Source organism: Actinomadura miaoliensis (assembly GCF_039536785.1).
Classification (GTDB): Bacteria; Actinomycetota; Actinomycetes; order Streptosporangiales; family Streptosporangiaceae; genus Spirillospora; species Spirillospora miaoliensis.
The window spans coordinates 229,144-285,074 of record NZ_BAAAZG010000001.1 but is presented as its reverse complement, the minus strand read 5'-3'; the positions used below and the strand labels follow the sequence as shown (position 1 = coordinate 285,074).

Sequence of the window (55,931 nt, the reverse complement as noted above, 5' to 3'; positions counted from 1 at the left end):
TCGGGGCCTTCCCGGCCAGCGCGTTCGCGCAGAACGTCGGCCTGGTCGCGATCACCGGTATCAAGAGCCGGTTCGCCGTCGCGGCCGGCGGCGGCGTGCTGGTGGTGCTCGGCCTGGTGCCGCTGTTCGGCAGGGTGGTCGCAGCGATCCCGGCGCCCGTCCTCGGCGGCGCGGGCCTGGTCCTGTTCGGCAGCGTCGCGGCCTCCGGGATCCGCACGCTGTCGCGCGTCGAGTACGGCGACAACCTCAACATCGTCATCGTGGCCGTCTCACTCGGCATGGGCATGGTGCCGATCGCGCGGCCCGAGTTCTGGGACGGGTTCCCCGACGGCGTGGCCGTGATCCTGGACTCGGGGATCAGCGCCGCGGCCATCACCGCGGTCCTGCTGAACCTGTTCTTCAACCAGTGGTCGGCCTACAAGAAGGACAAACCATCGGTCTTCGCCGCCGCGCCGGAGCGGGCGACCCCCGCCTCCGGCACCCCCGATCGGCCGGCGGTGGAACCACCGCCCTCGCCCGGGATCGCCGGCGCCTCCTGACCCCAGCGGCCTATGCCCCCGCACGGCTGCCGCTCCCGGACCCCGCACCTCGGGAGCGGCGGCCCGCCGGGCCGGGCCCGCCGCGTGCGACCGACTCGACGCGAGGCCGTCACCCCGACTTCATTTCGCGATACGGAATTAGCACTACACTATACGGAAAAGTTCGTCCTGGAAGCGAGTCCCGATGAGCCACTCCCTCCGCTACGAGGTCAACTGCTCGATCCTGTTCACCGAGCTGCCGCTGCTGGAGCGGCCGGCCGCCGCGAAGGCCGCGGGCTTCGACGCGGTCGAGTTCTGGTGGCCGTTCGCCGAGGCGGTGCCCGCCGACAAGGACGTGGACGCCTTCGTCCGGGCGATCGGGGACGCCGGTGTCCGGCTGGTCGGCCTGAACTTCTTCGCCGGCGACATGCCCGCCGGTGACCGGGGGCTGGTGTCGTGGCCGGCCCGCTCCCGGGAGTTCCGCGACAACATCGACGTCACGGTCGAGATCGGTGAGCGGCTCGGCTGCACGGCGTTCAACGCGCTGTACGGCAACCGCGTCGAGGACGCCACGCCGCAGGAGCAGGACGCGCTGGCCGCCGAGAACCTGCTGCTCGCGGCCCGGGCAGCGCGGCGAATCGGCGGCACCGTCCTGGTCGAGCCGGTCAGCGGCGCCCCCGCCTACCCGTTGAAGACCGCCGCCGACGCCCTGGCCGTCATCGACCGCCTCCACACGGCCGGCGCGCCCAACGTCGGTCTGCTCGCCGACCTGTACCACCTGGCCGTCAACGGCGACGACGTCGACGCGGTGATCGCCGACCACGCCGGCCGCGTCGCCCACGTGCAGATCGCCGACCACCCCGGCCGCAACGAGCCCGGCACCGGCACGCTGCCCCTCGACCGGCAGCTCGCCGACCTGGAGAAGGCCGGCTACGCCGGCTGGGTGGGCCTGGAGTACAAGCCCTCGGGAGCGTCCGCCGACGGCTTCGCCTGGCTGGACCGGGCACGCCGCGCCGCCCACGCCTGATCATTACAACCGACACCCGCAACCGGAACATCGAGGGACGTCATGACGAACATCGCCTTCATCGGCCTGGGCATCATGGGCGGCCCGATGGCCGTCCACCTGGTCAAGGCCGGGCACGACGTCGTCGGATACAACCGCACCCCCGCCAAGACCCGGCCGCTGGTCGAGGCGGGCGGCCGCGCGGCCGGATCCGTCGCCGAGGCCGTCGCGGACGCCGACGTGGTCGCGGTGATGGTGCCCGACTCGCCGGACGTCCGGGACGTGCTCGCCGGCGAGGACGGCGTCTTCGCCCACGCCCGCCCCGGCACGCTGGTCATCGACTTCTCCAGCATCCGCCCCGACGTGACCGTCGAACTGGCCGACCAGGCCCGCGAGCTGGGGCTGCGGCCGCTGGACGCGCCGGTGTCCGGCGGTGAGGCCGGCGCACGCGACGCCACGCTGTCGATCATGGTCGGCGGGGAGGCGGCCGACTTCGCGGCCGCCCGGCCGATCTTCGACGTGGTCGGCCGGACGGTCGTGCACGTCGGCCCGAGCGGCGCCGGCCAGACCGTCAAGGCCGCCAACCAGCTCGTCGTCGCCGCGAACATTCAGGCGCTGGCCGAGGCGGTGGTCTTCCTGGAGGCCCACGGTGTGGACACCGCGGCCGCGCTGCAGGTGCTCGGCGGCGGGCTCGCCGGGTCCAAGGTGCTGGACCAGAAGAGGGACGCCATGCTGTCGCGCTCCTTCGACCCCGGATTCCGCATCGAACTGCACCACAAGGACCTCGGCATCGTCACGGCCGCGGCCCGGGAGGCCGGGGTGGTGGTGCCCCTCGGCGCGCTCGTCGCGCAGCTGATGGCCGCAGCGCTGGCCAACGGCGACGGCGGCCTCGACCACTCCGCGCTGCTGCGCGGCGTGGAACGGCTCAGCGGCCGCTGACCCCCACCAGCCGAGGCGGTCCGGGGACGGTCCGTGCCGCGACCTCCCCGGCCGCCGTACAGAAAAGGAAAAGTGAACATGGCACGCATGCGCGCGGTCGACGCCGCGGTTCTGATCCTGGAGAAGGAGGGCGCCACGCAGGCCTTCGGGCTGCCCGGCGCCGCGATCAACCCGTTCTACAGCGCCATGAAGAACCACGGCGGCATCAGGCACGTGCTGGCACGGCACGTGGAGGCCGCCTCCCACATGGCCGAGGGCTACACCCGCGCCAAGCCCGGCAACATCGGCGTGTGCGTCGGCACCTCCGGCCCGGCCGGCACCGACATGATCACCGGGCTGTACTCGGCGAGCGCCGACTCGATCCCGATCCTGTGCGTGACCGGCCAGGCGCCGGTCGCCAAGCTGCACAAGGAGGACTTCCAGGCCGTCGACATCGCCGCGGTCGCCGCGCCGGTCACCAAGTGGGCGGTGACCGTCATGGAGGCCGCGCAGGTGCCCGGCACCTTCCAGAAGGCGTTCCAGGTGATGCGCGAGGGCCGGCCGGGCCCGGTGCTGATCGACCTGCCGCTCGACGTGCAGCTGGCCGAGATCGAGTTCGACCCCGACACCTACGAGCCGCTGCCGGTGCTCCGCCCGGCCGCCACCCGGGCCCAGGTGGAGAAGGCGCTGGCGATGATGGCCGCCGCCGAACGCCCGCTGCTGGTGGCCGGCGGCGGCGTCATCAACGCCGACGCGTCCGCCGCGCTGGTGGAACTGGCCGAGATCACCGGTGTGCCGGTCGTCCCGACCCTGATGGGGTGGGGCGCGATTCCCGACGACCACCCGCTGGCCGCCGGGATGGTGGGCCTGCAGACCTCGCACCGCTACGGCAACGCCACCATGCTGGCTGCCGACTTCGTGCTCGGCATCGGCAACCGCTGGGCCAACCGGCACACCGGCGGCCTCGACACCTACACCAGGGGACGCACCTTCGTGCACGTCGACATCGAGCCCACCCAGATCGGCCGGGTGTTCCCGCCCGACTACGGGATCGTGTCCGACGCCAAGGCGGCGCTGGAGATGTTCGTGTCCGTCGCGCGCGAGTGGCGTGCCGCCGGACGGCTGCCCGACCGGCGGGAGTGGGCGCGGTCCTGCCGGGAGCGCAGGAAGACCATGCTCCGGAAGACCGACTTCGCCGACGTCCCGATCAAACCGCAGCGTGTCTACCAGGAGATGAACAGGGCGTTCGGCCCGGACGTGCGCTACGTCTCGACGATCGGGCTGTCGCAGATCCAGGCCGCCCAGATGCTGCACGTCTACCGGCCGCGGCACTGGATCAACGCGGGCCAGGCCGGGCCGCTGGGCTGGACCGTCCCCGCCGCCCTCGGCGTGGCCACCGCCGACCCCGAGGCCACGGTCGTCGCCCTGTCCGGCGACTACGACTTCCAGTTCCTCATCGAGGAGTTGGCGGTCGGGGCGCAATTCGCCATCCCCTACATCCATGTGGTCGTGAACAACTCCTACCTCGGCCTGATCCGCCAGGCCCAGCGGAACTTCGACATGGACTACTGCGTGCAGCTGTCCTTCGACAACGTCAACAGCCCGGAGGTCGGCGGCTACGGCGTGGACCACGTCAAGGTCGCCGAGGGGCTGGGCTGCAAGGCGCTGCGCGTCTTCGAGCCCGACGGCATCCTGCCCGCGCTGGAGCAGGCCAAGAAGCTGGTGGACGAGTTCCGCGTGCCGGTGGTGGTCGAGGTGATCCTGGAGCGCGTCACCAACGTCGCCATGGGCACGGAGATCGACGGCGTCGTCGAGTTCGAGGACCTCGCCGGACGCGACGCCGACGCCCCCACCGCGCCGGCACTGCTGGACTGAGGCGCCCGACGTGCAGCAAGTGACGACGACGAACGACACCGGACGTCTCCGCGTCATCCGAGCTCGCCGGATGGTGACGGCCGAGGGGGAGACGTCCGCGAGCGTGGTGGTCCGGGGAGAGAAGATCGTCGGTGTGGAGCCGTTCGGCGTGGCCGTGCCGGACGCAGATGTGGTGCGGCTGGCCGACGACGAGGTGCTGCTGCCCGGGCTAGTGGACACCCACGTCCATGTCAACGACCCCGGTCGCACCGACTGGGAGGGGTTCGCCAGCGCCACCCGGGCGGCTGCGGCCGGGGGTGTCACGACGCTGGTCGACATGCCGCTCAACAGCATCCCGCCCACGGTGGACGTCGCGGCGCTGGACATCAAGCGCAGGACCGCCGCGGAGCAACTGTTCATCGACGTTGGTTTCTGGGGCGGCGCGGTCCCGGGCAACGTCCCGGACCTGCGTCCCCTTCATGAGGCAGGGGTCTTCGGCTTCAAGTGCTTCCTGCTGCACTCGGGCGTGGACGAGTTCCCCCCTCTCGACACACGCCGGCTCGAGGCCGCCATGCGGGAGATCGCCTCGTTCGACGGGCTGCTGATCGTCCACGCCGAGGACCCCGCCGAGATCGCGCAGGCGCCGACCGCGCACGGCACGCGGTACGGCGACTTCCTCGCCTCCCGGCCGCGCGAGGCGGAGAACCGCGCGGTGCGCCGGACCGTCGACCTCGCCCGGCGCACCGGCTGCCGGGTGCACATCCTGCACGTGTCGAGCGCGGAGGCGGTGCCCATCATCGCCGAGGCGCGCGACCAGGGCGTCGGCGTCACCGCCGAGACATGCCCGCACTACCTCACCTTCGCCGCCGAGGACATCCCCGGCGGCGCCACCCAGTACAAGTGCTGCCCGCCGATCCGCGAGCGGGACAACCGCGACCGGCTCTGGCAGGCCCTTCGCGACGGCGTCATCGACCTGGTGGTCAGCGACCACTCGCCGTCGACCGCGAACCTCAAGTGCCTGGACACCGGCGACTTCGGCGCGGCCTGGGGCGGCATCTCCTCCCTCCAGCTCGGCCTGCCGGCGACCTGGACCGAGGCGCGCGCCCGCGGCTTCGGGCTCCCCGACGTGGTCCGGTGGATGGCGCAGGCACCGGCGCTGCAGACCGGAATGCGCCGCAAGGGCCGGATCGCGGCCGGCCACGACGCCGACTTCTGCGTCCTGGCGCCGGACGAGGAGTTCCTCGTCGACGCCCGCGAACTGCACCACAAGAACGCGATCACGCCGTACGACGGCCGCCGCCTCACCGGCGTGGTGCGCGGCACCTGGCTTCGGGGCCGGCGGATCGACCTGGACTCCGCCCCGCGAGGCCGGATGCTCACCCGGCAGGACACGTGACCGACGACGAAAGGCAGGAGAGCATGAGCGGCCGGTACTACGCCCCCACGGGGGGACTCCCCGCCCAGACCCAGCTCACCACCGACCGTGCCGTCTTCACCGAGGCCTACGCCGTGCTGCCGCGCGGCACGATGACCGACATCGTGACCAGCCGCCTGCCCCACTGGGAGGACACCCGGCTGTGGATCATCGCCCGGCCGCTGTCGGGCTTCGCCGAGACCTTCTCCCAGTACATCGTGGAGGTGTCGCCCGGTGGCGGCTCCGACCGTCCCGAGCCGGACCCCGACGCCGAGGGCGTGCTGTTCGTCGTCGGCGGCGAGCTGGAGGTCACGATCGAGGGGGACGGGCACGCGATGGGGGAGGGCGGCTACGCGTTCGTCCCACCCGGCGCGACCTGGACGGTGCGCAACGGCGGCCAGGAACCCGCCCGGTTCCACTGGATCCGCAAGAGCTACGAACGCGTCGAGGGCATCGAGGCGCCCGAACCGTTCGTCACCAACGAGCGCGACGTCGAGCCCGTCCCGATGCCGGACACGAACGGCGTCTGGACCACCACGCGCTTCGTCGACGTCGACGACATCCGCCACGACATGCACGTCAACATCGTGAACTTCGAACCCGGCGGCGCCATCCCGTTCCCGGAGACCCACGTCATGGAGCACGGGCTGTACGTTCTCGAGGGCAAGGCCGTCTACCTGCTAAACAAGGACTGGGTCGAGGTGCAGGAGGGCGACTTCATGTGGCTGCGCGCGTTCTGCCCGCAGGCGTGCTACGCCGGTGGGCCCGGCAGGTTCCGCTACCTGCTCTACAAGGACGTCAACCGCCACGCGAAGCTAGGCCGCGCCGGTCTGTGACCCGTGAGTGACGGGCGCCCTGTGCGCAGTGAACCGCGACCCGCCGGATCCGATCCATCGCGACCAGCACGACTGCGCGGGGATGCGATCAGGTGAGCGGTGGATGCCCGGGCGGCCGGCGAGGGCCGTGCCGCCCGGGCATGCCGGTGCGGCCGGACCGGCGGCGGTGTGCGAGCGGCCGCGGCCGACCTGGACCCGATCGCGTTCGCCCTGGTCATGGCCACCGGCATCCTCTCCATCGGCCTTGGCGAGCACGGCCTGGTCACGCTGTCGCGCCTGCCGTTGTGGATCGCGGCCGCCGCCTACGGCGTCCTCGTCGCGCTGACCGGCTGGCGTCTCGCCGCGTTCCGCCCTCGCTCCGATCCGACCTGGCCGATCCGGTGCGCGCCTTCCTCTACGCCTCCACGGGCGTCCTGGTCACCGCCAGGCTGCTGCGGCACCCGCCGCGTCCGGGGGACCTGATCCCGCCGTATTGGGTCGCCATGGGCGCCACCGCGATCTCCGTGCTGAGCGGCACCAAGATCGGGCAGATGGCCGGCGTGCCCGCGGCCGACGCTGTCCGTCCCCTGTCCGCCGCCGTCTCGGTGGCGTTCTGGGCGTTCGGCACCTGGCTGATCCCGGCGCTGGTCGCGACCGGATGGTGGCGCCACATCACCCGGCGCCCCTGACGGCCGCGTCCACCGCCCGCGAGGGACGAGGATCGGCGGGGCGGCGTCCGTCGTACCGGCTTTACGGTCGGGAACGGGCGCGCTCGTAACGAGGTTGCGGCCCGGCTGACCGGGGGGTCAGTCCCGCGTGGCGGTGCCGGCGCGCAGCTTGGCCACTCGTGCCTCGCCGAGCGCGGCCATGGCCTCGGCGAGCAGCCTCATCTGGTCGGCGAGGTCGCGATGGGGCTCGGCCTGCATGGCGACGAAGGCGCCGTCGAACCCGGCGATGCCGAAGTAGTCCAGGTCGTCCGCGACGGCCTGAGCGATCTCCTCGCCCTCCGGTGCGAAGGACTCCGCGATCATCCTGTTCATGTGCACGCGGCCGTCGTGCCGCACCTGCTCGATGATGGAGTCGACTTCGGCTTCGGCGGCCTCGGCGCTCATGACCAGGAGCAGATGCAGGCGCAGGAAGTCCGGGCGTGCCATGAAGGCCTCACCGGTGCGCAGAAGGAACCACGTCAGCCGCTCACGCGGGGTGTCGCCTTCCGGACCGTCCGCCTGCGCCTGCCGCATCGCCGCGAAGAACTCCCGGGCACCGCGGGCCATGACCGCCGACAGCAGCCCCGCCTTGGAGTGGAAGTGGTGATACACCGCGCTCTTCGGCAGGCCCGTCTCCCGGCTCAGCACCGACAGCGACGTGGCGGCGTAACCGCGCTCCGCCATGATCCGTGAGGCGACGTCCAGGATCTCCTCCCGGGACCTGCGGCCACGGCTGTTGCCGATCTTCTCGCCCTCCACGCGTTGAAGCATAGAGGCCCCCGCGAGCGGCATCCCACATGCCCGTTTCTGCACCGTGGAATTTCGTGGACACCCCCCGAGGGCCATGCCAGGGTGGCGGTATCGTACCGAACGATCGGTACAAAACTGCCGATCGGAAGCCGTCCGGAGCCCGTATGACCCAGCACTTCGATGCCGACGTCGCGATCGTCGGCTACGGTCCCACCGGCGTGACCGCCGCGCTGACCCTCGCCAAGCACGGCATCTCGGTCGTGGCGTTCGAACGCGACGCGGACATCTACCCCCGCGCCCGTGCCGTCACCGTCAACGACTGGACGATGCGGATCTTCCAGAGCCTCGGCATCGACGAGCGGATCACCAAGGTGATCGAGCCGCAGCGGGCGCTGCGCTGGGTGACCTATGACGGCACCGAGATCATGCGTGTCGAGCACCCGCCGTCGACGCTGGGCGTCAAGCCTCGCTTCTACAACATCTACCAGCCGGTCATGGAGGCCGAGCTGCGCGCGTGCGCGGAGGGGTACGGCCCCTTGGTCGACGTCCGCTACGGCGTCGAGGTGACCGGGCTGGACCAGGACCTCGACGGGGTCACGGTGACCACGACGGACACCGCGACGGGGGAGAAGCGCACCGCGCGCGCCCGCTACGTGATCGGTGCCGACGGCGGCGGCAGCGCCACCCGCGGCATGATCGGCAGCCGGCTGCTCGGTGACACGCTCGACGTGCAGTGGATCGTCATCGACTGCCGTGTCAAGCGCTGGTGGCCCGACCGCGACCTCCTCACCTTCTGGTCCGACAGGCAGCGCCCGGTCGTCGACATCGCGCTCTCCGCCGGCAACCACCGCTGGGAGATCCCGCTCAAGCCGCATGAGACCGAGGCCGACTTCACGTCGGAGGAGGACGTCTGGCCGCTGCTCAAAGCGATGGGTGTCACCGACGAGGACGTCTCGATCCACCAGTGGGCCTTCTACCGCCACCACACCCGGATGGCCGAGACCTGGCGCGCGAACCGCGTCTTCCTCGCCGGAGACGCCGCCCACCTCATGCCGCCCTGGGCCGGAGCCGGGATGCAGACCGGTATGCGGGACGCGCACGACCTGGGCTGGAAGCTGGCCCGGGTCCTCAAGGGCGAACTCGACGAGAGCTGGCTGGACACCTACGAGATCGAGCGGCGCCCCAATGCCGCGTTCTTCACCGACCTGGCCGTCCGGCTCGGCCGGGTCATCAAGCAGGAGGCGACGCCCGCGGAGATCGAGGAGATGAACCGGGTGCCGGAGAACACGGTCACCCCGTTCGAGCCGCCGCTGATCGCCCCGCCGGTGCTGGAGACGGGCTGGCTCCGGGGGCCCGTCGGGGACGCCAGCATCGTCGGCCGTATGGTTCCGCAGCCCATCACAGGGGACGCGACCGGCCGGATGGCGCGTCTGGACGACCTGCTCGGCGACGGCTTCGTGCTGCTGGGAGCGGACGTCGACCCGGCCACGCTGCTCCCGGCCGAGGAGCGCGCGCGGTGGGACGCGCTCGGCGCCCGCTACGTCGCGATCCGCCCCAAGACGGCCTACACGCGGGGCCCCGAGGAACTGGTCGACCTGGACGAGGTCCTTCTCCCGTGGCTGGCCCGCTACGGCGTCCGCGCCGTCGCAGTGCGCCCCGACCGATTCGTGGCGGCCGCCGACGTCTCCGGCCTCGCCGTCCCCGACTTGCCTGCCGCCCGTACCGCGGCATCGAGCATGAGGAGCTGAGTCTCAGTGACTGGAGTCAAGGAACTGGCGTACGTCGTTTACGAGGCGAGCAGCCTCAGCGACTGGGAGCGCTTCGGTGTCGATCTGCTGGGAATGCAGCTCGCCGACAAGAACGCCGACGCCCTGGCCCTCCGTACCGATGAGAAGGCCTACCGGTGGCTGGTGCGGCGGGGACCGGCCGATGATCTGGTGGCCAGCGGCTACGAGGTGGCGGACGACGCGGCCCTCGACGAGATCGTCGGCAGGCTGACGTCCGCCGGCGTCGAGGTCACCGAGGGCGGCACCGCGCTCGCCGCGTCCCGCAAGGTCGACCGCATCGTGGTGACCACGGATCCGATGGGCAATCGCGTCGAACTGGTCACCGGCTTCGCCGACGCCGGCAGCCCCTTCCACTCCGACGTGCTGCTCGGCGAGTTCGTCACCGGCACCGGAGGAGCGGGCCACCAGGTGCTGCTGTCCAAGGGGGTCCCGCGCGAGACGTACCTGGAGTTCTACGAGGGACTGCTCGGCTTCAGGATCTCCGACGTCATCGTCGAGGAGCTCGCGCCCGGCGTCGTCGCCGACCTGATCTTCCTGCGCTGCAACCCGCGCCATCACTCCGTGGCGTTCGGGGACATGCCGCACCCGAAGAAGACCCACCACTTCATGATCGAGGTGACCGACATCCGCGATGTCGGCAGGGCCTACGACCGCTGCATGGACGCCGGGCAGCCGTTCGAGATGACCCTGGGCATGCACCCCAACGACCACATGTTCAGCTTCTACGTGCGAACGCCCTCCGGCTTCAGCGTGGAGTACGGATGGGGCGGCCTGCTCGTCGACGACGACACCTGGCAGGTCAAGACGCTCGACCGGCTGCACAGCTGGGGCCACCGGTCACCGGAGGTCGTCGCCGACCTGCTCTCCCAGGCATCCGGAAAGGACGTTCACTGATGTCGCTGACCCAGGCCGAAGCCGCGCGCACCGTCCAGACCAGGGATTGGAGGCTCCGCTACTACGAGGCGGGCGACGGGCACCCGGTCGTCCTGCTGCACGGGAGCGGTCCGGGCGCGACCGGCTGGAGCAACTTCTCCGCCAACATCGAGGCACTGGCCAGGCACTTCCATGTGTACGCGGTGGACATGCCCGGCTGGGGCGACTCCGACGCGGCGACGGTCGAACGCCTCGACCATGTGGACGCGGCGATCCAGTTCCTCGATGCCCTCGGCATTCAGAAGGCCGCGTTCGTCGGGAACTCGATGGGCGGGCAGACCTCGCTCCGGCTTGCCACCGAGCACCCGGACCGGATCACGCACCTGGTCACCATGGGCCCGCCGGTGGGGCGCATGCCCAGCCTCTTCGCCGCCGGTGACGGCCCGTCCGAGGGCCTGAAGGTCCTCATCGAGGCCTACCGCGACCCGAGCCCCGAGAACATGCGCCGACTCGTCGAGATCATGTGCTTCGACAAGGCCAGGTTCGCCACGCCCGAGCTGTGCAAGGCCCGCTCCGACGCGGCCCTGGCCCGCCCCGAGCACCTGCGCAACTACGTCGAGGGGCTGCCGAAGGGCGCGCCGCTCCCGATCTGGGTCAAGCCCGAACTGCTCCCGGCCATCCAGGTCCCCACGCTCCTCATCCACGGGCGCGACGACCGGGTGGTGCCCTTCGAGAACTCGCTCTACCTGCTCGCCAGCATCCCCGACAGCCGGCTGGTGCTGCTCAACCGGTGCGGACACTGGGCGATGATCGAGCACGCGAACGAGTTCAACCGGATCGTCACGTACTTCATCTGCAACACCCCGGAAACGGGGAATGCGCGCTGATCGAGCGTTGACGCTAACGAACCCACACGCCCGCCTTCCGTGAGGAGGCATATCCAAACTCCAGTAGGAAAGCCCGCTGAACGGGATCATGTCCTACATGTAGAGGTAGTAGGGCATGATCCCTCGTCGCGCAGGGCGAACGACAGGTCGGCAGGGCGCGTGCCGCCCTGCCGTCCAGGGGCCATGCCGCAGGGGCCGGTCGCTGAACGCGACGGCACTCACGACGACTGCGCGTAGCGTCGGGTCCAGCGTCCTGTCGGTGGTTCGTGTAAAGCGGGGCGAGTCCTCCAGCAGATGTCAGGCCTTCCGCGCACCGGAATACCAGCGCGCACCTCAAAGCCGCCGCCTGGCCTGCACATCGCCGCCGTCCACGCGACACGCTCCCGCATGCCCACCAGCCCGACGACCGTCATTGATCATTGCGGCGCCGTGCCCGTCATCACTGACCGGTTCTCGATCCTCCTGCGCGTTGCGGACGCGTCGCCGCTGCCCGGCGCCGACCACGCCCGGTCAGGATTATCTGCGCAGACAAACATTTCACTATGAGCTCTGCCTGTGCAGTCAAGCTTCGTTGCCTGTACACGACGGGTGGGGCAGTAGTGTTCGGCATATGGCGACCGTGCGGTTGAGCGAGCTCGAGGACGAGGCCTGGCGAGGGTTTCTCTACGCACACGATCGGATCTGGCGTGAGATCGAGGCCGGTCTCGCACCGCTGGGCGTGAGCATGGCCGAGTACAGCGTCCTGGCCTTGCTCGGCGAGGCCGGTCGCGACGGCATGCGCATGTCCGAACTCGCCAAGCGCCGCCTGATGTCCACGGGCGGATTCACCCGGCTCGCCGACCGGCTGGAGCGCCGTGGGCTGATCGAGCGGCGGCGGTCGGCCGAGGACGGCCGCGGCTTCGAGGCGGTACTGACCCGAGAGGGGCGGGCACTCCTGCGCAAGGCCTGGAAGCAGCACCACGGCGACCTCCGGAGGCTCTTCTTCGACCGGCTCGACGAGGACGATCTGCGCCAGCTGACCACCATCTGGACACGGCTCGCCCCTGAGGACGAAGACGCCACGTCTTAAACACCCTGACTTATCGTCGACGCGGGCAGGCGGAATGAGTGACCGGCAGGGCGGTCACTACTACCACCGTGCCGGGTTCGGCTGCACGAACGCGGTCTTTGACAACCACCCGTCCTGGCCGCCGCCGGGCCGGGGGCCGGTTACTTGGCGGCTAGGGCGCGGCCGGTGCGGCGGACGGCGTCGCGGGCCTCGGCGTGTCGCTGGACGGCGAGGTCGGTCCGGGGCTGGTCGACGCCGACGAGCGTCAGTTCGCGTCCGACGACGGTCAGGTCCGCCTCCCAAAGGTCGGCGAGGACGCGTTGCAGGTAGGGAGTGGAATGGTCCCAGCCCTTGCGAGGGGGCCCGTAGCCGCCGCCGCGGACGGTGACCAGCACGGTGGGCATTTCTTCCAGGAAGCTCTGGGGGCAGGTCCGGCCGCCATTGACGTGCTGCGAGACGCCGTAGTTGTAGAGCAGGACGGCGTCGCCCAGTTCCGCTGGCCAGGGCCAGGGCCAGGGGTCCGGGGGAGCGGTCTCGGACCTGTGCGGCTTCGGAAGCCCAGCACCCCCTCTACCGGCGACCTTGCGGCCCATCCGCACGATGAGCCCGCCCGGATGAGCTGTTTCGCGACGTCCGGCACGACTTGCGCGAGCGGGTGTTTCTGGCGGCTGCTGTACGAGACCGCCGCGCGTGCCGATGAGATGTTCTCGCTGAACATGGAGAACCCGGATCTGGAGTTCCGGCGCGACCAGCGGAGCGATCGAGTACGCACCCTGGCAGACCGGCACCGCCCGGCTGCAATCTCACCTCACCGCCGGAGGCACCAGCGGGCTGCCGTTCCTCACCGACCGCCGCGCTGCACCAGCGGCCCCCGCGCCCCCGCGCCGCCCCAACATTGGCCCGCACACCGGCCGCGCTCCGAGCGCCTGTTCACGACCGCCTCTTCCGCCATCGACCCGCACCGTGCCAACTGGACGCTGCACAAGCCGCGCCACGGCGCATTCACCCACCTGACCGCCGCCGTACGCACCGCTCCTCACCTGCAGGCCAAGGCTGGCCCCCAGCTGGGCAGCCTCGCCTCCTACGTCAGCCTCGGCGAGGAAACCTCGATGCCGGATCGGTCAATCCGACGCCGAGGCAATCTTGGTGCGGGAGCGGTGACTTTCATGGACGGGCAGGTGGCCGCAGAGCCGGCGGCGATCGACGCGTCGGGCGCCCCGCCTGACCATCCTCGGCCGCGCCCGGGATCACAGGACGGTTCGCATCGTCACCGACACCCGGCGGCCACGTGGCATGCGTCCGTCCGGCCCCGGGTCGCTCTTGCGTGCGGGGATCGCGTGCCGCCAGGTGAACCGTGCCGGGCCGGTCATCACGCACAGGCTGCCGGGCACGAGCCGCACCGGTACGCGCGTCCCCTCCTCGGGGTGGGTGAACTCCATGACGCACGCCGATAGCAGGCTGACCGAGGCGACGGCCGGACCGAAGCACGGCACGCAGTCGACGTGGGCGCTGATGCCCTGCCCGGGGAGGTACTCGTTCACGATCACCTGGTCGGGCGGGCGGTCGAAGTGGCCCTCCTCATGCAGCCGGTTGGCCAGCGACACCGCCCAGGCGGGGAGCGGCGGGGCGGAGGCGCCGCCCACGCCGCGACGTCCGTAGTCATAGCGGTGCCCGTAGTGCTGTACGCGCCGCCGCAGCTGCGACGACCAGGGAGCCGTGTCGATGTCCTGGGACAGTCGCCGTTGGGCGGCGTCGTCCAGCCAGCCGGGCAAACAGAGAAGACCTGGAACCACATTCGAAAATCTATTCGACCATGGTCTGGGCCGTCCACGCCGGTGACGGCGATGACCGGGTCTTCGCCGCGGCTCGCACAGGCGCCAACCGGCATGTACCGCAGCGCACTGATCTCACGGCACACATCGGACCGGGGAATGGGGGCCCAGGGGACCGGACACTGCCCGAGCCGGAGCCGTTCGCGTTGATCAGCATCGCGACACGTGTCTTCGCGTCGCAATGCGGTGGGTCATGATTGGCGGATGCGGCGCGGCGTGGACGACTCGTGGGACGTCATCGTGGACTGGCTGCTCCGGCATTGCCCGCACGAACTGGACGCGATCGGGCCGCCGGCGGCGGAGGACGACATCCGCGAGGCGGAACGCACTGTGGGGACGGCCCTGCCAGACGATCTGGTCGCCTGGTGGCGGCGGGCCGATGGCCAGGCCGGCCTCAGCAGTCTGCTGCCGCCGTTCTACACGCCATGCTCGATCCAGATGGCCTTGGACAGCCGGAAGATACGGATGACGGTCTGGAACGGGGTGGTAGAACAGACCACTGATCCTGCGCAGTTCGCGGCGTTCGTGGAGCGGGAGAACCGGGCGTCGGCGGGCACCCCGTGCACGGGTGCCTGGCTGCCGCGTTGGTTGCCGATCGCCGGCGACGGAGGCGGCAGCGTCCTGTTCGTCGATCTTCGGCCGGGTCCAGCCCATGGCTGTGTTCGGCGGTTCTTCCGTGATGGGGGAGCTGGTGATGCGGTGTGGTGGGGCGGTGTGGCGGAGATGCTCGCCGACGTCGCCGCTGGGCTGACGCAGGAGGTCCCCGTTCACGGATATCGCGTCTGGGTCGAAGACGACGGCAGGATGTCCTGGGACAGCGCCGCACGCCGCTGGTCGACCGGTGGAAATGTGCCGGTCAACGTCGCGAGGCTACGCGAGCGGTACGCCGCCTTCGTGGCCGAGGCGCGGGCAGGCGGATTCAACGAGCCGGCGGCGGGCTCGTGGCCCGCCGACTGGATCGCCGCGCATGTGGTCCGCAGCACCGAACTGCTCCTCGCCACCACTCAGGCAGTGCTCGCCGACGACCCGGCCGGCCGCGAACAGCAGCGGGCCGCAGCGTGGGCCGCGCAAGACTGGACGCGGCATCGGGAGTTGATGGCGTCCGCCGAGCGCGCCGCCGCCGGCATCCGCTATGACAACTACGACGCGATGGCCCCGGCCACCCTCGCTCGCTATGCCGGGAGCGGGCTCGGCGTCCTCGCCGACCAGGCCGAGCAACTCGGTGCCCGTCTGTGTGATCTGGTCGAGCCGCTCAACCAAGGTCGACCGATCGCCCACGTCCGGATCGTCGACCAGGGCACCACCATCATCGATGGACCTCAGGGCTGGCTTGGAGTGCTCAACGCGTTGGAGATACGCCAATTGCCGCTGCGCACTCGTCAACTGCGTGCACTGCGCTGACCTCCACGGCATTCCAGCGACCGCCGCCGCTCGCTGAAAGCTGGATCCATGCCGACGCGCCGTCGACGATGACTCGGTGCGAGCAACTGACAAACGAACGTGGCGCCCAGTAATGGAGATCGAGACCTATGCCTCCCGACACCCCGGGGACAAACACGAGCCTCACGTACGGCCCTGAACCCACCCCGGTGAACTACCACCAGTTCCTGCTCGCCGAGTGGAGCGACGCCCCGCCGACTCCTCCTGCCGACCGCCCCGCCAACGGACTGATCACCCCTGACCCACCCTGGGGAGCGGTCATTTACACCGGCATCGCCACCGGCGCCGTCGCCGTCAGCGTCGAGCTGCGCCGGCAGGCTCCCCCACCCGGCGCTCCGTCCTGGGACGAGTGGGAGGAGGTCGCCGAGGTCACGGTGGAGGCACCCGTCGGGCAGCTGAGGGTGTACGCCCTGATGGAGGACCCGCCCGACCTCCCGCCACTCACGATTGCGGGTCCCGGAACCTACCGGGTGCGCGTGCACGCCCGCGGCCGCGACATCGCCTACGACTTGTCGCTGGTGGATGAGATCGTTGAGGACTACCTCATCCAAGTCTGGCCTGGACCGCCGGGGCCCGAAGTGATCCACAAGCAGGCCGACGTCTGAGGCGCCGGCCTGCGCCTGTCCGCCGCTCGCAAGGCTGCCCGGCTGGCCGATGAGAACCCCGGCGCCACACCGGCTGACCACTGACATCAGCTCGGCGCACGCTCTGGCGAACCACTCCCACCGGTACCCGAACCCTGGTTGCGCCGGGCGGGCGCGGCTACGGAATTGGTTACTGGGACCGGTGTTGTTTGCGCCTGCGGCGCAAATTTCGTTGTGCTTGGGTGCGGGCGCATTCGCGTGAGCGGTACTTCACTTCGGTGGTCCTGCCCGTTTTCGGGGCGGACGAAGGCGCGGCGGCACGCCTCGTTGGCGCACCTCCGGATCAGGTGCCTGTTCGGCCGGGTGGTTGTACATCTGCAGGAACGACACCGAGCAAATCTGGGGAAGCGGTCAGTCCGGTCGCCGATGCCGGGATCGCCGCGCGCACGACGTCCCCGCCGAGCCCGACCAGGAACTCTCCCGCGGCCCGTTGTTCTGGTGGTCAACCAGCCGAGACGCTCAGTAGCGCACCGGGGCCCAAGACGACATCGATGGCGCATCGAGCCACACCTGATGTCGCCCGTCAGGCAGGACCGCCATACCGAAGCGGGTGACACCCGGTCGGCCGTGGCCCAGCCAAGTCCGGTACGCAGCGGCGACCTCGATTCGCTGAACGGGCTCATACTCAGGCGGGTCCAGGCGACGGTCACCACCAGCCAACCACCAGTCAGGATGTCGTCGGCAGCTGCGGCTGACTGGTGCGGCATCGCTGGCACCGATCCGCACGGCAACGGCGACGTTCAGCTCCGCGACCTTGACCGGGGGCCGTTCCGGTGCTCCAGATGGCCAGACCTCGCAGCAGAGACCGCAACGCGGGGAAGCGCGACGTGAGGACAGGCTGAGCAACTTGCACCTGGTGCGGCCTGATTCGCGTCTGGACTGAATTCAGCCACAACGGGGGTGCGGCGCATGGACGTCAGGACGGAGCTCGACAACTTCCTCAGGCAACACCGCGTGGTTGCCAGTTGTCGGCTTCGGCGAGTTCGAACAGGCGTTGTTGCCCGGAGGGAGGTCGGCTGTACGCGCGGCGATCAGTGCATCACCCCGGCGGCTGTTCGCTCTCCCTGCGCGCGATCGACTCTGGCCAGTAGGCGAACGAACCGAACCACGGCCAGGGCTGCCCTTCGGGGTCTTCCTGCTGCACCCAGGCCAGCCACTCGGCCGTGCTGTCGAGCCAGTAGTGCGCCCAGCCGCGCCGCCAGGCGTCGGCGACGCGGGTCCGACACGGGGTGGTGTGGCCGGATGCGGTCGTCTCGGTAAAGGGGGAGGGGCGCCTTCTTGGCTGGGGGCTGACCTGCGTGCTGTCCCCATCCGCGGACACGTGTTTGTGGTGTGGCTAGGCGGGGGCGCTGGGAAGCAAGTCACTTCCGCCTGTGACGGCCAGCGATAGTTGGCGAATCCCTGATGGCGCCACGCGGTGCGGGTGGGCGCTTGTCACCACCACTTTGTCCTGGTGGAAAAGTCGCTATGATCTTCCGGATATCGACGCATCCCGGGGAGCGGTCACAGTGCAACCCCCTCAGCCGCCGCATGGTGGCCATCCACCCGGCTACGGATCCCCGGCCGGCCCGCCCGGACCCCCGATGCCGCCCGGACAGCCGGGATGGGGGCCGCCCGGCCCTCGGCCGCCGAACAACAACCCGGCCGTCGTCATCATCGTGGTCGTCGGGGCTTTCCTGCTGCTGATCGGAGGTGGCGCCGTCCTGTGGTTGTTGGTCCGGTCCGACGGCTCGCCAGGGACACCGGCGGCCGCGAGATCCACGCTGCGCGGCTTCCCGACTCCGCCGACCTACAGCCCCCCGACGTTCAGTCCGCCGACTTATAGTCCGCCGACCTACAGTCCGCCCAGTTCGGAACCGTCCACCCCGGACCGCACATACGCACCGGCACCGCAGAACTACGGAGCCATCGCCGTGGCGCCTAACGGCGCCGTCGGCAAAGCGTGGGACTACGATTCGGCGGCCGCCGCGAGACGGCGGGCGCTGAACGAGTGCCCCAGTTCCGGCTGCAAGGTCCTCACGACCTTCGTCAACGGTTGCGGCGCGGTCGCATACAACTCGAGAACCAACAAGTACTGGGGCGGCAGCGGCGCCACACGGGCCGCGGCCCAGAGGGACGCGATATCCAACGCGGGCGGCGGCCGCTGGATCACCTGGGTCTGCACCACACGGTAGCGAAGAGCCAGCAAGCGCGCCCGTCGTCCAGGAATACCCGCCCGTGATGTCGACCTCGCCATCTTCACGGTATGGGTGATGAGCCTCGTGCTGGCCGCGGTGCGACCGACGTTCCTGCTGCTGGTCCGGGGCACTGTCAGCCACTCCCGGTCGCCTGGGGCCTGGCGTTCGGCGGCGTCTCGGTCTGACCTCCAGACGCGGATGCGCAAGGCGGCGCCGTGACGCCCTCCGGTTCAGCGGCCGGTGATGCGACGGACCAGACCTTCGGTGTACTCCTTGGTGAACTGGCTCGCGGAACCGGTGATCTCGATCTCCCCGCCGGTGATGGGCGAGGTGACGGCCGGAGCGGACAGCACCCGGCCCTCGGCGACGATGGCGATCCTGTTGGCGGGCGGCTGCGCCTGGGCGGCCTTCGTCGTCATCGTGGCGAACGTCTGGGCGTCCTGCCGGATGAGCGAGATGGCCACGACGTGACTCGTACGGCCACGCGCGGCGTCAGGCGGCCGGACGCGGATGTCGGCGACCCGGCCGATCGTCATGCCGGACCCGACCTGGAGGCATTCGGCGGAGGACGGGTCCGATAGCAGGCCCGGCTTGCACGGGCCAGGCTCGGACTTCTCGACGGCGAGAAACCGCACCGGCCGACTCAGCACCGTGGGCCCGCCCGTACCAGGGTCTTCCTGGTCGCGCAGCACCCGAAATGTCACCAGCGCGGCCACGGCGACCACGGCGATCACGAACACCAGTCCCAGCAGCAGATGCGGCAGGAGCCGACTTCTGTTCGGCGGCGGACCGCCGGGCGCCGGTTGGTAGGGCCCATGGGGCAAAGGGTCGCTCATCACGGGGCCCAGTATGGACGTGGCGCTTCATCCGTGCCATGCCGTGTGACCGGGGGAGCGATCGGGACGGCCGTTATTGTTCGCCGCGTCAGGCGCCCGGCAAACGGCAGCGATTTCCCCGTGCCACCCCAGGACTGGTTGGGTGCGGACTCAGCCAGGGCTGTCGCGTCTGCACTGTGGCGTCAGGGCGACGTGCGTGCCTCACCAAGCTGGACGCGCGCAAGGCGGTCTACGGCTAGCGCAGGGGTCTGGTGACCTGAGGATTGGGGCGCTTCCCTGGCGACGGGTCGGCCTGACGCGTGCGACGGAAGCGATTTCCCCGTACCTCCCTCATGACTGGTTGGGTGCGGACTCAGCCAGGGTCGACGTGTCTGCACTGTGACGTCAGAGCGACGTGCGTTGCCTCACCATGCTGGACGCGCGTGCAAGGTGGTCTACGGCTAGCGCAGGGGTCTGGTGACCTCAGGGTTGGGGTGCTTCCCCGGTGACGCGTCGGCCTGGCGCGTGCGTCGGCTTGTCCGGCTGGGTGCCGGAAGCGGCTCCCGAGCGTTACCTGGTAAGGCCCTGGTCAGGCCGAGCCGGTCCACCATTCATCCGTTGTTAAGCGCAGGTCGGGACGCTTCCGGGTGACCAAGATCCTTTCAGTCACATGGAGCCCGACCACATGCGTCACGCCCCACGATTGTTGTTCCGCTCGGGCCTCGCCCGGAGACGGAAACGCGCCACCCTGGCCCTGGGGACCATCGCCGGACTGGTCATGTCCCTCGCGGCGACCCCGGTGGCCGGCGCGGCCACGTCGGCCGCCGGGGCGCCGGTACCGGTGCAGTTGCTGTCGATCACCGACCTGCACGGCTACTTCGGTGACTACACCACCACCGTGCCCGGAGCGCGGGCCGGGGAACCCGCCCAGCAGGTCGGCGGCGGCGCGTACCTGACCACCCATCTCAAGCGGCTCCGCGCCGGAAAGCGGAACTCGATCCTCTTCTCCGCCGGGGACGACTTCACCGGGTGGCCGAACGAGACCGGCTGGTTCTGGAACGAGCCGACCATCGAGTACCTGAACTCGATCGGGCTGGACTTCTCGACGGTCGGCAACCACGAGATGGACCGGGGCTATCCGTTCCTGCGCCACATGATCGACGGCACCTGCGAGGGGCGTCCCGACGACGACCTGTGCTTCACCGATTCGACCGGGCGCCGGTTCCGGGGCGCGAACTTCGACTACCACTCCGGCAACCTCGTCGACGAGCACTCGGGCAAGCCGAAACTGCCGCCGTACCGCGTGGAGTACGTCGACGACGGGCGCGGCGGCCGGATCCCGGTCGGCTTCGTGTTCGCGACCACCAAGCTCCTCTCCGAGGAGCAGATGTCGTACACCCCGAAGGGCTTCGATTTCCTCGACGAGGCCGACACGGTCAACAAGTACGCCGCGGTCCTGCGCCGGCAGGGCGTCCGGGCCATCGTGGCGGTCATACACGAGGGCTTCTCCCAGAAGTCCGGTGCCGGCTACGACGAGTGCGTCAACCCGTCCGGTCCCGTGGTGGACTTCAACGCCCGGATCAGCCCGGACGTCGACGCGATCGTCACCGGGCACTGGCACGCGCTGGTCAACTGCATGCTCCCCGACCCGTCCGGCACGCCCCGGCCGGTGGTCGAGGCGGCCAACCACGGCCGGTTGATCAACGAGATCAACCTCCAGCTCGACCCGAGGACGGGTGAGGTGCTGCGCGACCGGACCACGTCGGTCAACCACGCCAACACCAAGGACGTGACGCCCGACCCGGAGACGTCGCGGATCGCGGAGTACTGGAGGAAGCGCTCGGTGGAACGGGGCAACACCCCGGTGGCGAAGGTGACCGCCGATCTCACCCGGGCGCCTGGAGACGCCGCCGAGTCGACCATGTACAACGCGACCGCCGACGCGTTCCTCTGGGCGGCGAACAAGGACGGGCGGGCCGACCTGGCGGTCGCGATGCCGGGCATCCTCCGGAACGACATCCGGTACGCCGCCAACCCGGCCAACCCGGCCGACGCTCCCGGCCGGGTGCTCTTCTCCGAAGTCGCCCTGGGCACCGTCTACGACAGCGGCATCGGCGTCGGCCTGGTGCGGGGCGACATCACCGGCGCCCAGCTCGACGCGCTCCTGGAGAGCCAGTGGCAGCAGGCCGCCGACGGGTCGGTCCGGTACCGGCAGATGGCGGTCTCCGGCAACGTCCGCTACACGTACGACCCCGCCAAGCCGGTCGGCCACCGGATCGATCAGGGCGACATCCGGATCGGCAACCGGCCGGTCCGGCCGCAGGCCAGGTACCGGATCGCCACCCTGGCGAACAATTTCTTCCCCAAGAACGCCACGCCGGGCTTCACCGCCCTGTTCGAGGCGAAGAAGCAGGACCGCAGCCTCTACAACGGCGGCGACGCGCTCTGGCGCTACCTGGAGGCCAGGTCCCCGGTCAGCCCGCCGTCACTGGGCCGGGCCACGCCGGTCTCCGGAAGCTGAACGACCGAGATCCACGGCCGGCCCCGAGAACGGTGCGTTGTCGCGCCGACCGGGGCCGGTCCGCGTTCCGGCCGCCCACACGGCGGCACCGTCCCACGCGTCCGGGCAGCCGCCCTGCGGCCGCAGTGGGCCGAGCGGGAGCCGGCCGCGGGGTCAGCGGTGGGCCGTCCAGGTCCGGGTGATCTCCTCGGCGGCCTCGCGGACAAGGGTGCGGTAGCGGGCGATGGCCTCGGGGGTGAAGCGGTGAAGGGGGCCGCAGACGCTGATCGAGCCCTGCACCTCGCCGTCCGGACCGAACAGGGGCGCGGCGACCGAGGCGGCGTCGGCCTGGCGTTCTCCGAGGGAGACGGCGACGCCGTCGCGCGCGGTCTCGGCGAGCCTGGCGCGGAGGTCGGGCTTGTCGGTGATGGTCCGGTCGGTGAGGGCGGCCAGCGGGCGGGACAGGACGGCCTCGCGGCGGCCCTCGGGCAGGAACGCGAGGATCACCCGGCTCGACGAGCCCGCGTGTAGTTGCACCCGTCCGCGTCCGTGGTGCCCGCGGCGCTCGCCGTGGCGGAGGCCCGCCACGCGCCCGGCGCCCGGCCGCTGGACGCGGTGGGCGTCGGCGTGGAGATCACCGTCCGGCTGGGCATGGCCGGCTACGACCGCACCCTCGGAACTCGGTGTTCTTCGAGCGCGGCCAGCACGCCACCGCGATCTGCGGGGCCGTGGGGCGGCCGCGTCCGCCGCCATGCTGTCGGGCCTGGACGCGGCCGGGATCGCCGACGCGATGGGGATCGCGGCGAGCATGGGATCGGGGATCCTGGAGGCCAACCGCACCGGCGGAACCGTCAAGCGGATCCACTGCGGCTGGGCCGCGCACGCCGCCGTCACCGCCGCCGGCCTGGCCCGCACCGGCATCACCGGCCCGCCCACCGCCCTCGAAGGGCGCTTCGGTTTCCTGCAGGCGTTCTGCGGCGACCGGGTCGACCTGGACGCCCTCACCGCCGGTCTGGACGAGCACTGGGAACTGCCCGGCATCTTCTTCAAGCCGTACCCGTGCAACCACTTCACCCACGCGGGCATCTACGCCGTCCTGCGGATGCGCGCCCGCGGACTGGGCCCCGCCGACATCGACGGCATCGAACTGGGCGCGCTGGCGCCCGTCCTGCGCACCATCGGCGAGCCGCACGAGGAGAAGGCCCGCCCCAAGTCGGGCTACCACGCCGCGTTCTCCGGCCCCTACACCGTCGCGGCCGCGCTCCTCGGCGGTGGCGGCCTCGGCGTCTTCCACGAGGACTTCACCGACGAGGCCGCCGCGGACCCCGGCCGGCTGGCACTGGCCGCGAAGGTCCGCTGCGTCCCCCACGCCCGCTGCGACGAGATCTTCACGCACCAGTTCCCGGCGGTGCTGCGGGTGCGCACCCGCAGCGGCTCCGTCCTGGAGGAGCGCGTCGACGCCAACAGGGGCGGGCCCGGCAACCCGCTGTCCGTCGAGGAACTGGCCACCAAGTTCCGCCTGAACGCCAGCCGCCGCGCCCCCGCGGAACGAGCAGACGCGATCATCGAGCTCACCTACGGCCTCGCCGAGGTGAACGACCTGCGCTCCCTGACCTCCCTGCTGGCCTAACCTTGCTCCGCAGCCCTTGGCCAGCAAGTGGCGGGCCGCTCATCCAGGCCGGCCCGCTCCGCCTCCGACGAGTGGGTCGTGACGTCGATGTGCTTCAGGAGCCGGTGGTCACGGTCGGGCAGGTGGGTGACGTGCCCTTCGAAGGTCAGCAGGTGACGTTCGTCCTCTGGCGCGAGGGCCTCGAGGTCCTCGCACCAGGTCCGGCCACCGGGCAGCGCGTCGACCGCCTCGGCGCCGCCCCTGGCGTAGGCGTTGTGTCAGTCGACGACCCGCCAGGGGCCGATGCGTACGCCCCCCGGGCCGCCCTGAATGTCATAGATGGCCCCAATTCATCGGCGCGGTCGGTACGTCGGTTCACAACTGTGGACCGGCCGCCGGGCCCAAGACAATCCGCCGCTGAGCCGGCACCGCGGCGCGTACCCGCACCCGGCTGAGGAGTGTCTCGCATGGTGGTCCCGGTGGAGGTAGGCGCGGCCGTCTGGGGAGCCGGGAGCTCGTGACCGTGGTATCGACGATCTTGAGTACAGTGCGTTGACGAGGGTGTCGGGGTTGTTCGTCACAGAGCGATCTGGACACTCTCTTCGCGTTCCGTGGCCGCCCCCCACCGTGACCACTCGTCCAGCGTGAGCGCCATATCGGAGAGGACAACCAGCCAGTGAAGACGTTCACCCTGCCCGGGACGGACATCTCCGCCCCGAATGTCGTGCTCGGTCTCATGCGCATCGCGGACAAGAGCGACGAGGAGATCCGCGCGCTCGTGCGCACCGCCCGGGACGTCGGCATCGACTTCGTCGACCACGCCGACATCTACGGCCGGACGACGCACGAGTGCGAACGGCGCTTCGCCGAGGCGATGCGGTTCACACCCTCCGAACGCGACGCCGTCACCATCCAGACCAAGGCGGGCATCGTCCGCGAGGGCCCCTACTACGACCACTCCTACGAGCACCTCATCGCGACGGTCGAGGAGTCGCTGCGCGCCCTGGACACCGACCGCATCGACATCCTGCTGCTGCACCGGCCCGACGCGCTCGTCGAGCCCGAGGAGGTCGCCCGGGCCTTCGACGAGCTAGAGGCGGCCGGGAAGGTGCGGGCGTTCGGGGTCTCCAACCACACCCCGGGCCAGATCGAGCTGCTCCGCCGCTATGTACGCCAGCCCATCGTCGTCAACCAGCTCCAGCTGTCGATCACCCACGCCCCGATCATCGCCCAGGGCCTGACGGCCAACATCATGGGCGAACCGGAGTCGGTCACTCTGGACGGCGGCGGGATCATCGACTACTGCCGGCTCCACGACATCACCGTCCAGGCCTGGTCGCCGTTCCAGTCCGGGATCGTCGACGGCGTCTTCCTCGGCGCGCCCGAGCACGCCGAGCTCAACGCGGTCATCGACCGGCTCGCCGCCGAGTACGGGGTGCCGCCCATCGCGATCGCCACCGCGTGGATCACCCGGCATCCCGCCCGCATGCAGGTCGTCCTCGGCACCACCACCCCGGAGCGCGTGGCCGGGGCGGCCCAGGGCTCCGACATCCCCCTCACCCGCCCCGAGTGGTACGAACTCTTCCGGGCCGCCGGTCACCGCATTCCATGACCGCCTGCCGTCCGCCGGCCCCCGGGCGAGCGGTACCGGTGCCACACGGAGCCTTCGCGCCGAGGCTCCCACATGGTGCCGCCCACACTGACGACGTGGGCGAGCCGGCGGACAGCAGCGTAGGCCCGCGAGGAGGTTCGGCCGAGTCCGCGCCGCCTGCTCCAGGGGGTTACCGAGCAGGGCGAGGGCGCCGTCCAGGGCCGCCATGCGCAGCAGCGTGGACAGGTCGTGCGCCGCTCGGGCCGGGCCGCCCCCGCGTGCGGCCCGGGCACCTGGTCGCGGACACGGGCTACAGCACCCGCACCATCCGCGCCTGGCTGCGCGAGCGCGGGATCGGCGCCACCATCCCCGAACGCGCCGACCAGATTCGCAACTGGCTGCGCAAAGGACGCCGCGCAGGCCGCCCACCCGCGTTCGACGCGCATGTGTACCGGCGGCGCAACGTCGTCGAACGCTGCTTCAACCGGCTCAAGCAATGGCGCGGCATCGCCACCCGCTACTGCAAGACCGCCCGCTCCTACCAGGCCGCCGTCACTCTGGCCGCCCTGCTGATGTGGCTAGACACTTTGACGACACGGCCTAGGTGCTTGGGCTCAAGGGATGCTTGCCACACGGGCGGCCGGGTGGCCGCCCGTGTTCTGCAGGGCAGGGGCTATGCCTCAGGGGTGGTGGCTTCCTCGGTGCGGGGGAAGAAGGGAAGTTCGATGTGGACGCGGTCGGCAGCGGCGAGGATCTTCGAGGCGTCGTCTACCGGCGGGTGGATCGCCCGGTTGATCCGCTGCTTGATGTCCTTGCCGTCGGTGCCGACGGCCATGACTCTGCGGTCCCAGCCGCGGGTGAAGATCCCTCCGGCGTCGCCCAAGTCCAGGCAGGTGACGTAGGGGCCAGGGGTGAAGTCGCGCGGCGGGATGCCGAGCAGGTCCGCAGCCGCGTTGTACCCGGCGACCTTGCCCATCGGGGTGGCGTGCTGGCAGGCCTGCATGACCGTGTGCTCGGCGTCGAACGGCGCCGCGGCGGTGTCCCCGGCGACGAACACCTCGGGGAGGGCGCGCAGCCGCCGGTCTACGGGCACCCGGCCGAGGTGGTCGAGTTCGCGGGAGATCTGCCGGGTGAGCTCGCTGGCCCGCATCCCCACGGTCCAGACCACCGCGTCCGCCGGGACCTTGGTGCCGTCGGACAGGACGGCGTATCCGTCGCCGACCTCCTTCAGCGTCGTTCCAAGGCGCCGTTCGACCCCCAGTTCGTCCAAGGCCGCCTCGATGGCCGTACGCGGGCCCGGGCCGAGTTGCTCTCCGACCGCCTGCGCCCGATCCACCAGCAGCACCCGGCCGCGGGCGGCGAGTTCGGTCGCGGCCTCCAGGCCGGTGAACCCGGCACCGACCACCACGACGGAGTAGTTCTCCCGGCCGCGCAGATGGTCGGCGAGCCGACGGGCCGCCTCCAGAGTGTCGATGTCGAAGAGCCGTTCCTTGCCGGGCAGGTCCCGCGGCCGGATGAGCGCGCTACCCGCCGCCAGCACCAGGCGGTCATAGCCGATCTCCTCACCGCCTGCCACCACCACTCGCCGGTCGGTGTCGATCGTGTTCACCGAGGCCCGCAGGTGCTCGACGCCGATCGGGTCGAGGATCCTGCCCAGTGCGACCTTGGCCAGGTCCGGCTCCGGCTCGTACAGGCGCGGCCGCAGTACCAGATGCTCGTTCGGCGTGATGAGCGTGATGCGCAGGTCCGCATCCGTGCCTGTGTCCGCGTGCGCGGTGCGGGTGCGTGCCAGCGCCGCTCCCGCCGCGCTCCACGCGCCCGCGAAACCGCCTCCGATGATCACAACGCGTGCCATCGTGTCGTCCTCTCTCAGTCTCGCCCCCTCCGGGAATCGGTGGAGGCGACAGGGAGACAAGACGGCGGGTTCAGATGTGACCGATGCGGGCGAGCTTCTCGGGATTGACCAGTCTCCGCAGCTCGCTGATCCGCCCGTCGGTGATCTCCACGGTGTCGAGCCAGATCAGCTTGCCGCCGCAGTAGGTCGCCAGGGCCGGTTGGCCGTTCACCTCGATGATTGCGAACGCGTCCGGGCGTCTGATCTCGATCTGCCTGATCGCCAGCAGGGCGATCGGTTCGGCGCCCCGGACCGGTCGGCGCGCGGCGGTCGCCCTGCCGCCGCCGTCGGCGACATAGACCCCCTCGGGGTTCAGCAGTTCGACGAGCCGGGCCATGTCACCGGCGTCGGCGGCCGCCTTGAACGCCTTGAGCACGCGTTCGGTCTCGGCCCGGCTCGCCTGCGGACGCTCCCGCACCGCGGCGACCCGCGCCCGTGCGCGGGAGGCGAGCTTGCGGCAGGCAGCGGGCGTGACGGACAGCACCTCGGCGATGTGCGCGAACGGGAAGTCGAAGACGTCATGCAACACCAGCGCCACACGTTCGGCGGGGGTGAGCCGCTCCATGACCACCAGCATCGCGGTGCTCACGGACTCGTCCAGGAGCACCGGGGCGGCGGCGTCAGGGCCGGTCAACAGCGGTTCGGGCAGCCAGGGCCCGACATAGGACTCGCGCCGCACCCGCGCCGACTGCAGGACGTTGTACGACGTGCGGGCGGCCACGGTCACCAGCCAGGCCCGCAGATCCCGCACCTGCGCCAGGTCCGCGGCCATGGCGCGCAACCAGACCTCCTGCGTCACGTCCTCTGCCTCGGCCACGCTGCCAAGGATCCGGTAGGCCGCCCCGAAGACCGCCGGGCGATGCACTTCCCAGTCGGCCTCCGCCAACGTGCCCGGCAACTCCACCCTCGGCCACCTGCCTCCCCACAGTTCAGCGGTCGACCCCCGATCCTAGATAAAAGCGATCACCGTCCCCGACCGACCCCGGCAGCACAAGGGCAGGCGGCAATGCCGTGTAGTTGGCGGTGGTGTCAAGGTGATGGGACACCAGGATGTCCAAGGCCGTGGTGGCATGGTCCGGTCGATGTGAGGACCGCGAGCCTGGTACTTGGAGATGGCGCGTTTGACGATGCGGGGACTGACGCGCAGCCGTCGTGATGAAGTCGCGGGCTTGCTGGCGCCGCCGGCCACCGAGGTAACGCCTGCTCGAACCCCTCGACGCGGCCCACCACCTCCAGTAGCGGCCCGAGCAGGTCCAAGCGCGGCAGCATGCCCGCCACCCGCTTGCGCAGGTCGGTGAGCGACGTCGGGTCCGGCAGCGCCACCAGCCTGGCCACGTGCAGGGGGCCTCGTCATCGCGCTCAGGCCCGACTTGCCGCCGACCGGGCCGGCCTCGTCCCGCAGCGCCATGTGCAGCACCATCGCGTGCTCGGGCAGCAGCGTGCCCGGGTCGTCGGGCAGCCACAGGACGGTCGGCGCCGAGCCCTTGGCCGCCCGCCAGGCATCCCCGGCCAACAACTGGGCACGAGGGTCCAGACTGTCAGGGTGGACCAGACCCCCGACTGGTGCCGTCGACGCCGTAGGTCGTAACGGGGTGCTGAGCTCAAGGGGCTCGGCAACAAGAGCGGCGCGACCCGTCTCGGCGGCATCGTTGCAGTTGTACCAGGCCCGGGCGCAACCGTCCCTAACAGGGCTCCGCTTCTACGTCCCGGCCTACACCACACACCGTGACCACACAGGCCCGAAGCCCTTAACTACACGGCCTTGGCCTTGAGTGGCTCCGTTGCATCCGGCCACGGAGCTCCCGTAAAACCCGTTGGCGGACCACGGCGACCACTGCTACTTTTCCGGAGGCCGTGCAAGAGAACGAGGAGGTGGTACCCGTGAACGCAGTATCGACATGGGTGCTCCCCTCCGGGGTCACGGTCGGGCGATAGGTCGTCCGGGAGCGCCGTTCAAGAGCACTCCCGAAAGGCACGACCATGCGCTTCACCTCCGAGCAGCGCCTCGACGACGGCGTCCTCGAACGCGAATTCACCCTCGGCGAGATCCCCGGCATCCTGTGGACGCCCGGATCCGCATCCACACCGGCCCCGCTGATCCTGCTCGGCCACCCCGGCGGACTGCACAAGATGTACCCCCGGCTGGTGGCCCGGGCCCGGCACTCCGCGGCGGACGGCTTCGCCACGGCCACCATCGAGCTCCCGGGGAGCGGTGACCGGCCTCGCTCGGCAGCCGCCGAGCAGGCCCGCGCCGACCTGCGCCGTGCGCTGGAGGCCGGAGAGCCGGTCGACGAGGAGATCGTGGACCGGCTCGTGCTCCCGCTGGTGGAAAAGGCGGTCCCGGAATGGCAGGCCGCCCTGGACGCCCTCCTTTCGCTGCCCGAGATCGGCGGCCCAGTGGGGTACTCGGGGGGAGTGATCGCCATCGGGATCCGGCTTGCGGTGGTCGAGCCGCGCATATCGGCCGCCGTTCTGTTCGCCGGGAGTTTCGTGCCTCGCACCATGTTCGAGGAGGCCCGCCAGGTCACCATTCCGCTGCACGTCCTGCTGCAGTGGGACGACGAAGGGAACGACCGGCAGGCCGCCCTGGAACTGTTCGACGCCTTCGGCTCCAAGGAGAAGACGCTGCACGCCAATATGGGCGGGCACACCGGCGTCCCGCAGTTCGCCGGGGACGCCGCGGCCCAATTCTTCACCCGGCATCTGAGCTAGCCGCCGACCAGCCCTGCCGTCAGTCCGACAGCAGACGGTAGGCGGTGCCGGCCAGGACGCCGCTCATCGAGGACAAGTCCCGGCCCTCCTCGATGGCGGTGGCCGGCAGATGCACAACCGCCCCGATCGCGGCGGTACCGGCCATCGGCGATACCGGCCGGTCGGGGCGGCGCTCGGCCACCAGCGCGTCCATCAGCCGGGCCCACGCCGTGAGGCACTCGGCCCGTACCTTGCGGATCGCCGGGCAAGCGACCGACTCGACCCCCAGCGCCCGGGCCGGGGTTGGCGGTCAGCAGCCGGCCGTTGGCGTAGGGGATGTCCTAGCCGAACTTCCAGACCAGCTCTTGCTGGATGCGGGCGAGTTCGGGGTCGGTGTCTACGGGCCGGGCGGGCTTGCGTCGCCACCATTGGTGCGCTTCTTGGGTGGCGTCGTGGAAGGGCCGCAGGTCGGCGCTCGTCTCGGCGCGGGTGAAGGCGTAGCGCCTGGACGCGCACGGGCAGTCGTCCCCGCCAAGGAGTTGATGTGCTCGTAGGCGATCGGCGAGAGCCGGGCGCACATGTCGTCGGTGGCGGGGAACCCGTCGGCGCGGGTTCGGCGTCCTGGCCGGCAGCGCCCGCTCGTCATGCCGTTCAACGCCTTGCCCGCACCGTCCCGGGCCTGTCCGTCACGCGGCTCGCCGCCCGATGCGCCGAGCCGTCCGGTAGAGACGCTCGCCGACGACCAGCACACCGCTTCGAGGCACCCGGCTCGGCGTCGATGACCGCCCGCGCCCAACTCGCCGACCGCTTCGGCGCCGGCAGCCCCAACGTCGCGCTGCTGGTCACCGCCCGCCAGGGCACCGTCGACGACCCCCGCGTCGCCGCCGCCGGCCGCGAGCTGACCCGCGAACTGGCCGCCTGGCCCGGCGTCGGCGACACCTGGTCCTACTGGAGCCGCGGCAACCCCGCCACCCTGCGCGCCACCGACGCCCGCCAAGCCCTCGTCCTGGCCTGGGTGCCCGGCGAGGCCGACCACGTCCGCCGCGACATCCTGCCCCGCCTGGCCCCCCGCTTCACCCGCGCCGACGACCTGATCACCGTCCAGGCCGGCGGCGGGTGTGGACGGTGGCTAGATGGTTCAGCTCACAGCGGCACCGGTCGGTGAGCGTCGATGAGGCGGTCCATGAGTGCGTTGAGGCGGGTGTCGATGACGCGGCGGCGGGGGTCTGCGTCGTGCCAGGCGATGATCTCCCGTGCTCCCTGGGCGAACGGTACCGACGCGGCGAATCCGGGGACGATCCCGCGGATCTTGCTGTTGTCGAACGTCATCGAATGCGCCTTGTCGCCGAGCAGTTCCTCGCCCCATCGCGGGTCGGCGGCGGCGATGGCGTCGGAGGGAACGTGGACCAGCCGTGGCTCCTCCACACCGGCGGCCTCGGCGACGGACAGGTAGATCTGGTCCCAGCTCAGTACCTCGTCGCTGGTGATGTGGAACGCCTGGCCGATGGCCGCCGGGTGGGCGAGAAGCCCGGTGAAGCCGCGGGCGAAGTCGGTGTGGTGGGTGAGGGTCCACAGCGAGGTTCCGTCGCCGTGTACCAGCACCTCCTTCCCCCGGCGCATGCGGTCCACCACCGTCCAGCCCCCGTCGAAGGGCACGGCGGTCCGGTCATAGGTGTGCGACGGTCGCACGATGGTGACGGGGAACCGCTCCTGGTGATGCGCGCGGCCGAGCAGTTCCTCACAGGCGATCTTGTTGCGGGCGTAGGCGGAGTTGGGGTTGTGCAGTTGGGCCGACTCCACCACGGGCAGGCGGCTGGGCGGCCGCTGGTAGGTGGCCGCCGAGCTGATGAAGACGTACTGGCGTGTCCGTCCGGTGAACACATCGATGTCACTGGCAACGTGCTCGGGGGTGAAATTCAGGAAGTTGACCACCACGTCGAACTCGCGGCCCTTCAGCGCCGCACGCACCTGCTCGGTGTCGCGCACGTCGGCGGTGATGACCGTGGCCTGGTCGGGGACGGGCCGCACCGACGACACGTTCCGATTGAGCAGGTACAAGTCGGCGCCGAGCTCGACGGCCCGCCGGGAGCACGCCGAACTGATCACACCGGTGCCGCCAATGAAAAGGATCTTGAGGTCCTTGAGATCGCTTGCCGTCATGAGGGGCTCCTCCGAAAACGTTGGCGGGTTCGGGGGGACGAGTGCGGTCGGATACACGCGCCGGGCGTCCGGCGTCGGCCCTCGCCGCGTCGATGTGCCGCGGTGGACGATGCCGCGTGGCCATTGATGATTCGCTCCTGCCGGCCGTGCGGCGGCCTGACGATGGAGCGGGTCATTCACCGGGGAAGGCGACGCCCAGGCCGCTGCGGATCTCGTCGAGGGCGCGCATGATCCGCAACGTCTCGGCGAGCGGCATCAGTTCCGACTCCAGGCGCCCGGCGGCGACGCACCGCGCCGCCTCGGCCGCCTCGTAACACAGCCCGCCGTCACGCTGGGCCGGAACGAAGGTGTCCAGCAACTCGCGCTCACGGCTGACCAGCCGAACCGTCGCCGGCGCGTAGAACTCACCCTCGATCTCCAGGCGCGCCAGCGTTCCCGACACCGACGCCGTCGTCGGAGTACGGGCGAACAGCGTGGTGGTCAACACACCGTGGGCCCCGGCCTCATTGGTCACCACGATCGACGCCTGCCCGTCGACCCCGGTGAACGCCTTGGTCCCGACGGCGGTGATCGACGTGAACGGGCCCAGCACCATCGACGCGAACGACACCGGGTAGACCCCTAGGTCCAGAAGAGCCCCGCCCGCCAGCTCCGGGGCGTACAGGCGGTGCGCCGCGTCCGGAACCATGAACTGGCCGTGATCGGCGACGACCGTCTGCACCTCCCCGAGCATCCCGGACGCGAGCACCTGCCGGACCACGTCGATATGTGGCAGAAACCGCGTCCACATCGCCTCCATAAGGAACACACCCCGCTGGCGGGCGGCCTCGATCAGCAGCTCCGCCTCGCGGGCGTTACGAGTGAACGCCTTCTCCACCAACACATGCCGACCGGCCTGGATCGCCTGCATGGCATGAGCGAAGTGCGCCGAATGCGGCGACGCCACGTACACGATGTCCACACGGCTGTCGTCCAGAAGCTCGGCGTAGCTGCCATACGACGCCGCTATCCCGAACCGGTCGGCGAACACCCGGGCCCGCCGTGCGTCACGCGACCCCACCGCCACCACACGCTGCTGAGTGTGCGTGTGCAGCGCCTGAGTGAAGGACGCCGCGATCCCTCCAGGAGCGATCACCCCCCACCTCAGCCCCGGCGCGTCACGCGGAGACGGCGTTCGCGGCGCGGGCAGCACACCCGCGGGTGAAGCGTCACGCTCGTGCCCGTCGGCCGGAAGGGTCTGCGACATGAAACTCCCTCAGCAAGTCCGATGTGCTGTTGTGCGGCGGGCGCCGCCCGGAACTCCGTCGTCGGGGCGGCCACAGGGCGCTGGCATCCAATCAGGCGACAGGTCAGCGACACAACCGGCATTTCGCGCCCGCGCCCGCACTGTCCCTGCCGCCCCCAGGCGAGAAGCCGACGCGGACATCGGAGCCGAGGGCGTGACATCGGGCGGCGCGGCCAGGTCCGTGTCCGCTTCCATGTGCAGCCTGCCGCCGGTCCGCCCGGCCGGGCCGTGCGGAGGTGGGTGTGACGGAGGGCGGGGTGCTTGGAAGCCGACGTGGAGATCGGAGTCGAGGGCGTGATGTCGGGCGGTGCGGCCTGGTTCGTGTCCGTTTCCATGTGCAGTCTGCCGCCGGTCCGCCCCGCCGGGCCGCGCGGGCCTGGGTGTGACGGAGGGTGGGGCGCTTGGCGAAGCCGAGGCGGAGATCGGAGCTGAGGGCGTGACATTGAGCGGTGCGGCCTGGTCTGTGTCCGCTTCCATGTGCAGCCTGCCGCCGGTCCGCCCGGCCGGGCCGCGTGGACCTGGGTGTGACGGAGGGTGGGGCGCTTGGCGAAGCCGAGGCGGACATTGGAGCCGAGGGCGTGATATCGAGCGGTGCGGCCTGGTCTGTGTCCGCTTCCCTGCGCAGCCTGCCGCCGGTCCGCGCGGGCCTGGGTGCGACGGAAGGTGGCGCGCTTGGCGAAGCCGACGCGGAGATCGGAGCCGAGGGCGTGATATCGAGCGGTGCGGCCTGGTTCGTGTCCGTTTCCGTGTGCAGCCTGTCGCGGGGCCGCCTGGCCGGGCCGTGCGGACGTGGGTGTGACGGTCGGCCGGGGCTCGGCGAAGCCGACGCGGGGATCGGAGTCGAGGGTGTGACATAGGGCGGCGTGGCCTGGTCTGTGTTCGTTTCCATGTGGGGCCTGCCGCCGGTCCGCCCCGCCGGGCCGCGCGGACCTGGGGGCGACGGCCGGCGGGGCGCTCGGCGAAGCCGATCTCAAGCACCGCTGCGGCCGTACGTCCGGCAGACGAAGTTCGGCATCGCCGTGCGGGAGGCGGCGATCTCGTCGGCGGCCTCGCTGATCGCGTACAGCACGTGACCACGGCGTCGGCGTCCGGGGGAAGGCCGCACACCCGTGGGAGTCGCCGCACGACCACCTGGTGCTCTACCTGCACAACGGGCCCCAGTACCTGGAGGGACTGTTGGGCGCGCACAAGACCCGCGTCGCGCCGTTCAACGTCAACTACCCGGTACGGCGACGACGAGCCCGGATCGTCCTTGACCTTCGTGCCGGTGATCTGCGCGCGGTCGCGCTGGTAGGCGAGGTGGTGGGGGAGGGTGCCCTTCGCCATGCCGATGACCGCGGAGGTGATGCCGGGCGGGAAGGCGCAGGAGAAGGGCACCAGAGTCGGCGGGGGCGGAAGTGCTCGGCGAACGTCGCCAGTTCGTCCGGAAGCCGCGCCATCAGTGACAGCGGACCCCGAGCCGTGCAACGGCAGCAGTGGCGGGCTGTCACCGGCTGCATAAAGGACTGGTGCGCGTGAGGCGCGATCCTCGCGGAAGCTCCCTTCCAAATAGTCGTCAATCAATGATTGACTGCTGTGTGTCGCGCAGTTCGCGTACAGCCAGGCCGTCCCGAGGAGACCCGCCCATGGACCCCATCGACAAGGAAGACGCCATCCCCGACGTGTTCGAACCGGCCCGGCTCGGTCCGCTCACCCTGCGCAACCGCACCATCAAGGCCGCGACGTTCGAGGGCATGACCAAGGGCGCGCTGGTCACCGACGACCTGATCGAGTTCCATCGGCGGCACGCCGCGGGCGGGGTCGGCATGACGACCGTGGCCTACTGCGCGGTGGCCCCGGAGGGACGGACCGAGCGCGACCAGATCTGGATGCGGCGCGAGGCGCTGCCCGGCCTGCGCCGCCTCGCCGACGCGGTGCACGCCGAAGGGGCGGCCGTCTCGGCGCAGATCGGGCATGCCGGGCCGGTCGCCAACGCGGCGTCCAACGGCCTGCCCGCCCTGGCGCCTTCCGGGTCGATCAGCCCGCTGAGCCTGCGCCGGACCCGCGCGGCCACCGCCGCCGACATCGAGCGGATCACCAAGGCGCACGCCGACGCCGCGCTGCTGGCCGTCGAGGCGGGCTTCGACGCGGTCGAGATCCACATGGGGCACAACTACTTCACCAGCGCGTTCCTCAGCCCGAAGATCAACAAGCGCCGGGACGGGTACGGCGGGTCGCTGGCCAACCGCGCCAAGGTCGCCCGCGGTGTCGCACGCGCCGTCCGCGAGGCGGTCGGGGACCGCATCGCCATCCTGGCCAAGCTCAACATGGACGACGGCGTGCCCGGCGGCCTCTGGCTGGACGAAAGCCTCCAGGTCGCCCAGTGGCTGGAACAGGACGGCGGCCTGGACGCCCTGGAGCTGACCGCGGGCAGTTCCCTGCTGAACCCGATGTACCTGTTCCGGGGAGAGGCGCCGGTGCGTGAGTTCGCCGCGACCTTCCCGCAGCCGCAGCGGCTGGGCATCCAGCTGGTCGGTGGGAAGTTCATCCGCAGTTACCCCTACCGGGAGGCGTTCCTGCTGGACAGCGCCCGCCAGTTCCGGGCCGCCCTGACGATGCCGCTCGTGCTGCTGGGCGGGATCACCGAACGCGCGACGATGGACCGGGCGATGGCCGAGGGGTTCCAGTTCGTCGCCTTGGCCCGCGCCCTGCTGCGCGAACCCGACCTGATCGACCGTATTCAGAAAGAGCCCGCCACCCGGTCACTGTGCATCCACTGCAACAAGTGCATGCCGACGATCTTCACCCGCACCCACTGCGTCCTCGCCTGACAGCAGTCACCGACAGTTACCCACTCGCTGCGACAGGCGGCAAGGGCCGCGCTCACGACGCGCAAGGAGGAAGGACGGCATGAACGGACGGTTGGCAGGGCGTGTGGCGCTCATCAGCGGAGCGGCATCGGGCATGGGCGCCTCACATGCCCGCGCGTTCGTCGAGCACGGCGCGCAGGTCGTGCTGGGGGACATCGCCGACGAGGCGGGCCGCAGGCTCGCGGAGGAACTGGGCGACGCGGCGGCCTACGTCCATCTGGACGTCACCCGGTCGCGGGACTGGGAGGCGGCCGTCGCCGAGACGATGGAGCGGTTCGGCCGCCTCAACGTGCTGGTGAACAACGCCGGCATCCTGGACGGCGGCCCGCTGGGCACCTACACCGAACAGCAGTGGCGGCGGATCCTGGACATCAACCTCACCGGTGCCTTCCTGGGCCTGTCGGCCGCCCGCGACGCGCTGGTGACGGCCCGTCCCTCCTCGGTCATCAACATCTCCTCGGCCGCCGGCATGCGGGGCGTGGCGGGCATGCACGGCTACACCGCCTCCAAGTACGGGCTGCGCGGCCTCACCAAGTCCGCCGCCCTGGAACTGGCCGCCGACGGTGTGCGCGTGAACTCGGTCCACCCCGGCGCGGTGCTGACCCCGATGATCGCCGGTATGGCGGCCGAGAGCGGAGCGAGCGAGGTGGACCGCACCCAGAGCACACTGACTCGCCTGGCCCTGCCCGAGGAGGTCACGTCTTTGGTCGTGTATCTGGCCGGCGAGGAGTCCAGCTTCTCCACCGGCGCCGAATTCGTCGTCGACGGAGGCATCACCGCGGGCCTCGGCAACACCTGACGACTCGCCCGCGAAGGCCCCAGCCGGGGTGACGGCCGACTACAACCGGCCCAGCGGTGAGGACTGCCACCCACCGACGCGTCCACTGCCGCACGGCTGTCCCGCAAGGCGGCCGACACCTGCGAGGACTCGGCATGTCTGAGCCCGGCCCATACCTCGACGGTCCTGTGAGGACTGAGGGCGTCTCGACCTGCGGATTCTGTTCGGCCCCTGATCAGGTGCCGCGCCCTGTGGAGGTGGCTAGGCTTGCGAGCATGCCGGATACACAGTACGAAGACCTGCTCCGCCATGTGCTCGACACCGGCGTCCGCAAGAAGGACCGGACCGGCACGGGCACACGGTCGATCTTCGGTCATCAGCTGCGCTACCGGCTGTCCGACGGCTTCCCGCTGATCACGACGAAGAAGGTGCACTTCCGCTCGATCGCCTATGAGCTGCTGTGGTTCCTGCGCGGGGACGCGAACGTCGCATGGCTGCGGGAGAACGGCGTCACGATCTGGGACGAGTGGGCGGCGCCGGACGGTGATCTCGGCCCGATCTACGGCGTGCAGTGGCGGTCGTGGCCGACCCCGGACGGCGGACACGTCGACCAGATCAGCGAGGTGCTGCGCACGCTGCGCGAGGACCCCGACTCTCGGCGGATCATCGTGTCCGCGTGGAACGTCGCCGACATCCCGCGGATGGCGCTGCCGCCGTGCCACGCGTTCTTCCAGTTCTACGTCGCCGACGGCAGGCTCTCCTGCCAGCTCTACCAGCGCAGCGCGGACCTGTTCCTCGGCGTGCCGTTCAACATCGCGAGCTACGCGCTGCTGACGCACATGATCGCCCAGCAGGTGGGCCTCGACGTCGGGGACTTCGTCTGGACCGGCGGCGACTGTCACATCTACGACAACCACGAGGACCAGGTCCGTACGCAGCTCGCACGTGAGGCGCGGCCGTTCCCCACGCTGAGCCTGAAACCGGCGGACAGCCTGTTCGACTACACCTACGAGCATTTCGCGCTTCACGGCTACGACCCGCACCCCGCCATCAAGGCACCGGTGGCGGTGTGATCGGGCTCGTCTGGGCGCAGTCGGCCAACGGCGTCATCGGCCGCGACGGCACGCTGCCATGGCACCTGCCGGAGGACCTGAAGCACTTCCGCGCCCTGACCGCGGGCGCGACGGTGCTCATGGGCCGCCGCACATGGCAGTCGCTGCCGCCGCGGTACCGGCCGCTGCCGGGCAGGCGCAATCTTGTGCTGTCCCGCACACCGCAGGAGGGCGTGGAGACGTTCCCCGGCCTGCAGCAGGCGCTCGCCGCGGCGTCCGGGGACGTGTGGGTGATCGGCGGCGCAGCCGTGTATCGGGCGGCGCTGCCGTTGGCGGACCGGATCGTGGTGACCGAGATCCGGGAGTTCTTCGAAGGCGACACCTACGCGCCGGCCGTGGGGCGCTCGCCGGACTCCGTGGGGCCATGGCAGGAGTCGTCGACCGGACTGCACTACCGGTTCCTGACCTGGGGCTGAGCTCAGCGACAGGCGGCGTGAGAGTGACCGGCTCGGCGTCGGGCAGGCCGCGAGATCAGCTCCCGCCTCGATCCGCCGACGCCGCGCGCTCGTCGCGGGCATGGCGTACACCGCCTGCTCTCATGGTGATCGAGGCGGAGGTCCCGCGGCAGGGCCGAGTGTCCTGGTGAGCCTGGTCAGTGCTGTGGTGATCTGCTCGGGGGTCAGGCCCAGGGTTTCGCGCTGGTAGCCGTACACCTCCGGGGCCAGGGGCGCCAGCAGGACGTCGATGAGAGCGTCCGGATCGGGTGTGGCGGCGGCGGCGAGCAGCGCGCGGACGTGGGCGCGCCAGAACCCGTAGGCGCCGGTCTCGAAGCGGGAGCGGCCCACTTCCGCGCCGAGCACCAGGTGCCGGTGGTCCTCCAGCAGGCGCACCATGGCGGCGTAGAAGGCGGCCAGCCGCTCGGCGGGCGGCGCGCCGGGGCCCAGCGGCGGCTCGCCGCGCAGCATGCGCTCCTGAAGGTCCCGCTCGTGCTCGTCGAGCAGCGCGACGGCGATCGAGGCCCGGTCCGGGTAGCGGCGGTAGAGCGTGCCCCGGCCCACGCCGGCCTTCTTGGCGATGTCGTCCATCGTCACGTCCTGCGGCGGCTTCTCGGCGAAGAGAAGGGCGGCCGCCTCCAGGATCCTGGCGCGGTTGCGCGCGGCGTCGGCTCTCTCCATGCCTGGGATTGTATCCGGACGCTGTGTCCACTTAATCTATGTGGACACAGTGTCCGTTTAGTGGAGGCAGAGACCATGTTGCTGCATCTGGACGCCAGCGCGCGCCGGACGTCGTTCTCGCGGCGGTTGTCGAGCGTGTACGCCGAGGCCTGGCGAGCGGCCCACCCACAGGCCGGGTACGTCTACCGTGACCTGGCCGCCCAGCCCGTCCCGCACATCGGCGAGGCGTGGACCGAGCTGTGCGACCACATCCTGGAACACCAGATCACCGACATCTCCCGCTACCCGGAGGCGGTCCGCACCCCCGCCCAGCGCGAGGCGTGGAGCATCGTCGAGCCGCTGCTCGCCGAGGTGGTGGCCGCCGACGTCGTCCTGATCGGCACGCCGATGTACAACTACTCGATCCCCTCGTCGCTCAAGGCGTGGATCGACCAGATTACGTTCCCGAAGATGTCGCTGGAGGGCCGCGCGTTCGTGGTGGCCAGCGCGCGCGGCGGCGCGTACGGCCCGGGTACGCCGCGCGAACCGTACGACCACCAGGAGCGCTACCTGCGCGACTTCTTCAAGGGCCACTTCCGCGTCGAGGACGTGACGTTCATCCACGCCGAGCTGGTCAATGCCCGCATCGACCCGGCGCTGGCGCACCTGCGCGACCGGCACGAGGAGTCCCTGGCGGCCGCGCTGAAGGAGGCCGCCGGATGAACTGGCTGATCCTTGTACTGGCCGGGCTGGTGGAAGTGGCGTGGTCGCAGAGCATCAAGCCGACGCACAACTTCACCCGGCCGGTTCCCACACTGGTTTGCCTGACACTGATGGCCGTCGCCGTCTGGCTGCTCTCCCAGGCCATGAACACACTGCCCGTTGGCACCGCCTACGCGGTCTTCACCGGCATCGGCGCGGTCGGCGCGATCGCTTTGGGCGCCGTTCTCCACGGCGACGCCCTTTCGGCGGGCCGGATGACGGCGCTCACCCTGATCGTCGGCGGGACAGTGCTGGCCCGCGTCACCGCCTGAACGAGAAGGCGACATGTGGGGAGGGAGCACAGTCCCCATATGTCGCCTTCTCCGGGCTGCTCGTCCCTTTCTGACCTGCTCGACCGCCCCTGAGCACACCACCACCCGCCGGCCGATCATGGTCCACGCTTTCCGACGGTCGGCCGGGGGCGGCGGAAGATCACAGTGAGGGCGAGGCCCTGCCCTGGAGCCATCCGGCCGGAGGAAAATGCAGCGCTCGGGACGTTCGACCGCGTCGTTTCTCTGGTCGGCCCAGTTGTTCAGTGCCGTACTCTCCTGCGACACGCTCGGCGGTCGGCCAGGGTGAGGGCCTGCCCTGGAGCGATCCGGCCGGAGGAGTTGGAGCGCTGGGACATTGGACCGCGTCGTTTCTCTGGTCGGCCCAGTTGTTCAGCGCCATCCTCTCCGGCGACACGCTCGGCGGTCGGCGAGGGGGAGGGCCTGCTCTGGAGTGATCCGGCCGGAGGAAATGGAGCGCTCGGGACGTTCGACCGCGGCGATTCCCAGCCGGGGGGACCCGGCGTCGCGGACCTGGATGCCCAAGTCGTGCGCTAGGTCGATGAGCCAGCCGCGCTCGTCCGTCCCCGCGTCGGGCAGGAGCGGCAGCGCCTGGTGCACGGCGTCATGGAAGCGCCCGCAAGGCCACGGGCGGCGATCTCGAAGGAGCGGCGGGTTTCTGGGGTCGCTGGTCGCGTGGGGGAGTGGTCGGCCCAGTCGTTTAGCGCCATCCCCGCCGCACGAGAGGCACACCGGCGCGCCAGACCGTCCGGCGACCCTGAGGAAACCGATGGCCGCCGCGCCGACGAGGACGTCGCTGGCACGGTGCAGAGCGTTAGTATCCGCACCAACTCGGCGACGTCGCACCACGGTCAGCACACCGGGGCTCCGCAGTCCGCGCAGCCACGCCAACAAAGCGTCGTACTGGCCGGCCAAGGCCCACTCGGCGCAGTCCACCCAGGTCCATGAGAGGAACGCGAGCGCGCGCAGGGGCTCGCAGCCAGCCGCCATCCGTTCCGCCACCGGCGTTTGAGCGCCCTCAAATACGGCGTCGTCGACCCGACGGATCCTCTCACTGAGACCGGTCAGCTCCGCCGCCAGCGCGGTGACCACCCCCCGAACACCCCGGCTTCCGCCAGCGCCTCAGCCCTCTTCGGCAGCGGTGTCCCGACAATGCCGTACCCGCCGATCACAGGTCGTCCCACCGGGGCAGGCCCCGTCCGGCGAACTCCGGCAGTTCGGTGGCGGGGCCCTTCCCGGCCGCGACCGCCAGCGCGCCGAGTGCCGTGGTCGTGCCGACCGAGCCTCACGCACCGACCAGCCACAGCCCATACGTCCAGACCTGGCTCTGCGGCGTGGTCTATCCGGCGTCCCCGCCGGACACGGCACCCAGCGGACGACCTGCCGCGAGGTGCCGGTGGTAGGGCCTGGCATGCCCGATGACCTGGTCGGTTCTGTTTCCAGGCGATTTCCACCATGCGCCGAGTCGGGTACGCCACGGCTCATGTCGGTACACACTGCCCAGGACGCCACGGATGCACTCGAACGGCTCCCGACCCCGGTCCGGCCGAAGGTCGCCCCGGTGACGCGGTCCTTGCCGACGCTCGCCGATGACGGGAGCCTGTCCAGCCTCGCGGGGCGGATGGACGTCTGCGACAAGGACGGCGCCCCGCTGGTCAAGTGGCACACTCCCCGAGGAAGCGTTCGAGGCCTTCGCCGAGCTGACCCGAGACCGGCCCTGCGACCATTCCGCGATGTCGTACGCCAAGCTGCCCGGCATTGACGGCATCCAGTGACCCTGCAACAAGCAGCACCCGGACGGCCGGGAACGCCTGTACGGCGACGGCGTATTCGGCACCGCCGCGGACTACTGCGAAAGCTACGGTCACGACCTGGAGACGGCGCGCTGAACGGGCCGGACGAGTACGGGCGCACGACCCGCGGGGCCGGGCGATTCTCGGCGTGACTTCTGGCAGGGGAGCCGACCTGCTAGGTCATAGCCACGTTCGGCCAGTAGCCGCTGCTGGGGCTGGCGGCGGGGGCGTCCGTGGCTATGTCCGTGACCAGTACCCGAGGGCTGGCACGGGCCAAGGGCATCAAACCGGTCATTGCCCGTCGTGGCGCCCCGCACGGGTCGGGCCTCGGCGGTTACCGTTACGCCGTGTCGATGCCTGCCAAGCCCTGCGGCCGGGTCGGGGCAGGAGACACTACCCGCTGGAACAACTCCGACAACTCATCCGGCGCCAAGTGTTCAACCCACCCCACGGCCGCAGGCTATCGACTACCGCCAAATTAGATCACCTCTGATATGTGTCTCCTGGGAGAAACGATCGATGCGGATCCAAGTCAAGAATCGCCTGGTCATGACAAAAGGTATAGTATCCGCTCGTCTGGAGTCGAGTTCTTCGGATCGGTATGCATGGGTCTGGGTGTCTCCTCTGCGGAACGGAACATTCAGAGTGTCGACAGTGGAAATCCCCAAACGGCTCATCGATGAGGGTGACTGTTTCGGTGAGGAGGACGTCGAGAGGGTCCATGTGAGGACTGTTGTCGATATCCCCGAAATTGATGAAGTCGTAAGGGGCTTGGGTGTTGATCCAGATGCCCTTGACGCTCCGTGGCATAGTGATTTCCCACTGTAGTCCTGTCGAGGTGGCTGTGCCTGAGGTTGCGGCATGATTCGCTGATGCGCGACATCCGGCCTTGCGCGGGTGTCCTTGCCGGTGACCACGGTAGGTGACCGCCCGGGAAAAGGTACGCCGTGACACGTCGCTGGTCCGAGAGGGCCTGGTCAACTGGCGTGTGTTGTTTCTCGTTTTCAGTGAAGTGAACCTTTTTATCCCCGGCGGATGCGGTCTGATTGAGTGATCGCGGATTGCCTGTTCGGCTCATGGCGCAGCGAAGCTCCTGGCAGACGGTTGATCACCACATCCCCACGTCCGAGCCAGGAGCTTCTGGCTGCTGTTCTACCGTTGGATCTGGGCGGGGCGGCGTCGTTCTGGCGCAGGCGGGTGGTGTAGGCATGGGGGAGCCGGTGCGGTCGCAGTCCTTCGGTGCTGGCGGCGGCGCCGACGGCGAGGACGCTCGGAGGCCGGCTCCGCCGTGCGGTCCAGCCCGCGCTGTTGGCCCACCCTGATCCCGGAGCGGTCCGCCTGGCGGCGCTGGCCGATCAGATCGCCCTCGCCACGACCACCTGCCGCGCCGCTGCCAAGCACCCGGATGTAAGCGGGAACTTGAGCCCGCGGTGGCCGGGAGGCTCCGCCGGTACTGCGGAGCGGCCTGCTGGCAACGCGTTCGCCGCCACCGGCTCCGCGTCACCTCGGCGGCCCAGGCCGAGCGGGAGGCCGAGCGGGAGGCCGAGCGGCGGTCGGTGCCGTTCCTGGGGGCGGGCTGGACGACGCCGACGTGGAAGTTCCCGGCGGCTAGCGCTGGAACGGTCAGGCACTCAGCCCGGCCTACCCGCGCCCCATTAACGGATCTTGCAGGCCCGGCTCGGGGAGGATGCCGGCTGGGATACCACCGCGTGTGCCCTTCTCTCGTAGTCCACCGCATGCCCGCCTAGTTGTGCCGCGGTCCGTTCGACGGTGCTCCACGGGATATGGACCTGCACACTTCGCATCGGCCCGTCCGCCCGATGCCGGCGAAGCGCGGGCCGGCCGGGAACGCTCAGCTCAAGCCGCCCCGGGGACCAGGTGTGCCGACTCCAACGGCCGCCGGTCCGCGTCTCCATCTCCCCTGGGGAGTCGGACGGTGACGTGGAGGCCGCCGGTGGGGCGGGGTGTGAGGGTGAGGGTTCCGTTGTGTGCTTGGACGATGCTGTGGACGATGGCCAGTCCGAGGCCGACGCCGGCGTGTTCGTTGGTGCGGGTGCGTTGGGTTCCGCGTTGGAAGGGTTCGGTGAGGGTCGGTACCAGGTCCGGGGGGACCGGTTGGCCGGTGTTGTCGACCCGCAGCACGCTCGCGTCGTGCTGCGATTCGGTGTGGACCGTTACCGTGCCGCCGGAGGGCAGGTTGTGGACGATGGCGTTCTGGACGAGGTTGGTCACCATCCGCAGGATGAGCTCCGCAGAGCCGAGGGTCTGTGTCTTCTCGCCGGTGACGTCGAGCGTGACCTGGCGCTTTTCGGCGAGGGGAAGCAGCGTTTCGGTGGCTTGTTCGGCGATGAGGGACAGGTCGACGGGTTCGCGGGTGAAGTTTTTGCGGTCGGCGCGGCTGAGCAGCAGGAGGGCCTCGGTGAGGTCGATCGCCCGCGCGTTGACGGTGCGGAGGCGTTCGATGAGTTCCCCCTGGCCCCCCGTGGAGTCGTTGCGGGCGACGTCGAGGAGCGTCTGCGAGATCGCCAGCGGGGTGCGCAGTTCGTGGGAGGCGTTCGCGGCGAATCTCTGCTGCCTGGTGACGTGGGATTCGAGTTGTTCGAGCATGGCGTCGAACACGTCGGCGAGTTCGCGGACCTCGTCTTTGCGGCCCGGTAGCCGGATTCGATGGGACAGTGATCCGTTGGCGGCCATCCGTGCCGCGTCTGCGATCCGGGTGAGGGGGGCGAGCATCCGGCCGGCGAGGATCCATCCTCCCAGGAGACCGAACAGCAGGAGGAAGACCAACGCGGCGGCCGCGGCGGGGGCGAAGCCGCGCAGGAGCTCGGTGCGGTTGGTACTCACAATGATCGCGCCGGCGAACTTCCTCCGGATGGATCCGGGGTCCTCGTCGGGTACATGGCGCAGCAGGAACACCCACACCACGGCGAGTAGGAGAGCGCCGGTGAGCAGGAGGAATCCGGCGTAGCTGAGGGTGAGTTTCAGTCGGGTGCTGAGTCCTGGGGGTCTATTCATGAGTGCTGCCGGGGTGGGTGGTGTCTGTGCTGGTGTTGATGCGGTAGCCGACGCCGGGCACTGTGGTGATGAGGCATGGTTCGCCGAGTCGTTTGCGTAGGGCGGAGACGGTGATGCGGACGGCGTTGGTGAAGGGGTCGGTGTTGGCGTCCCAGGCTCGTTCGAGGAGTTCTTCGGCGCTGACGACGCCGCCTTCGGCGGCGGCGAGGACTTCGAGGACGGCGAACTGTTTGCGGGTGAGGGCGATGTAGCGTCCGTCGCGGAAGACCTCTCGGCGGAAGGGGTCCACTTTCAGGCCTGCGATTTCGCGGATCGGGGGGCGGGCGTGTGCGCGTCGGCGGTCCAGCGCTCTCAGGCGTAGGACGAGTTCGCGAAGGTCGAATGGTTTGGTGAGGTAGTCGTCGGCGCCGAGTTCGAATCCTGAGGCCTTGTCGTCGATCCGGTCGGCGGCGGTGAGCATGAGGATCGGCATGCCGCTGCCGGAGGCGACGATGTGTCGGGCGATCTCGTCGCCGGAGGGGCCGGGGACGTCGCGGTCCAGGACGGCGATGTCGTAGGTGTTGATGCCGAGCAGTTCCAGAGCGGTGTCGCCGTCACCTGCGATGTCGGCCGCGATCGCCTCCAGCCGCAGACCATCGCGGATGGCTTCGGCCATGTAGGGCTCATCCTCGACGATCAGCACACGCATGCTGCCGATGCTAGGAGCCGGTGCGTATCGTCGGCATATCGAAAACTGCATACGTGCTGGCAACACCGCGCTGTCTTGACTGCGGGTATGGCCCGAACGTCACCATCGGCACGAACGACGACCTCGCCGGATTCGCTGGCTCCTCGTCGTCGGCCCGATAGTCGTCATAGCAGCGGTCACCACAGCTTTCGGCTACCAGGCGCGGTCCTCGTCGTCCTCGCCGGCACCAGCCTTGCAGTCCTCCTCGGCCGCGTCACCCTCGTCCTCCTCGGACGGCACCACCCTCGAAAGCTTCTCGCAGTGAGCACCGTGGTGGGCTCGGTAAGGCTGACGGTGCTTCCCCGGCGGCGTGACGGTCTTCGATGACGCGATTCCGGCTGTGGCCAACCTCGATCCAAGCTCATCCGCCAGGGGGCAACGGATGCCGCGGACGACGGACTCGAGTTCTACGTGGCGTTCCCCGGAGTACCAAGATCGGCTTCTTCGCGAGGCGCTCCCCAAGTACGGGTCTGAAGACCGCGGCCGCCCGATGGGTGGCCACCGCGGCGACGTCTCCTCACGTGTCGGGGGACGCGGTCGACATCGGGCACCCCAATGCCACGGCGTGGCTCACCGAACACGGCGCCGAGTACGGGCTGTGCCAGATCTACAGGAACGAGGCCTGGCACTACGAACCGAGCACCCATGCGATCGATCGTGGTTGCCCGCGCATGTATGCCAACCCCACCCAGGACCCGAGGATGCAGCAGTGACCGAAAGTGAGCGAGGACAGACGATGGCTCAGGTGGACACGGCGGAAACCGGGCAGGGCGACGCCGGCCGCCGGGATACCGGCTCCGGTGGCCTGCGCGCGGGCATCCGCCGGGCGATCCGCACCGGCTCCCGGCCCGGGCCCTGGAAGCGCGGCCTGGTCCTCGCGGCGCTGGCGCTGCTGTTGGGCCTATTCATGCTGCTGCACGCGAAGATCCCGAACCGGATCGGGAACCTCGGCAGCCTGGTGGAGACCTTCCTGCCGTGGTTCGGCCTGTTCATTCCGGTGCTGCTGGCCGGGGCGCTGTGGCGCCGCTCCGCCTCCGCGGTGGCCGCGCTGCTGCTGCCGGTCATGGTGTGGCTGAACCTCTTCGGCGGGCTGCTCGGCGACAAGTCACACCCGGGCAGCGACCTCACCGTGGCCAGCCACAACGTCGGTGCCGCCAACCCCGACCCCGTTGGCACCGCCCGCGACCTGGCCGCCTCCGGGGCGGACGTGCTGGCTCTGCAGGAGCTGACCCAGCAGGCCAGGGGCACGTACGAAAAGGAGCTGGCGAAGGCGTACCCGTACCACACGGTGCAGGGCACGGTCGGGCTGTGGAGCAAGCTGCCGCTCTCGGACATCCAGCCGGTCGACATCAAGATGGACTACGGGCCGCTGGCGGACACCAAGCCGATCGACGTCAAAATGGACTACAACCGGGCGCTGCGCACCACGGTGACCACGGACCACGGGCCGCTGGCGGTATATGTGGCCCACCTGGGGTCCGCACGGGTGAATCCCAGGGCGGGCTTCTGGACGGCCCACCGGGACAGAGGCGCGCAGGCGCTCGGCAGCGCCATCGCCGCCGAGCAGAACGAGCGGGTGGTGCTGCTCGGCGACCTGAACGGCACCAAGGACGACCGCGCGTTCGCCGACATCACCTCGCGCCTGCGCTCGGCCCAGGACGCGGCCGGGGACGGCTTCGGCTTCACCTGGCCGGCGAAGTTTCCAGTGGTGCGGATCGACCAGATCCTGGTCAGAGGCGTGGAGCCGAAGAGCGCGTGGGTGCTGCCGGCCACCGGCAGCGACCACCTGCCGGTGGCGGCCGGAATCAGCTGGTGAACACCGCGCCCGTACCGGAACCGGAGCCCGCCCCGGCCCATGCACCCAGAAGCCACTGGCGGGTTATCGGGCACCTGGTCGGCACTGCATAGCGTGATCGGCCTCTGACCAGGCACCTCGCGGGCCACCACCATCAGCCCTTGCTCGCCGTCCACCGTCACCGCTCTGACCAGGGGAAAGCCCGCCGCCGTCGAGTACAAGCCGAGAGCCGCCGAGGGCATCGGCGATTGCGCTGGCGCACCGCATAGCCGCCCTCGGCGGCCCCGTCGATCCGCGCCACGTTCGCCAACTGCCCTTGCGCGTGCGCATGCGTGATCGCCTCGCCTGACTCGTGAAAGGGCTCCTCGGCTGGATCCACCGGCCCGCCCTCGTCCGGGGCTTCCTGGAGGCCCGACGATCAGCCAAAGATCCCTCAACGTTCCTCGAACCCCCCGCTGAGCTGCGCGAAACGAGTCGCCCCGCCGCGGCGATCAGCGACCTGGGTGAACGCGGCCGGGCAGCAATGTAGGTGACGCCCAATGCGGGTGCCGTATCGCAAGCAGCCTGGGCGGCGGTTCATCGTGTCGTGATGGGTGCTGGTCAGGCCGGTGCGGGTGGGGGGTAGTCGAGCCCGAGGGTAGCGGTGATGTCGCGGAGGGTTTCCTCGTAAATCGGGGCGATGTCGGAGTAGACGAAGTCGAGCTGGTTGAGGACCTCCATGCACAGCAGCCCGTACAGCCGGATCCAGCAGGACATGGCGACGTGGAGGGCCTCGATGGGCAGGTCGCGGCCCAGGGCGGTGGCGTAGGCGTCCAACTGCTCCCGTACGGAGGGGGCCAGGTCCTTGGGTGCGGGGACGGGGAAGGGGGCGGTGGCCCACAGTTCCTCGATCTGCTGGAGGAAGACCAGTTCGAAGTCGCGTGCGGCCTGGTTGCGGGGGGAGTCGGGGCGGTTGCGGGCGGAGGCGGTTGCCGGGATCGGGCTGGCGAAGATCCAGCGGAATTCGGCGGGGTGGGCGGTGGCCCACGTGCGCATGGCGCGGCAGGTGGCCAGCAGCCGTTCGGCGGGTGAGCCGGCGGCGTGGGCGTCCCGGGCGGTCTCCATCGTCGCGGTCAGCTCGCGCAGGAAGTCGGCGGTGACCGCCGCGACGAGTTCTTCGTGCGAGGCGAAGTAGTGGTACAGGGCCGGGCCGCTCATGCCGACCTGACGGGCGACGGCGTTGATCGTCACGGCGGCGGGCCCCTGGGTGGTCAGCAACCGGCGCGCCGCCTCACGAATCTCGGCGAGCGTGGCCTGACGGAGCTTCTCGCGCCGGCGGACGGGTTGTGCGGCCATGACCATCCTTTCGCGACGACGTTGACAGCCTAGCGCCTCTATGCTTCCTTAGAGCCTCTAAAAGATCTAGAAGATCTAAGTAGATGCTTCATGACAGGGACGGTGCTCGGGGCCGTGGTCGTGTCGGCGACGGCTGTGCGGTGGGGCCTGTCCCGCCGCGCCCACCAACGCCGCGGGCGGAAGGAGATCTGACATGGGGACCAGGACGCGCAATCCGCTGGCGGGTGCGTTCGCCAAGTACCGGCTGGAGGGCACCGTCACCGACACCGGTTCGGTCACTCCGACGATGCGGCGGATCCGCTTGGTGGCCGACGAGCCGATCGGCTTCACCTACGTTCCCGGACAGCACGTGCGAGTTCAGATCAACGATCCGCTGTCGGTGTCGGGGCTGCTGCGCCCGTCCGAGACACTGCGCACGTACACCATCTGGGAACTGACGCCCCAGGAGCGGGCGATCGAGCTGCGGGTGCATCTGTACGACGGGGACGGCATCGGCCTGCGGTGGGCGCGCGCGGCCGCCGCGGGCGATCGCGTGACGTTGTGGTGGCCGGAAGGCGACCTGTTCACCCGTCCGGCACCGTTCCATCTGTTCGTCGGTGAGGAGACCGCCGGTGCCGCGTTCGGGCCGATGCTGCGGGCGCTGGAGCCCTCGGCCCGCGTGTACGGGGTGCTGGAGAGCGAGTCGCCCGAGCACGACTTGCCGATGCCCGGCCCGCACGAGCTTCGGCGCGTTCACCGTCACGGCGCACCGGCCGCCTCGTCCGCGACGTTGCTGGCGGCGGTGGCCGCCCTGGAACTGCCCGGCACCGACGGTGCCGCCTATGTGGCCGGGGAGGCGCGCACCTGCCAGATGATCCGCGACCACCTGGTCCGCGAGCGCGGCTGGAACCGGCGCTCGATCAAGGTCAAACCGTTCTGGGCCCCCGGCAAACGCGGCCTGCACTGATCGCGCTCACCAGGCCCCACTGTGGAAGGACATAGATGCACGCGCTCATCATCGGCGGAGGAATCGGCGGGCTCGCCGCGGCGATCGCCCTGCACCGGCACGGCTGGCAGGTGCGCGTCCTGGAACAGGCCCCCGCGTTCACCGAGGTCGGCGCCGGACTGTCGATCCAGCCCAACGCCCTGCGCGCGCTGGAGGCGCTCGGGCTCGGCGACCAGGTCCGCGCGCACGCCCTGGCCGACGCGCCCGTCGGCATCCGGCGGGCCGACGGAACCTGGCTGATCCGCAACGACATCGACCGGCTCACCCGCCGCCACGGCCCGTGGCTTACCTTGCACCGCGCCGACCTGCTCGCCATCCTGCACCAGGCGCTGCCGCCCGAGTCGCTGGAGACCGGCGTTCAGGTTCACCAGGTGCGGCCCGACGGCACCGTCACCCACACCGACGGCACCTGCACCGCCGACGTGGTGGTCGGTGCCGACGGCGTACACAGCGCCACCCGACGCTCACTGTGGCCGGACGCGCCACCGCCCCGCTACGTCGGCTACACCACCTGGCGGATGATCGCCGCCGCGCGTCCCGTCGAAGGCAGCGTGGAAACCTGGGGCCAAGGCCAACGATTCGGATACGCACCGATGGCCGACGGACGGGTCTACTGCTACGCCATGGCCAACGCCACCCAAGGCACCACCATCGGGATGGCCGACCTACGGCGCAGGTTCGCCGGCTGGCACCACCCCATCCCCGCCCTCCTGGACACGGGGAGCCCGGACGCGGTGCTCCAGCACGACACCTACGAGCTGCCCGACCTGGACACCTATGTGGCGGGCCGAGTCGCGCTGCTGGGCGACGCCGCCCACGCCATGACACCCAACCTCGGCCAGGGCGCCGGTCAGGCGCTGGAGGACGCCGTGGTGCTCGCCCGCAGCCTGGAGGCGGCCCGCCTCGGCGACACCCCGGTCGCCGAGGCACTGCGCGCCTACGACCGCGCCCGGCGGCCCCGCACACAGATGATTGCCCGCCGGTCCCGGCGTCTGGGGGAGATGGTGCACCGCGCTTCCACGCCGTTCGCCGTCGCGCGTGACACGGCCATGCGGATCACCCCGTCCTCGGTCGTCGCCCGCTCGATGACGCCCGTCCTCAGCTGGACCGCCTGACCCCACCGCTCTCACCGCTGCTCCCAAGCGCGCCCACTCGGTGACTTCATCGGTGTGAATGACGCTCTGCAAAGCAGCCAGCGTTGGTGACCGACCCCCTGGGCGCACCATCACCTGCACGCCCCACCTGCACGACCACATTGCCGCGTCGCGAGCAGATGCACGGCGTGGCCTGGGCCGTGCGCCGCCTGGCCGGCCATCCCGGGGTGTACGGCTGGTACCTGTCGGACGAGCCGAACCCCGGTGCGTGCCCTGGGGGGGCCGGGGAGATACGCCGCCGGCGTGTGCCTCAGCTCTTGTCGGCTTGGCCGGTCGTCCCCAGCCCTTGGACCCGAGACTCTGGAAGGGATCCCATGTCCGAAGACCGCTTCGTCCTGCTCGAGGCCGACGCCTCTCGCCCTACCCGTGTTCGGCTGCCGCCGTGGACCATGCTCAAGGCGGGTGCCGCCGACACCGAGGGCCGCTTCACCCTGATGTAGAACCGCGGCCACATCGACATTCCGCCGCACGTCCACGACACCTTCGACGAGATCGTCCACGACACCTTCGACGAGATCGTCCACGACACCTTCGACGAGATCGTCTACGTGCTCGACGGTGAACTGGGCGTCGAATTCGACGGCGCGACGCACCGGCTCACCGAGGGCATGTGCGCGTTCCTGCCCTCCGGCGTCACCCACGCCATGCGGCTGGGCGCCCTGTGCACGCGCTGCAGCTGTGGGGCCGGGCGGCTGGGAACGCTGTGTCGAGGACATGACCGAGGCCGGGCACTGCCTGGTGGCCCTCGACGGCACCCACGTCCGGACAGCGATCAACAAGCTCGGCACCCCGTACGGCACGCGTTACCGCCGGCACGGCGAGGCCGAGGAGTCCGGCGACAAGAGCCGCTTCTACATCCTGAGCAAGGGCCAGGCGCGGCCCGGGCGGCTGCGGGTGCCGCCCGCCTTCGCGTGCAAGGCCCCGCGCCGACGACACCCAGGGACCGACTGTCGCTGATGGAGATGGTGGTCGCCCAACAGATCCCGCGCCACATCCACCACAAGGCCGACGAAAGCATCTATGTGCTCGACGGGGAGCTCCTCATCGAGTTCGCCGATCGGCATCCACCAGGCCACGCCAGGACAGTTCGTCCAGCTGCCCCACGGCGTTCCGCCCGCCCTGCTTCCCGGTTCCACCCTGCCCCCGCGCGTGATCCAGATTTCCTCCCCGGGCGGCTGGGAGCGCTTCGTCGAAAACCTCATCGAGGTCAGGCCGCACATCACCGTCGGCGGCAAGCTCGACGTCCGCAAGCTCAACCCGATCGCCGCCAAATACGACATCACCTACCAAGAGCCGTCCTGACCCCTGGCCCATCGGCCTGCACTCGGGGCGGAGCGGTGAGCTGCGGTTGCGGCAACGCGTAGTTGGACGCCTCGCTAACGCCACTATCCGGTTGCTCCCGATGGGCCTGAGCCCCGTCAGGTGTCGCTGACCGGCGGGGGTTGGGCGAAGGCGCCGGTGGACGCGGCGAGGGCGGCGGTCCTGGCCGCCTGGTCGGGGAGGTCCAGGTCGGGTGGCGTGCGCAGAAGCACCAGCTGGTGGTACAGGGGCGCGGTGGCGGCGATGAGCAGTCGCCGGGCGTCGTTGTGCGGCGGGAGTTCGCCGCGCCGGACGGCCCGGTCGACGATGATCTCGCAGCGGGCGTACCGGTCCTCCCAGAGCCGCCGTGCGTCGGCGGTGCCGCAGGCCGCGGCCGCGAGCGCCGCCGAGACGAGAACCGCGGCGGCGCGGCGGCCACGGCTGCGGACGGCCTGGCGGCGGGCGGCGGTGCGGCGGATGGCGTGGCGCTGGGCGTGGTCGGCCTTCTCTGAGCGGAACGAGGCAGCGATCAGAGCCGCCACGATCGGCGGTTGTGCGGTCAGCGCCCTTGGTATCCACTCGCACGCACGGCGGCCATCCAGTCCCAAGGTGTGACGGTCGTGTGTGTCAGTCAGAAGCAGCCACGTCTGTCCACGTGTTGAAAGCGGGGAGCGCGGCCCGGAGAAGTCGATGAGATTCGGTAACGGCTGTGCGGCGCGTGGTGAGGGTGCGGCCGGAACACGGCAGAAGGGGCCGTGCCCTGCTGTTACGCGCCACTTGGGATGCGCCACGAGACGTCGTTGGATTTGAGCACGTGTCGGGTGGCGGTGATGTCCCGGCCGTCTCGGGTGAGGGTCGTGCTGGATAGCGCGGCTGGACTCTCCCACTGTGGGAGCGTCCATGCTGGTCGCGTGAACGACGGATATCTGCCGATCGGGCGGTTCGACCGGCTGTGCCGGCTCGACGTCAAGCAGCTGAGGAACTACGACGAGCTGCGGCCACTGGTGCCGGCCCACGTCGACCCGGACAATGGCCACCGCTACCGCCGGCCGGGGCAGGCCCGCCGAGGCGCTGCTGACCGGGCTGTTGCGCTCGCTCGATGTGCCTCGTGCGGAGGCCGGGCGGGTGCCGGCCGGTGAGGACGGAGTGCTCGGCGGTGCACGCGACCGTATGGAGGCCGACCTCGCGTGCCGAAGGCGCACCCTGGCGACGCTCGATCGGGTACTCGCCGGTGGACTACCGCAGACAGGCATGACGCTCATGCGAGAGCCCGCCTGCCAGGTGGTGACGGTTCGGGAGGTGGCCGCTCAGGACGAGATCGGCGCGGTCACCTCGGCGTGCGCGGCCCGGCTGATCGAGACGGCCGGTCCGCCGGAGGTCCCGCTGATCGTCGGGCTGTTGCCACCCGACCTGTCGCAGTGGGGCGAGCTGGCAGTGGCCGCCGAGATCGAGGACGGGCCCGACCTCCTGCCGCGTGGCGTGTACGCCTAGCGACCCACATCTGCCCCTACCACCAGGTAACGCTCACCAGACACGCCCTGTTCGCGTGGGTCGTGGGCGATCACGGGCACACGCCGCTCGCATCGCTACGTGAGGTGGACGTTTACGACCCGACAACCACACCAGCGGACAGCTGGTGACACATCTGATGATCAAACTGGAGGACCCTGAATGAACTGGTATTCCGCTGCCGACTCCCCAGAGCTCGTCGAATTCGGCCCGGTGCGCGGCCTGTCGGTGACAGGGCAGGGCGAGCCAGGCGGGCCGGTGCACATGACGAGCATCCAGGCGCTGTACAGCGTTGCCGGCCCTCTGATGGGCATCGCCGCCGCGAACGGCGCGCCCTTCGAGATGCCGCCGCTGGAGGGCCGCTGGTGGGTGGAAGACGAAAGGCCGGCGCTTGACGTGCCGCGCGCGGAGTGGTGGTGGCACCTGTTCCTGCGGCTGCCGGACTCGGTGGCCGACGAGTGGTTCGACCAGGCCAGGCAGGCCGCCGAGGATCCCGCTGCCGCTCGCGTCCAGCTCGTCACCTTCACCGAGGGGCGGTGTGTGCAGATGCTGCACCACGGCGCATACGCGGACGAACCCAAGACGCTGGCCCTGATGGAGGAGTTCATGGAGCACTCCGGGCTGGTCATGAACGGCCTGCATCACGAGATCTACCTGTCCGACGTCCGGGAGACCGACCCGGCACGGATGCGCACGATCCTCCGCCACCCGGTCCGCCCGGCCTGACCGCCTGCCTACAGATAGCGTCTGCCCGTCTGCCAGGGGGCAGGCGGGCAGACGTCCCGTAGCACCTCCACTCACATACCGTCACCGCCGGACGCGTGCCTCAACATGCGCTTCACCGCGCCAGCCTGCCGGTCGCTCGAGCGCCGCCGGTTGTGGTTGCCGCACTCGGCCATCAGCGGCTCGGCCAAGTACCCCCGCTAGGACATCTGTTCATGGGCAGCGGTCTCGGCGAGGTCGGTGAACTGAGCCTGGGTGGTCGGCAGGCGCAGCATCCGGCAGGCGGTGTCCACGGCTGTTTCGGCGGCTTGTTCGGTCAGCCCCCGGGGTCGTCATCGCATCTCGTCCTTGCTGATGGAGTCCTGCCCACCGGCACGGCGGCGCAGGAGCTGGTCGTAGAGGGTCCACCGAAGGCAGGAGACGCCTGTCGGCGGAAGGCGGGCCAGTCGCCGGGCATCAGCGAGGTCACCGTCGCCAGACTCGTCTTCGGGTGCGTCCGGAGAGTCATCGGCCGCAGCCGCTTTGCGGGCCTCCAGCGCGACCGCATCAAGGGTCAGTGTTCCGGCCCGGAGGGCAGAAGCGATGCCGGCGACGATGTGTTCGTGTGCCATGGGGCGGCTGGCAACAGCGCCTCGACCAGCGCGCGCGTGCCCGCAGCGTCACCGTCGGCCTTGCATGCCTCAGCCCACCACGCGTCGTGGACGTGGGTGAACCGTCCCGCAGTGCGGGCCTGCTCCAGCGCGGTCGCACCCGGCAGGCCCCGGAGGTTCACGTAACTCATCGACACCAGATCCCGATGATCAGGCGCGTTGCCCGAACTCATCGACGAACGCTGCTGCTGGACGTCGACAGAACCAGATGGTCATGCGGCCAGGTCGAGGGCGGTGAAGTTGACTTCTTTCAGCGGTCGCGGACGAACTGATGTCCTGGTCGACCTGCTGATCGCCCTGCTCCACAAGATCAACTTGGTCCCGAGCAGCGGGTGGAGAAGCGGCACACCGCCGAGATGAGGAGGTCCGCGGCAAGGAGGGCATCCTCTTACCCGTACGGCACCATCCGCCTGGACATGGACGCCCGGCTCGACCTGGGACCGGTCGCCGCCGTGCCTCGCCCCCGCACATCTGCTGGCGCCGCCGACCGATCACGCACGGAGACACGATGAGGGATTCTCGGGCTTCATCGAGCGGGCGCCCGACTCCCGAGCTGGCCGCGCAATGGTCTGATGCGGATACGGGGAAACGGTGGCCGCGTCGCAGGTTTCGGTGGGCCGTGGTCATGACGCGCTCGCGGAGTCTGCGGTCTCCGAGCGCAGCAGGTCGCCGGGCTGGCAGTCGAGGGTTCGCGGAGTGTGGCGAGGGGGTGAAGCGGAGGCCGCCCAGCGTGCAGGCGAGCGCGTCGCTCCCGTCCGCGCCGTCCGCGCTGCGGGCCTGCAAGCCGCCGTGGGGCGGCGCGCACGTCGGGTTCGCGGCGCGACAGAATCGGCGGAATCGTTCCCA

At 70.2% G+C, this 55,931-nt stretch carries 55 protein-coding genes and 3 pseudogenes (2 of these 58 only partly in view); 39 read left to right on the top strand and 19 right to left on the bottom strand.

Annotation, left to right across the window (positions count from 1 at the left end; translation table 11 throughout):
• The 8 genes from ABD811_RS01355 to ABD811_RS01320 form a co-directional block, all read left to right on the top strand.
• Positions 1-539, top strand: the final stretch of a protein-coding gene (locus ABD811_RS01355) for a nucleobase:cation symporter-2 family protein (protein ID WP_344939522.1). The gene continues 901 nt to the left of window position 1, outside the view; only the last 539 of its 1,440 coding nucleotides appear in the window; its start codon lies beyond the left edge, outside the window; its stop codon occupies positions 537-539.
• A 184-nt stretch (positions 540-723) separates the two neighbouring features.
• A complete protein-coding gene (locus ABD811_RS01350) occupies positions 724-1,545 on the top strand; it encodes a hydroxypyruvate isomerase family protein (RefSeq protein WP_344939521.1) in 822 nt (273 codons plus the stop codon).
• Positions 1,546-1,587: 42 nt separating this feature from the next.
• Positions 1,588-2,463, top strand: a complete 876-nt coding sequence (locus ABD811_RS01345; RefSeq protein ID WP_344939519.1) for a 2-hydroxy-3-oxopropionate reductase — start codon at positions 1,588-1,590, stop codon at positions 2,461-2,463.
• Positions 2,464-2,541: 78 nt separating this feature from the next.
• A complete protein-coding gene (gene gcl / locus ABD811_RS01340; RefSeq protein ID WP_344939517.1) occupies positions 2,542-4,317 on the top strand; it encodes a glyoxylate carboligase in 1,776 nt (591 codons plus the stop codon).
• Between the two features lie 70 nt (positions 4,318-4,387).
• Complete coding sequence (allB, locus tag ABD811_RS01335; protein WP_425549359.1) at positions 4,388-5,692, top strand: allantoinase AllB; 1,305 nt, start codon at positions 4,388-4,390, stop codon at positions 5,690-5,692.
• Entirely contained in the window at positions 5,689-6,546 is an 858-nt protein-coding gene (locus tag ABD811_RS01330; protein ID WP_344939513.1) for a bifunctional allantoicase/(S)-ureidoglycine aminohydrolase, read from the top strand. The genes allB and ABD811_RS01330 overlap by 4 nt, the downstream gene beginning before the upstream one ends.
• 168 nt (positions 6,547-6,714) lie before the next feature.
• Positions 6,715-7,008, top strand: a complete 294-nt coding sequence (locus ABD811_RS01325) for a hypothetical protein (protein ID WP_344941079.1) — start codon at positions 6,715-6,717, stop codon at positions 7,006-7,008.
• Positions 6,927-7,214, top strand: a complete 288-nt coding sequence (locus ABD811_RS01320; RefSeq protein WP_344939511.1) for an SLAC1 family transporter — start codon at positions 6,927-6,929, stop codon at positions 7,212-7,214. Before ABD811_RS01325 ends, ABD811_RS01320 begins: the two co-directional genes overlap by 82 nt.
• 117 nt (positions 7,215-7,331) lie before the next feature.
• Here the strand turns inward: ABD811_RS01320 and ABD811_RS01315 are convergent, their stop codons facing one another.
• On the bottom strand, positions 7,332-7,991 hold the full coding sequence (locus tag ABD811_RS01315) for a TetR/AcrR family transcriptional regulator (protein WP_344939509.1): 660 nt from the start codon (positions 7,989-7,991) through the stop codon (positions 7,332-7,334).
• 155 nt (positions 7,992-8,146) lie between these two features.
• Here ABD811_RS01315 and ABD811_RS01310 point away from each other — a divergent pair, with 155 nt between their 5' ends.
• From ABD811_RS01310 to ABD811_RS01295, 4 genes are all read left to right on the top strand, one after another.
• Complete coding sequence (locus tag ABD811_RS01310) at positions 8,147-9,730, top strand: bifunctional 3-(3-hydroxy-phenyl)propionate/3-hydroxycinnamic acid hydroxylase (RefSeq protein ID WP_344939507.1); 1,584 nt, start codon at positions 8,147-8,149, stop codon at positions 9,728-9,730.
• Between the two features lie 6 nt (positions 9,731-9,736).
• On the top strand, positions 9,737-10,663 hold the full coding sequence (locus ABD811_RS01305; RefSeq protein WP_344939505.1) for a VOC family protein: 927 nt from the start codon (positions 9,737-9,739) through the stop codon (positions 10,661-10,663).
• Entirely contained in the window at positions 10,663-11,529 is an 867-nt protein-coding gene (locus ABD811_RS01300) for an alpha/beta fold hydrolase (protein ID WP_344939503.1), read from the top strand. Before ABD811_RS01305 ends, ABD811_RS01300 begins: the two co-directional genes overlap by 1 nt.
• Positions 11,530-12,139: 610 nt before the next feature.
• Complete coding sequence (locus tag ABD811_RS01295) at positions 12,140-12,598, top strand: MarR family winged helix-turn-helix transcriptional regulator (RefSeq protein WP_344939501.1); 459 nt, start codon at positions 12,140-12,142, stop codon at positions 12,596-12,598.
• Between the two features lie 140 nt (positions 12,599-12,738).
• Here ABD811_RS01295 and ABD811_RS01290 read toward each other — a convergent pair whose 3' ends face one another.
• On the bottom strand, positions 12,739-13,170 hold the full coding sequence (locus ABD811_RS01290; protein WP_344939499.1) for a hypothetical protein: 432 nt from the start codon (positions 13,168-13,170) through the stop codon (positions 12,739-12,741).
• A gap of 654 nt (positions 13,171-13,824) precedes the next feature.
• Complete coding sequence (locus ABD811_RS01285) at positions 13,825-14,349, bottom strand: alpha-ketoglutarate-dependent dioxygenase AlkB (protein WP_344939497.1); 525 nt, start codon at positions 14,347-14,349, stop codon at positions 13,825-13,827.
• A gap of 264 nt (positions 14,350-14,613) precedes the next feature.
• Here ABD811_RS01285 and ABD811_RS01280 point away from each other — a divergent pair, with 264 nt between their 5' ends.
• Positions 14,614-15,810, top strand: coding sequence for an SMI1/KNR4 family protein (locus tag ABD811_RS01280; protein ID WP_344939495.1), 1,197 nt, complete (start codon positions 14,614-14,616; stop codon positions 15,808-15,810).
• A 188-nt stretch (positions 15,811-15,998) separates the two neighbouring features.
• On the top strand, positions 15,999-16,454 hold the full coding sequence (locus ABD811_RS01275) for a hypothetical protein (protein WP_344939494.1): 456 nt from the start codon (positions 15,999-16,001) through the stop codon (positions 16,452-16,454).
• 1,078 nt (positions 16,455-17,532) lie between these two features.
• Here the strand turns inward: ABD811_RS01275 and ABD811_RS01270 are convergent.
• Positions 17,533-17,814, bottom strand: a complete 282-nt coding sequence (locus tag ABD811_RS01270) for a hypothetical protein (RefSeq protein ID WP_344939492.1) — start codon at positions 17,812-17,814, stop codon at positions 17,533-17,535.
• 262 nt (positions 17,815-18,076) lie between these two features.
• Here ABD811_RS01270 and ABD811_RS43830 point away from each other — a divergent pair, with 262 nt between their 5' ends.
• Positions 18,077-18,667, top strand: coding sequence for a DUF4189 domain-containing protein (locus tag ABD811_RS43830; protein WP_425549346.1), 591 nt, complete (start codon positions 18,077-18,079; stop codon positions 18,665-18,667).
• A gap of 233 nt (positions 18,668-18,900) precedes the next feature.
• Here the strand turns inward: ABD811_RS43830 and ABD811_RS01260 are convergent, their stop codons facing one another.
• Positions 18,901-19,506 (bottom strand): SecDF P1 head subdomain-containing protein, encoded by a 606-nt coding sequence (locus ABD811_RS01260; RefSeq protein WP_344939488.1) that lies wholly within the window; start codon positions 19,504-19,506, stop codon positions 18,901-18,903.
• A 757-nt stretch (positions 19,507-20,263) separates the two neighbouring features.
• Between ABD811_RS01260 and ABD811_RS01255 the strand changes: the two genes are divergently transcribed.
• The gene (locus ABD811_RS01255) at positions 20,264-22,006 is read left to right on the top strand and encodes a bifunctional metallophosphatase/5'-nucleotidase (protein WP_344939486.1); all 1,743 of its coding nucleotides are present in this window, start codon (positions 20,264-20,266) and stop codon (positions 22,004-22,006) included.
• 153 nt (positions 22,007-22,159) lie between these two features.
• On the opposite strand, the gene ABD811_RS01250 is transcribed toward ABD811_RS01255, so the two are convergent.
• Complete coding sequence (locus tag ABD811_RS01250; RefSeq protein WP_344939484.1) at positions 22,160-22,522, bottom strand: IclR family transcriptional regulator; 363 nt, start codon at positions 22,520-22,522, stop codon at positions 22,160-22,162.
• A 214-nt stretch (positions 22,523-22,736) separates the two neighbouring features.
• Here ABD811_RS01250 and ABD811_RS01245 point away from each other — a divergent pair, with 214 nt between their 5' ends.
• The 3 genes and pseudogenes from ABD811_RS01245 to ABD811_RS01235 form a co-directional block, all read left to right on the top strand.
• Entirely contained in the window at positions 22,737-23,615 is an 879-nt protein-coding gene (locus tag ABD811_RS01245; RefSeq protein ID WP_344939482.1) for an MmgE/PrpD family protein, read from the top strand.
• 655 nt (positions 23,616-24,270) lie between these two features.
• The gene (locus ABD811_RS01240) at positions 24,271-25,206 is read left to right on the top strand and encodes an aldo/keto reductase (RefSeq protein ID WP_344939481.1); all 936 of its coding nucleotides are present in this window, start codon (positions 24,271-24,273) and stop codon (positions 25,204-25,206) included.
• Positions 25,207-25,445: 239 nt separating this feature from the next.
• Positions 25,446-25,766 (top strand): annotated as a pseudogene (locus ABD811_RS01235) (transposase); the annotation flags it as partial.
• 92 nt (positions 25,767-25,858) lie between these two features.
• Here the strand turns inward: ABD811_RS01235 and ABD811_RS01230 are convergent.
• A complete protein-coding gene (locus tag ABD811_RS01230) occupies positions 25,859-27,040 on the bottom strand; it encodes an NAD(P)/FAD-dependent oxidoreductase (RefSeq protein WP_344939479.1) in 1,182 nt (393 codons plus the stop codon).
• Between the two features lie 70 nt (positions 27,041-27,110).
• Complete coding sequence (gene sigJ, locus ABD811_RS01225; protein ID WP_344939477.1) at positions 27,111-27,983, bottom strand: RNA polymerase sigma factor SigJ; 873 nt, start codon at positions 27,981-27,983, stop codon at positions 27,111-27,113.
• 1,076 nt (positions 27,984-29,059) lie between these two features.
• Between sigJ and ABD811_RS01220 the strand changes: the two genes are divergently transcribed.
• A complete protein-coding gene (locus tag ABD811_RS01220) occupies positions 29,060-29,791 on the top strand; it encodes a dienelactone hydrolase family protein (RefSeq protein WP_344939475.1) in 732 nt (243 codons plus the stop codon).
• A 19-nt stretch (positions 29,792-29,810) separates the two neighbouring features.
• Here the strand turns inward: ABD811_RS01220 and ABD811_RS01215 are convergent, their stop codons facing one another.
• Positions 29,811-29,984, bottom strand: a complete 174-nt coding sequence (locus ABD811_RS01215; protein ID WP_344939474.1) for a hypothetical protein — start codon at positions 29,982-29,984, stop codon at positions 29,811-29,813.
• Positions 29,985-30,548: 564 nt separating this feature from the next.
• Between ABD811_RS01215 and ABD811_RS01210 the strand changes: the two genes are divergently transcribed.
• On the top strand, positions 30,549-30,935 hold the full coding sequence (locus ABD811_RS01210) for a hypothetical protein (RefSeq protein WP_344939472.1): 387 nt from the start codon (positions 30,549-30,551) through the stop codon (positions 30,933-30,935).
• Here the strand turns inward: ABD811_RS01210 and ABD811_RS01205 are convergent.
• Both ABD811_RS01205 and ABD811_RS01200 read right to left on the bottom strand, forming a co-directional pair.
• Positions 30,914-31,930, bottom strand: a complete 1,017-nt coding sequence (locus ABD811_RS01205; RefSeq protein ID WP_344939470.1) for an NAD-dependent epimerase/dehydratase family protein — start codon at positions 31,928-31,930, stop codon at positions 30,914-30,916. The genes ABD811_RS01210 and ABD811_RS01205 overlap by 22 nt on opposite strands.
• 172 nt (positions 31,931-32,102) lie before the next feature.
• Complete coding sequence (locus ABD811_RS01200) at positions 32,103-33,176, bottom strand: Gfo/Idh/MocA family protein (protein WP_344939468.1); 1,074 nt, start codon at positions 33,174-33,176, stop codon at positions 32,103-32,105.
• A gap of 1,664 nt (positions 33,177-34,840) precedes the next feature.
• Between ABD811_RS01200 and ABD811_RS01195 the strand changes: the two genes are divergently transcribed.
• The 4 genes from ABD811_RS01195 to ABD811_RS01180 all read left to right on the top strand — a co-directional run bounded on the left by ABD811_RS01195 (position 34,841) and on the right by ABD811_RS01180 (position 38,370).
• A complete protein-coding gene (locus ABD811_RS01195) occupies positions 34,841-36,025 on the top strand; it encodes an NADH:flavin oxidoreductase (RefSeq protein WP_344939466.1) in 1,185 nt (394 codons plus the stop codon).
• A gap of 79 nt (positions 36,026-36,104) precedes the next feature.
• Positions 36,105-36,863 (top strand): SDR family oxidoreductase, encoded by a 759-nt coding sequence (locus tag ABD811_RS01190; RefSeq protein ID WP_344939465.1) that lies wholly within the window; start codon positions 36,105-36,107, stop codon positions 36,861-36,863.
• Positions 36,864-37,117: 254 nt separating this feature from the next.
• The gene (locus ABD811_RS01185; RefSeq protein WP_344939463.1) at positions 37,118-37,915 is read left to right on the top strand and encodes a thymidylate synthase; all 798 of its coding nucleotides are present in this window, start codon (positions 37,118-37,120) and stop codon (positions 37,913-37,915) included.
• Positions 37,912-38,370, top strand: a complete 459-nt coding sequence (locus tag ABD811_RS01180) for a dihydrofolate reductase (RefSeq protein WP_344939462.1) — start codon at positions 37,912-37,914, stop codon at positions 38,368-38,370. The genes ABD811_RS01185 and ABD811_RS01180 overlap by 4 nt, the downstream gene beginning before the upstream one ends.
• A 120-nt stretch (positions 38,371-38,490) precedes the next feature.
• On the opposite strand, the gene ABD811_RS01175 is transcribed toward ABD811_RS01180, so the two are convergent.
• Positions 38,491-39,069, bottom strand: a complete 579-nt coding sequence (locus ABD811_RS01175) for a TetR/AcrR family transcriptional regulator (protein WP_344939460.1) — start codon at positions 39,067-39,069, stop codon at positions 38,491-38,493.
• Between the two features lie 75 nt (positions 39,070-39,144).
• Between ABD811_RS01175 and ABD811_RS01170 the strand changes: the two genes are divergently transcribed.
• Together ABD811_RS01170 and ABD811_RS01165 are read left to right on the top strand one after the other, a co-directional pair.
• Positions 39,145-39,771 (top strand): FMN-dependent NADH-azoreductase, encoded by a 627-nt coding sequence (locus tag ABD811_RS01170; protein WP_344939458.1) that lies wholly within the window; start codon positions 39,145-39,147, stop codon positions 39,769-39,771.
• Positions 39,768-40,082 (top strand): DMT family transporter, encoded by a 315-nt coding sequence (locus ABD811_RS01165; protein ID WP_344939457.1) that lies wholly within the window; start codon positions 39,768-39,770, stop codon positions 40,080-40,082. Before ABD811_RS01170 ends, ABD811_RS01165 begins: the two co-directional genes overlap by 4 nt.
• A 390-nt stretch (positions 40,083-40,472) precedes the next feature.
• On the opposite strand, the gene ABD811_RS01160 is transcribed toward ABD811_RS01165, so the two are convergent.
• Positions 40,473-41,192 (bottom strand): hypothetical protein, encoded by a 720-nt coding sequence (locus ABD811_RS01160; RefSeq protein WP_344939455.1) that lies wholly within the window; start codon positions 41,190-41,192, stop codon positions 40,473-40,475.
• Between the two features lie 933 nt (positions 41,193-42,125).
• Here ABD811_RS01160 and ABD811_RS43825 point away from each other — a divergent pair.
• A pseudogene (locus tag ABD811_RS43825) lies at positions 42,126-42,243 on the top strand (IS5/IS1182 family transposase); the annotation flags it as partial.
• A gap of 1,507 nt (positions 42,244-43,750) precedes the next feature.
• Here the strand turns inward: ABD811_RS43825 and ABD811_RS01155 are convergent.
• Both ABD811_RS01155 and ABD811_RS01150 read right to left on the bottom strand, forming a co-directional pair.
• Positions 43,751-44,908: a sensor histidine kinase gene (locus ABD811_RS01155; RefSeq protein WP_344939453.1), complete on the bottom strand. Its 1,158-nt coding sequence runs from the start codon at positions 44,906-44,908 to the stop codon at positions 43,751-43,753.
• On the bottom strand, positions 44,901-45,596 hold the full coding sequence (locus ABD811_RS01150; protein ID WP_344939451.1) for a response regulator transcription factor: 696 nt from the start codon (positions 45,594-45,596) through the stop codon (positions 44,901-44,903). Before ABD811_RS01150 ends, ABD811_RS01155 begins: the two co-directional genes overlap by 8 nt.
• A gap of 560 nt (positions 45,597-46,156) precedes the next feature.
• Here ABD811_RS01150 and ABD811_RS01145 point away from each other — a divergent pair.
• Positions 46,157-46,348: a M15 family metallopeptidase domain-containing protein gene (locus tag ABD811_RS01145; RefSeq protein WP_344939449.1), complete on the top strand. Its 192-nt coding sequence runs from the start codon at positions 46,157-46,159 to the stop codon at positions 46,346-46,348.
• 23 nt (positions 46,349-46,371) lie between these two features.
• Entirely contained in the window at positions 46,372-47,451 is a 1,080-nt protein-coding gene (locus ABD811_RS01140; RefSeq protein ID WP_344939447.1) for an endonuclease/exonuclease/phosphatase family protein, read from the top strand.
• Positions 47,452-48,030: 579 nt separating this feature from the next.
• Here the strand turns inward: ABD811_RS01140 and ABD811_RS01135 are convergent.
• Positions 48,031-48,765 carry a TetR/AcrR family transcriptional regulator gene (locus ABD811_RS01135; RefSeq protein WP_344939446.1) on the bottom strand — a complete coding sequence of 245 codons (735 nt, stop codon included), beginning with the start codon at positions 48,763-48,765 and terminating at the stop codon, positions 48,031-48,033.
• Positions 48,766-48,958: 193 nt separating this feature from the next.
• On the opposite strand from ABD811_RS01135, the gene ABD811_RS01130 reads away from it, so the two are divergent.
• From ABD811_RS01130 to ABD811_RS01110, 6 genes and pseudogenes are all read left to right on the top strand, one after another.
• A complete protein-coding gene (locus tag ABD811_RS01130; protein WP_344939444.1) occupies positions 48,959-49,711 on the top strand; it encodes a siderophore-interacting protein in 753 nt (250 codons plus the stop codon).
• A gap of 35 nt (positions 49,712-49,746) precedes the next feature.
• Entirely contained in the window at positions 49,747-50,865 is a 1,119-nt protein-coding gene (locus ABD811_RS01125; protein ID WP_344939443.1) for an FAD-dependent monooxygenase, read from the top strand.
• A gap of 353 nt (positions 50,866-51,218) precedes the next feature.
• Complete coding sequence (locus ABD811_RS01120) at positions 51,219-51,344, top strand: hypothetical protein (RefSeq protein WP_344939441.1); 126 nt, start codon at positions 51,219-51,221, stop codon at positions 51,342-51,344.
• A gap of 12 nt (positions 51,345-51,356) precedes the next feature.
• Positions 51,357-51,542 (top strand): annotated as a pseudogene (locus ABD811_RS43820) (cupin domain-containing protein); the annotation flags it as partial.
• A gap of 76 nt (positions 51,543-51,618) precedes the next feature.
• A complete protein-coding gene (locus ABD811_RS01115) occupies positions 51,619-51,861 on the top strand; it encodes a hypothetical protein (protein WP_344939439.1) in 243 nt (80 codons plus the stop codon).
• Between the two features lie 192 nt (positions 51,862-52,053).
• Entirely contained in the window at positions 52,054-52,206 is a 153-nt protein-coding gene (locus tag ABD811_RS01110) for a hypothetical protein (protein ID WP_344939437.1), read from the top strand.
• 116 nt (positions 52,207-52,322) lie between these two features.
• On the opposite strand, the gene ABD811_RS01105 is transcribed toward ABD811_RS01110, so the two are convergent.
• Positions 52,323-52,745: a TetR-like C-terminal domain-containing protein gene (locus ABD811_RS01105; protein WP_344939435.1), complete on the bottom strand. Its 423-nt coding sequence runs from the start codon at positions 52,743-52,745 to the stop codon at positions 52,323-52,325.
• A 369-nt stretch (positions 52,746-53,114) separates the two neighbouring features.
• On the opposite strand from ABD811_RS01105, the gene ABD811_RS01100 reads away from it, so the two are divergent.
• The 3 genes from ABD811_RS01100 to ABD811_RS01090 all read left to right on the top strand — a co-directional run bounded on the left by ABD811_RS01100 (position 53,115) and on the right by ABD811_RS01090 (position 54,438).
• Entirely contained in the window at positions 53,115-53,342 is a 228-nt protein-coding gene (locus ABD811_RS01100) for a MerR family transcriptional regulator (protein WP_344939433.1), read from the top strand.
• Between the two features lie 112 nt (positions 53,343-53,454).
• Positions 53,455-53,694 carry a hypothetical protein gene (locus tag ABD811_RS01095; protein WP_344939431.1) on the top strand — a complete coding sequence of 80 codons (240 nt, stop codon included), beginning with the start codon at positions 53,455-53,457 and terminating at the stop codon, positions 53,692-53,694.
• Between the two features lie 180 nt (positions 53,695-53,874).
• A complete protein-coding gene (locus ABD811_RS01090; RefSeq protein WP_344939430.1) occupies positions 53,875-54,438 on the top strand; it encodes a GyrI-like domain-containing protein in 564 nt (187 codons plus the stop codon).
• 550 nt (positions 54,439-54,988) lie between these two features.
• Here ABD811_RS01090 and ABD811_RS01085 read toward each other — a convergent pair.
• The gene (locus tag ABD811_RS01085) at positions 54,989-55,258 is read right to left on the bottom strand and encodes a hypothetical protein (RefSeq protein WP_344939428.1); all 270 of its coding nucleotides are present in this window, start codon (positions 55,256-55,258) and stop codon (positions 54,989-54,991) included.
• Positions 55,259-55,708: 450 nt separating this feature from the next.
• Positions 55,709-55,931, bottom strand: the 3' portion of a protein-coding gene (locus ABD811_RS01080) for a hypothetical protein (protein WP_344941041.1). 119 nt of this gene lie beyond the right edge of the window; only the last 223 of its 342 coding nucleotides appear in the window; its start codon lies off the right edge, out of view — the gene reads right to left on this strand; it ends in the stop codon at positions 55,709-55,711.

Bases quoted from the DNA above. Each gene is read 5' to 3' on its own strand.
- ABD811_RS01205 (WP_344939470.1), bottom strand. From the start codon at position 31,930: ATGACGGCAAGCGATCTCAAGGACCTCAAGATCCTTTTCATTGGCGGC.
- ABD811_RS01090 (WP_344939430.1), top strand. From the start codon at position 53,875: ATGAACTGGTATTCCGCTGCCGACTCCCCAGAGCTCGTCGAATTCGGC.
- ABD811_RS01150 (WP_344939451.1), bottom strand. From the start codon at position 45,596: ATGCGTGTGCTGATCGTCGAGGATGAGCCCTACATGGCCGAAGCCATC.
- ABD811_RS01185 (WP_344939463.1), top strand. From the start codon at position 37,118: ATGCCGGATACACAGTACGAAGACCTGCTCCGCCATGTGCTCGACACC.
- gcl (WP_344939517.1), top strand. From the start codon at position 2,542: ATGGCACGCATGCGCGCGGTCGACGCCGCGGTTCTGATCCTGGAGAAG.
- ABD811_RS01260 (WP_344939488.1), bottom strand. From the start codon at position 19,506: ATGAGCGACCCTTTGCCCCATGGGCCCTACCAACCGGCGCCCGGCGGT.
- ABD811_RS01130 (WP_344939444.1), top strand. From the start codon at position 48,959: ATGGGGACCAGGACGCGCAATCCGCTGGCGGGTGCGTTCGCCAAGTAC.
- ABD811_RS01245 (WP_344939482.1), top strand. From the start codon at position 22,737: ATGCTGTCGGGCCTGGACGCGGCCGGGATCGCCGACGCGATGGGGATC.
- ABD811_RS01115 (WP_344939439.1), top strand. From the start codon at position 51,619: ATGACCGAGGCCGGGCACTGCCTGGTGGCCCTCGACGGCACCCACGTC.
- ABD811_RS43830 (WP_425549346.1), top strand. From the start codon at position 18,077: ATGCCGCCCGGACAGCCGGGATGGGGGCCGCCCGGCCCTCGGCCGCCG.
- ABD811_RS01095 (WP_344939431.1), top strand. From the start codon at position 53,455: ATGACGCTCATGCGAGAGCCCGCCTGCCAGGTGGTGACGGTTCGGGAG.
- ABD811_RS01195 (WP_344939466.1), top strand. From the start codon at position 34,841: ATGGACCCCATCGACAAGGAAGACGCCATCCCCGACGTGTTCGAACCG.
- ABD811_RS01155 (WP_344939453.1), bottom strand. From the start codon at position 44,908: ATGAATAGACCCCCAGGACTCAGCACCCGACTGAAACTCACCCTCAGC.
- ABD811_RS01255 (WP_344939486.1), top strand. From the start codon at position 20,264: ATGTCCCTCGCGGCGACCCCGGTGGCCGGCGCGGCCACGTCGGCCGCC.
- ABD811_RS01140 (WP_344939447.1), top strand. From the start codon at position 46,372: ATGGCTCAGGTGGACACGGCGGAAACCGGGCAGGGCGACGCCGGCCGC.
- ABD811_RS01085 (WP_344939428.1), bottom strand. From the start codon at position 55,258: ATGAGTTCGGGCAACGCGCCTGATCATCGGGATCTGGTGTCGATGAGT.
- ABD811_RS01170 (WP_344939458.1), top strand. From the start codon at position 39,145: ATGTTGCTGCATCTGGACGCCAGCGCGCGCCGGACGTCGTTCTCGCGG.
- ABD811_RS01300 (WP_344939503.1), top strand. From the start codon at position 10,663: ATGTCGCTGACCCAGGCCGAAGCCGCGCGCACCGTCCAGACCAGGGAT.
- ABD811_RS01175 (WP_344939460.1), bottom strand. From the start codon at position 39,069: ATGGAGAGAGCCGACGCCGCGCGCAACCGCGCCAGGATCCTGGAGGCG.
- ABD811_RS01210 (WP_344939472.1), top strand. From the start codon at position 30,549: ATGACCGCCCGCGCCCAACTCGCCGACCGCTTCGGCGCCGGCAGCCCC.
- ABD811_RS01125 (WP_344939443.1), top strand. From the start codon at position 49,747: ATGCACGCGCTCATCATCGGCGGAGGAATCGGCGGGCTCGCCGCGGCG.
- ABD811_RS01200 (WP_344939468.1), bottom strand. From the start codon at position 33,176: ATGTCGCAGACCCTTCCGGCCGACGGGCACGAGCGTGACGCTTCACCC.
- ABD811_RS01215 (WP_344939474.1), bottom strand. From the start codon at position 29,984: ATGGACGCGCTGGTGGCCGAGCGCCGCCCCGACCGGCCGGTATCGCCG.
- ABD811_RS01120 (WP_344939441.1), top strand. From the start codon at position 51,219: ATGTCCGAAGACCGCTTCGTCCTGCTCGAGGCCGACGCCTCTCGCCCT.
- allB (WP_425549359.1), top strand. From the start codon at position 4,388: ATGGTGACGGCCGAGGGGGAGACGTCCGCGAGCGTGGTGGTCCGGGGA.
- ABD811_RS01280 (WP_344939495.1), top strand. From the start codon at position 14,614: ATGCGGCGCGGCGTGGACGACTCGTGGGACGTCATCGTGGACTGGCTG.
- ABD811_RS01135 (WP_344939446.1), bottom strand. From the start codon at position 48,765: ATGGCCGCACAACCCGTCCGCCGGCGCGAGAAGCTCCGTCAGGCCACG.
- ABD811_RS01350 (WP_344939521.1), top strand. From the start codon at position 724: ATGAGCCACTCCCTCCGCTACGAGGTCAACTGCTCGATCCTGTTCACC.
- ABD811_RS01345 (WP_344939519.1), top strand. From the start codon at position 1,588: ATGACGAACATCGCCTTCATCGGCCTGGGCATCATGGGCGGCCCGATG.
- ABD811_RS01220 (WP_344939475.1), top strand. From the start codon at position 29,060: ATGCGCTTCACCTCCGAGCAGCGCCTCGACGACGGCGTCCTCGAACGC.
- ABD811_RS01190 (WP_344939465.1), top strand. From the start codon at position 36,105: ATGAACGGACGGTTGGCAGGGCGTGTGGCGCTCATCAGCGGAGCGGCA.
- ABD811_RS01310 (WP_344939507.1), top strand. From the start codon at position 8,147: ATGACCCAGCACTTCGATGCCGACGTCGCGATCGTCGGCTACGGTCCC.
- ABD811_RS01230 (WP_344939479.1), bottom strand. From the start codon at position 27,040: ATGGCACGCGTTGTGATCATCGGAGGCGGTTTCGCGGGCGCGTGGAGC.
- ABD811_RS01165 (WP_344939457.1), top strand. From the start codon at position 39,768: ATGAACTGGCTGATCCTTGTACTGGCCGGGCTGGTGGAAGTGGCGTGG.
- ABD811_RS01295 (WP_344939501.1), top strand. From the start codon at position 12,140: ATGGCGACCGTGCGGTTGAGCGAGCTCGAGGACGAGGCCTGGCGAGGG.
- ABD811_RS01290 (WP_344939499.1), bottom strand. From the start codon at position 13,170: ATGGGCCGCAAGGTCGCCGGTAGAGGGGGTGCTGGGCTTCCGAAGCCG.